The following is a 54,785-nucleotide window of genomic DNA, read 5'->3' on the forward strand; positions in this document are numbered from 1 at the left end:
GCCAACGGGCGGCTGGTCGAATCCGGGCCGGTGCCACGTTTGCTGGCTGATCCGCAATCAAGTCTCGGTGCTTCATTGCGCCCGAGTTGCGGCTTGCCGTTGGGGCACGCCGCGCCGGGGTTGAGTTTTCTCAGGCAATACGGCGTGCGGGCGGCCCACTCATGAATCGCACAATCAACTGGGATGAAATCCTGCAACTGCTGCTCAACGCCACCGGGGAAACCCTGTACATGGTGCTGCTGGCGGGGCTGTTCACGCTGCTGATCGGTCTGCCGCTGGGCGTGCTGTTGTTCATCAGCCGTCGCGGCGGTCTGCATCCGTTGCCACGGCTCAATGGCGCATTGAGCGCACTGGTCAATCTCGGGCGCTCGCTGCCGTTTGTGGTGATGCTGATTGCTCTGATTCCGCTGACTCGATTGGTGGTCGGCACGACGCTCGGAAGCACCGCCGCCGTGGTGCCGATCACCATCGGTGCATTTCCGTTTTTTGCCCGCATCGTCGAAAACGCGCTGGATGAAGTCGACAAGGGTCGGATCGAAGCGATCCTCGCCATGGGCGGCGACATCTGGCATGTGATCGGCAAAGTGCTGCTGCCCGAAGCGCTGCCGGCGTTGCTCGCCGGTATCACTTTGACCCTGGTGATGCTGATCGGATTTTCCTCGATGGCCGGGGTCATCGGCGGTGGCGGGCTCGGTGATCTGGCGATCCGTTACGGCTATCAGCGTTTCAACAATCAAGTAATGGTCGCCACCGTGGTGGTGCTGGTGATTCTGGTCCAGGGCGTGCAAAGCCTGGGTGATCGGCTGGTGCGTTCTCTGGCTCATCGACGTTAAGGAAATGTATGAGTGTGCCTGTTGCCGTGGCATCCGAACCGCTGATTGCGGTGAATGAACTGAGTAAAAGCTTTGCTTCGAACCGCGCGCTGGATCGCGTCAGCCTGAAGATCTATCCCGCTGAAGTGGTTGCACTGCTCGGCGCGAATGGCGCGGGTAAATCGACGCTGGTAAAGATTCTCGCCGGCAGTCAAATGGCCGACAGCGGCGAGTTGCGGGTCGATGGTCAGCCACGACAGTTCACTTCGCCGCTGTCGGCGCGGCGTGTGGGGATTGTCGCGGTTCATCAGCAGATCAACGACGGGATTGCCCCCGGTTTGAGCGTGGCGGAAAACCTGCTGCTCGATGAACTGTGCCGCCCCGATGCGGATTTCTGGCTCAACCGCAAACGGCTGCTGGAGCGTGCGGCGAGCATCGCGGCGGGCCTCGGACTGAGCTTGCCGCTGGAACTGCCGATTGAACATCTCGGTCAGGCCGAGCGGCAACTGGTGGTCCTCGCCCGGGCGTTTGCCTTGCAGCCACGACTGCTGATTCTCGATGAGCCGACGGCGGCGCTGTCGGATGCCGAAGCGCAGCGCTTGTTTGGCTTGATCGACACGCTGCGCAACCGTGGCGTGGCGATTCTGTATATCTCGCATCGGCTGTCCGATCTGCAACGGCTGGCCGACCGCGCCATCGTTCTGCGTGATGGAAAACTGGCCGGGGAGTTCACGGCGCGGCAGTTGCCGGAAGCGGTAGGGGCAATGCTCGGCCATGCGCTGGAGACACACGTCTACACGCCGAGAGCTGCGGGCCGCGAAGTCTTGAAACTGCGCGCATTGCAAGTCCTGCTACGCTCGCAAGCCTTCGATCTGAGCCTGCACGAAAACGAAGTGGTGGTGCTGACCGGATTGCTCGGCGCCGGCAAAAGCGAGATTGCCGAAGTGCTGTTCGGCCTGCGCACGGCGGCGGCCGGCAGCCTGCAACTGGATGGCGTTGACTGGCAACCGGGTTCGCCGCGTCAGGCAATTCGCAGCGGTGTGTTTCTCGCGGCGGAAGATCGCGCCAGCCAGTCCTTGGTGGCGGATTTTTCTTTGCGCCGGACGCTGACCTTACCATTTCTTGAGCGCTTCACTCATTACGGTTTTATCCGCAATCGCGCCGAAGCGGCGGCGGTGCAGGCGCAGGTTGCTGCGTTGGGAATCAAGACCACGGGTATCGATGTGCCGATGAGCGCGCTGTCCGGTGGCAATCAGCAGAAAGTCGTGCTCGGCCGCTGGTTGCTCGGGGAAGGGCGGCTGCTGATTCTCGATGAGCCGTTTCAGGGTGTCGATGTGCGCGCGCGTCGCGAGATTGGCCAACAGTTGCGCAACAGCGCCGCTGGCCACGCAACGCTGGTGATTTGCGCGGATGTCGATGAAGCCCTGGAAATTGCCGACCGGATTCTGCTGGTGCGCGATCACGCGGTGGTCGCCGAATACCCGCGTGCTGGTCTGGAGCGCGCAACGCTGGTCAGCGCGCTGGCCGGCACTCAAGTTGAAACCAATCCCCTTCAAGCCATGCCAAGGAGCAGAGCGAGTGCCTGATTCGAGTTCATTGTTATCGAGCGCTGCGGCGCCTGCCGAACGCTTGCTGCACGCGTTTATTCGTTATGGATTGTTGTGGCTGCTGGTGCTGATCGTGGTGTTTTTCAGCTTCGCCGAACCGGCGTTTCTGCGCGTCGGCAATCTGTTCAGCATCTTGCAGTCGGTGTCGATTGTCGCGCTGTTGGCGCTGGGCGTGACCCTGACCATGGCCGTCGGCGGCCTCGACCTGTCCATCGGCGCGGTGGCCGCCATGAGCCTGATGATCGCCAGTTACGTGATGGTGGTGCTCGGCTGGGGCGCGGTGCCGGCGGTGCTGATCAGTCTGGCGGGCGGTGCGCTGGTCGGGCTGCTCAACGGCTGGCTGATCGTCAAGCTGCGGGTGCCGGACATTCTCGCCACGCTGGGCAGCATGTTTCTGGTGATCGGCGTGCAACTGATTCCCACTGGTGGCCGCTCGATTGCGGTGGGCATGACCCTGCCCAGTGGCGTGGAAACCGAGGGGTCGTTCAGTGCGGCGTTTCTGGCGCTTGGACGCGGGCGGCTGTGGGACACGGTGCCGGTTCCGGTGCTGATTACTGCGGCGGTGGCGCTGACGGTGTGGCTGTTTCTCGAACGTACGCGCATTGGCCGTTTGTTCTATGCGATTGGCGGTAACGAGCAGGCCGCGCGGCTGGCCGGTGCGCCAGTGCAGCGCTTCAAACTGCTGGCTTACGTGCTTTCGGCATTGCTCGCGTCGCTGGGCGGTTTGTTGTTGGCGGCACGCTTGGGGCGCGGCGATGTCAGCTCGGGCAACGGTCTGGTGCTGGACGCTCTTGGCGCCGCGCTGATCGGTTTTGCCGTGCTCGGCGCGAAGAAACCCAACGCTTTCGGCACGCTGATCGGCGCGCTGCTGGTCGCGTCGTTGCTCAACGGTTTGACCATGCTCAACGCGCCTTATTACGCGCAGGATTTCGTCAAGGGACTGGTGCTGGTACTGGCCCTGATGTTCACTTTTGGCCTCGCGCATCGGGCGCGTTGAGCCGCTTTCATCCAAGGAAGTTGTATGCACGGTTCAATCAAGCAGTTTGCCCGTCATTGCCTCGCTGGTGCCGTGTTGTCGGCATTGGCCGTTAGCGCTCAGGCCAAGGCCTTGCCCGGCGCGCCGGCGCCGTTCGACAAGGGGCAGGTGCAAATCGCCCTGGTGGGTTATCTGTTTTCCGGAGACTTTCCTGAAGCGTATCTGCGCGGCGTGGAGAAACAGACTGAAGCGCTGGGCGCCAATCTGCGAGTGTTCGATGCCCGGCAGCAGGCGGCGAGTCAGGGCGAAATGATCGATCAAGCCATCGACCTCGGCGTTGACGGCATCATCGTGCAATTGGGTCTGGCCGAAACCCTCAAGGGGCCGATTGACCGGGCCATCGCCAAGGGTATCAAAGTCGTCGCGTTCGACGTTGATATCGGCAGCGCGAAGGTGACTCAGGTCGAACAGGATCACCATGCACTGGCGCGTTTGGCGCTTGAGCAAGCGGTCAAGGACAACGGCACGCGGTTCGATGCCGGTTACGTCTACATCAGCGGTTTCACACCGATGGAGCGCCGCGACGAGATCTGGAGTCAGGTCAAAGCGGCGAATCCCGGGATCATCGAGAAGGCGCGATTCGGCACGCTCAATCCGCCGATTGCCAACTCGGTGGCCGATCAGGCCAGCGCAGTGCTGCGGGCCAATCCGGGGATCAGCGTGATCTTCGCGCCGTTCGACGAGTTCGCCAAAGGCGCGAAAATCGCCGTGGATGAGGCGGGGCTGGGGCAGAAAGTGAAAATCTACAGTGCCGATATTTCCACCGCCGATATTCAGATCATGAAAGAGCCCGATAGCGCCTGGGCGGCGACGGCAGCGGTCAACCCGCAAGTTGCGGGGGCGATCAGCGTGCGCAGTCTGGCGATGTTGATTGCCGGGGAAAATCCGGGGCATCAGGTGCTGGTGCCGCCGACGTTAATTACCCGGCAGCAGTTGCTCGATCTGGATGTGAAAAACGTTCGTGACCTGGCGCAGAAACTCCCGGCGTTTGGCGATACGGCGAATGTGGCGAAGGCCTCATGGATTCCCGTGGCGAACTAGAAACCCCGGATTCAACAAAAAACCTGTGGGAGCTGGCTTGCCAGCGATGAGGTCAGTTCAGCCAATATCTATTTTGACTGACACACCGCTATCGCTGGCAAGCCAGCTCCCACAGGGGGGCGTTGTTTAACTTCTATTAGTTGTTGGTTAGTTGGTTTAGTGTTTGTCAGGCAACACTTGTGTTGCTCTAAATACATTCCGTTAGTCTGATCTAACCTAAGTGTTATTGGTTCTTTTGCCCAGACTGAAGACTCGTCTAGCATGGGCTTTCTGGGGTGTTGTACTCACTGTTGGTCGCTGCGCTCGCGTTATTCCCTGATTTATAAAACTACAGCAGACATTGCCGTGCATTGACTGTCGACTGCTTATTGTCGGCGGCTGCCGGGTATTAGCTGCGATTCAAGGAGCTGTTATATGCATTACCGTTCCCGTTCGTTATTGGCCGTCGCTGTTGTAGGTGCGATCTGGCAACTTCCCGCAAAAGCCGAAGAAACTTCCGCGCGCAGCGACGATGACACACGGCTGGGTACCGTGTTGGTCACTGGCACTCGCGGCACTTCGCGTACGGTGCTCGATTCGCCGGTGCCGGTGGATGTGCTGACCGCCGAAGATCTTAAGTCCGCAGGCGCCGCTGACGGTGAACTGGGCGCGGCATTGCAGACGCTGTTGCCGTCGTTCAGTTTGCCGCGTCAGTCCAACTCCGGTGGTGCCGACCATATTCGTGCAGCGCAACTGCGTGGCATGAGTCCCGATCAGGTACTGGTGTTGGTCAACGGCAAGCGCCGGCACACCTCGGCGGTGGTCAACGATTCGTCGAAGATCGGTCGCGGCACCGCCCCCGTGGACTTCAACTCGATCCCGATCAGCGCGATCAAACGCATCGAAGTGCTGCGTGACGGTGCGGGTGCGCAGTACGGCTCCGATGCAATCGCCGGGGTGATCAACATCATCCTCGACGACGCCCCTGAGGGCGGCGAAATCTCCACCAGTTACGGCGCTTATCACACCCATCAGGACGCCATCGACAAGACCACCACCGATGGCCAGAACAGCGTGACCACCGCCAAGATCGGCACACGCCTTGGCGAGGAGGGCGGGTTTGTTCGTGGCGGTACCGAGTACAAGAACCGCAACCCGACCAACCGCGCCGGGTTCGACGGTTTTGCCGATACGCCGGACCAGCGCAACTATGTGATGGGCGATGGCCTGGCGCGGGACGTCAACCTCTGGTTCAACAGCGAACTGCCGCTGGCCGGGGGCAAGGCCTATTCCTTCGGCACCTATAATCAGCGGCACACCACGGGCGCCGAGTTCTATCGCTACCCGTACGAACAGCCGCAGTTCTACCCCAACGGCTACTTGCCGCAATCGCTGGGCGACAACAAGGACATCTCCGCCACGGCTGGCTTCAAAGGCATGATCGGCGATGAATGGGACTTCGACAGCAGCGTCACCCACGGCCGCAACCGTTTCGATTCTTCGACCCGCCGCACGCTCAATGTCAGCCTTGGCGAAGACTCGCCGACCAAATTCGATACCGGCGATTACGAACTGCGCCAGACCACCAGCAACCTCGATTTCAGCCGTGAACTGCGCCTCGGCGAGCGCTCGTTTGTGCTGGCGGTGGGTGGCGAATATCGTTATGAAAACTATCTGACCTATGCCGGTGATGAGGCTTCTTACATCGGTTCCGGAGCCGACGGCGCCAACGGCCTGCGCCCGAGCGAAGAGTCGGACCTGGATCGCAATGTGTTTGGCACTTACGCCGAGTTGTCCGGTGATCTCACTGACCGGTTTTTCGTCGATGCCGCCACCCGTTGGGAGCATTACGACGACGCCGGCAGCAAACTCACCGGCAAGCTCAGCGGCCGCTACAAACTGACCGAACAATGGGCGCTGCGCGGTGCTGTATCGAACAACTTCCGCGCACCGTCGCTGGCGCAAAGCGGCTTCCAGAACACCACCAGCAACTTCGGTGATGGCGGCACGCTGACGGACATTCGTGTGCTCTCGGTCAATGACCCGATTGCCCGCGCGCTCGGCGCTGAAAAGCTCGATCCGGAAACCTCGAAAAACTTCAGCCTCGGCCTGACCTTTCAGTTGAACGAGCGCTTCGATGCCTCGCTGGACGTGTTCCGCATCGACGTCAAAGACCGCATCACGCTGTCGCAACGCATCGGCAGCGATGCGATGGAGTAATACATCAACGACAATTTCGGTGTGGCGGGCGTCCACGACGTCAACTTCTTCACCAACGCCGCCGACACCAGCACCCACGGCGCTGAACTGGTGCTCAACTACCACCAGCCGCTCTACGACGGGCAGCTGGGGCTGACCGGCGCCTACACTTATAACCACACCAAAGTCACCAGCACCAAAGGCACACCGTCGCAACTGACGGCGCTGGGTATCGGCAACGACGCTTTGGTTGGCGTCGAAGAGACCAACACCCTGACCGACGCCGCGCCGAAAGATCGTTTCATCTTTTCCGCCAACTGGGCCAGCGAGCATTGGGGTTTGCTCGGGCGTCTGACCCGTCAGGGCGAGACTACCCGGGTGTTCGATTTCGGCGACTCGCAACCCGAGCAAACCTACGGGGCGGTATGGCAACTGGACGCCGAGGTGACTTATAAATTCACCCCTAAATTCAACATTGCCCTGGGTGGCAACAACCTGACCGACAACTACCCGGAACGCTCCGGTTCGGCGATCAACTACGGCGGCAATCTACCGTATGACGTGTTATCGCCAATCGGTACCAACGGCGCCTATTACTACGCTCGCGCTACCTATGGTTTCTGATGCGGGACCGGGCAGGCATCTGCCGGTTTTCCAGGCATTGCTGATCACGCTGGGGATGGTGATCACCACTGACATCCTGAAAACCGCACCGACCGTGGCGCAGAACGTGGGGCCGGATTATTTCTATCTGGTCTGGGTGCTGGGTGGTTTGTCGTCGATGGTCGGGGCGCTGTGTTTTGCCGAGATGGCCACGGCGTTTCCGCATCCGGGCGGCGACTATCACTTTCTACGTACGGCGTATGGCGAGCGCATGGGTTTTCTGTTCGCCTGGTCGCGTTTCTCGGTGATGCATACCGGGTGGATTGCCTTGTCGGCGTTCATGTTCGCTGATTATTTCAACGCGGTGGTGCCGCTGGGTGAGCATGGCTCCGGGTGGTTTGCCGGCGCGGTGATCGCTGCGCTGGTGTTGCTTAATCTCACGGGCAAACACATCGGGTTCATCACGCAGACGTTGCTGGTGAGCCTGCTGGCGCTGGGTTTCCTGAGCATTGTCAGCGCAGGACTCTGGTTGGCGTGGCAGGGCATTGAAGTCTCAGCGCCGAGCGTGACGGTCACGCCGGAAAACACCGGCATGGCCGGATTTTCGGCGTCGATGATTTTCGTGTTTCTGGCCTTCGGCGGCTGGAGCGATGCTGCGACCTTATCGGCGGAAGTGCGCGACGGACGACGCGGTATTTTCATCGCCATGCTCGGCGCACTGACGCTGCTGATGGCGATCTATCTGGCGCTGAACTGGGCGTTCGTCCGTGGTTTGGGCTTCACAGGATTGGCGGCAAGCAATGCGCCTGCGGTGGAGTTGTTGAACCGCGCGTTCGGCGCCCCGGGGGTGATGCTGATTCTGCTGATGGTTGGCATCGCGGCGATTGCGACGATCAACTCGACCTTGCTGGTCGGAGCGCGTACCACGTATGCCGCTGCACGCGATGTGCCGCAGTTGCGCAGTTTTGGCAATTGGGACGAGCGTCATGGCGTGCCGCGCAAAGCCTTGCTCGCGGAGGGCGCGGTGGCGCTGTTGCTGGTGTTGTTCGGCAGTTTTACTCAGAGCGGATTCAACACCATGGTCGAGTATCTGACTCCGGTGTACTGGCTGTTTCTGAGCTTGAGTAGTGTGGCTTTGATCGTTCTGCGCCGACGTTTTTCTGATGTGCCGAGGCCGGTCAAAGTGCCGTTGTATCCACTGTTGCCGTTGCTGTTTTTCGGCTTGTGCCTGTACATGCTCTATTCGAGCGTGACGGTGGTGGGGTGGGGCGCGTTTTTGGGGATTGGGGTTTTATTGGTGGGCGCGGTACTGCTGGCAGTGTTGAGCCGCCTGGCGTCGACGCCTCGGCAAGCTCTTGAACAGACCACCGATTAGAACGAAACCTCAGCGGGTTGCGACAAACGTAACACCGACAAGTCCCCGGTAATCCGCTTGTACGCCAACCGAATCGCCTCGATGTCACTGCTGTGCTTCGGACTGTTCTCGTGCAGGATCACGATGACTTTGGTGCTCAAGCGCTCAGGCTCTGTCGCCCCATGATCCCGCCACTGCCCATAAGCGTCGAACGCAGTGAACCCGTCAGGAAAGCGCGGCGTGACTTCCTTGTCGAGAAACTCACGCCAGCGCGCCGGGCTGACAGCGCCTTCCCTGCCATCCACCGAACCCACCGAAAAATACAACTCGGTGCGAATCCATTGCGCCTGTGCTGGACGCGTGGCATCACCTTGCAGGGTTGAACTGGCGGGATTTGTGGTGTGGACGGAAGCCGCAGGAGGGCTGGCGCAACCGGCGATTGCTACAAACAGTGCCGCCAGTAAAAGACGTTGAGGCATGGAGCATCCTTATCGAACGTAGAGGTGAACGCTCGGAGTATAAGGGTGCGATTTGACAGGCAATAAAGACCTAAAAAGCAGGCTCCTAGGCGCTTCGGGAATAACCCCGAAGCGCTCGGTATCTACTCGGCTCGCTCTATCTTGAACTGACCATAACCACCGGTTCGTCCGAGATCCACACGCACAAACATCCCATAAGTCTGCAGGTAAGCGTAGGTCGAGGTGTTTTGGCCGTTGTGGTAATCCTCGCCGGTACAACTGATGACTTTGGCTGTACCGCTCAGCGACGAATAAAACTCGCTGGCAGGTTTCTGCGAATCCACGTTGCACTCCATTTTTCTGTCGACTAGCACCGGCGCTTTTTTGTATCGGGGGCTGGATCTTTGCACCGTATAACTCAAACGCGTGCCGACCGTCATGGTTGCCCAGTCGCCCTGGAACTTGAGGTCGGTGATTACGTTTTCTTTCACTCTGATCAGGTCATGTTCATTGGTGTATTCAACCTCGGCCAGTTCAGTCAAACCTCGAAAACTTATCGTGACCCGTTGGCGTGATTGGGCGTTAACCCGCTCGGTCAGTTGTTTGCCGGGTTCGTATGGAAGATAAGTGATGTCACTTCCCATACGGCCCAACTCACGGCGTTTCGCATCGCTCTGGTAAACGTACGAGAGGCCCGACTCGTTGGCCTTTTTTTGCTCGCTAGCCTCATTGAAGTCTTTGAAGTACAGGCGCAGGTGCTGGATGGATTTTTCCGGTGCGGGCAACTGCAAGGCGTCGATGGCTTTTACCACCGAGGCGGGCAATTGCGGCTCGGGTAAAACAAAGGACGTTTGGTGTCGTCCTTCGAATGGCTTGTATTGATCCAGCGAGGTCTGCGTACCGCAGGCAAGTGTCAGCAATTGACGATCATTGGCACCGAGCGTTTTCTGGGCAACGGGCTGCTGGATCATCGCTCCGCCGATCACGCGGTTTTGCTTATCAAGGTAAAAAGTACTGAGCGCGGTCAATCGTTGCTGCGCACAATCGGCGCTCCAGCGTTGCCGTGCCTGCACGTAGAGGCCATCGTTGCGTGGCATCAGCGCTTCGGCAGCCGGAACCCGGGCCGACCAGAACAGCGTTTGCTGGTCTTTTTGCATCAGGCTGGCGCGGTCAATCAACTGCCAGTCCTGATGATCAGGCGCCGAGATTACTCGCCATTGAGGTGCCGGTACCTGAGTGCACACCTGCTTCAATTGCGCGCTCTGCAGAAACAGTTTTTTCTGTTCGGCCGGCATCTGTCTGGCCTCTGACGTATCGCTGCGGCGATCAACCGCAAACCGCATCATTCCCGCGGTAGTGAGGTGAGCCATTTGCGCGTCCGGAAGGTGGCAGTCGGCATCAAAGCGTACGAGGTGCCGGATGTTGTTTCCCTCGATCGACATCACGACATAGGTGACGTGATCGCCTTCACGGACAATGGAACTCGGGTCGGGCTGACCTGCCATCGCCGCATCGAATGCCATCTGCCCCATTGCATCGAAATCGGTAGCTGTCTGTTTCTTTGGTGGGCTCTGGCACCCGGCAAGCGCGAGGGCAATGGTGAACAAAGACAAACATTTGAAGCGGTGGGTCAAGGCTTCCATGCGTTTACACGTCATCGGCGAGAAAAGTGATGGCATATTAACATGTCACTTGATGACCGCCTGAGTCGTGAACGCATCGAGCAGGTAATCGCGCACATACAGCAGACTCGGGCTCTGCATCACGCTTTTGCTCCACACCAGATACAACGCGTTGACCGGCGCTTCAGCCAGTGGCGTCGGTGTGAGCAAGCGTCCGTCAGCGATGGCGTCGGCGCACTGGTAGTCCGGCAACACGGTCCAGCCGTGCCCGCCGAGCACCAGCTCCTTGATGATCCGTAAATCGGGAATGGTCAGCGCCGCTTGCAGTTGCGGCGCGACCTGAAACATCGACGTCCATAGTGGCCGCACCAGTGCCAGATCTTCATCGAAAGCAATCAGTGGCACCTGCGTCAGTTGTTGCTGAGAGGGGTTGTGCCCAAGACGCTCCAGCAGACTCGGCGCGTAAACCAGCAACATGCGCTCGGTCAGCAGATGCGCATAACCGTGAGACTGCTCGTCAGGTATCGAAGCGGTGATCGCGAAGTCGATCTGCTTTGATTCGAGCATCTCGTAGATGCGTTTTTTCGCACCGGTATGAAAGCGCAGGGTAAAGCCTTCGTTCATCAGCGGTGCGAGGCGAGAGGCAACCTGCGAGTGGATGAAGTCCGAAGGACCGACCAGGTGAACCGTGCCGCCCTTGATCAATCCCGGACGCAGCGAGGCGATCTTGCTCTCCAGACCATCGAGAAATGGCGCGACGGAGCGCGCCAGTTCATCCGCTGCATCGGTCGGCTCGACGCCGCGCGGCAAGCGTAGAAACAGCGGCTTGCCGACCAGCGCTTCAACCGCCTGAATATGCATCGATGCGGCGGGTTGAGTGATACCCAAATGCTGCGCAGCCCTGGAAAACGACTTGGCGCGGTAGGCTTCAAGGAACGTGCGCAGATGGGTAAGGTGGCTCATGGTGCGACGGCGCCTGACGTGTGGTCGTTCGTTTTACCATGACGCCGGTTTATGCGCATGCCGGGGAACGTTGCTGCGGCTTGCGCAGCATCTGACTGAGGATCAGCAGCAGACCCAACGCAGATATCGCCGCGCCCGCAAGCCCGACATAGCCCAGGCCTGCTTGGCTGATAGTGACACCGCCGAGCACCGAGCCCAGCGCAATCCCTGAATTGAAACCAGCAATATTCAGCCCTGCCGCCACACCGTGGGCATGCGGTGCATGACGTTCGGCGACACCGATCAGCCGCGCCTGCAACGCCGGTACTGCGGCGAAACTGAACATGCCGAGCAGGGCGACCAGCAAGCCCATCATCAACGGTGAACCGGAGAAGGCCCACATGCCCGCCGTCACTACGACGATGCCGGCGATCAACGCTGCGCTGGCTCGGTCCACGCCCCAGGCATCGGTGAGCTTGCCGCCCAACACATTGCCGATGGCCGCCATCACGCCGTACAGCAACATAAACACGCCGACGGTAGCCGCCGTGGTGCCGGTTACCTCAGTCAGCACTGGCGCGATGTAGGTGTACGCGACAAACGAGCCGGCATAACCGAGCACGGTGACCAGCGCACCGGCCAGCAACTTGCCGTTGAGCAATGCCTTGAGGCTGTGCAAGGCCGATCCGCCGTCAGTCGCGGTCGGCAGCGGATCACGCATGCCGAACAACAGCCCGAAAAATCCAATGGCGCCAAACACCGCAATCGCCGCCAACACCAGACGCCACGACATCACGCCACCGAGGTAGGTACTGATCGGCACGCCGATGGCCATCGCCAGCGTAAATCCACCAAACACCACCGCCACTGCGCTACCGGCACGCCCCGGACCCGCCAGACGCGCCGCCGTGCTCGATGCCACCGCGAGAAACAATCCATGGCCCATCCCGGCAATGAACCGCGCCACCAGCATCAGCGTCAACGTCGTGGAAAACGCCGCTGCCAGGCTGCCGACACTGAACACCAGTGCCGTGACCAACATGACATTCTTGCGCGACCAACTCGCGGTCAACGCACTGAAAATCGGCGCCGACAGCGTGGCGCCCAGGGCGTAAGCGGTAATTGTTGCGCCGGTCGCTTCGACATCGACGCCAAGGCTGCGCGCCATGACGTCGGTGAGGCCGATCGGGACAAACTCGGCAAGGCCCAGCGCGAAAGCGCTGAGGGTGAATATGTAGATGACAAAGGGCATGGGAGCCTCTCGCGGAAGGGGAAGATGGCGAGAGGCTAGGGCGCGGGTACATATAAGTGAAATTGGCGATTTCGCGTATGGGTATAAATCTGTTTATGGATGGCGTCAGGTTGCCGCTTCGGGCTTCGCCAACTCAATCCCCGCAGCCCCCAAACGCTTGAGGATCTCGAAAAGCAAATCACTTTTCGTTACTCCGACAATCCTCGGACTGCCGACATAGCCGGTCACGGTCAGCGTAATCCCATCCGGCGAGAGCTTGCTGAAACGAACGAACGTCGCCGGTTTATCGAGGATGGTCTGGTTTTCCTCATAGGTGTCGAGCAACAGGTTTTTGACCTGTTCAGGGTCGATATCCAGCGGGAACATCAGCTCCAGTGTCGCCACACCCTGAGCGCTGCCGCCAAGCGTGACGTTACGCAGGTTCTGCGAGATCAGTTGCGAGTTGGGCACGATGACGATGGAGCGGTCGCTGAGCTGGATTTCAGTGGCGCGCACATTGATCCGGCGAATGTCGCCTTCAACGCCGCTGATGCTGATCAGGTCGCCGACCTTGACCGGGCGTTCGGTCAGCAGGATCAGCCCGGAGACGAAGTTTTTGACGATCTCCTGCAAGCCGAAACCGATACCCACTGACAAGGCGCTGACGATCCACGCCAGATTGGTCCAGCGCACACCGAGCGACGACAGGGTCAGCAGGATCACAGCGGCGTAACCGATGTTCGAGAACAGCGTGCTGAGCGAGGCGCACATGCCCGGGTCCATGTCGGTCTTGGGCAGGAACTCGTTGTCGAGCCAGCGGCGCAGTGCGCGTATCAGATAGATGCCGATCAGCAGCGCCAGCACGGCGTTGAGCAAGTGCGCCGGGACGATGTTCAGTTTGCGCAGCCCGGCGCCGCCGAGGATTGTCAGGATATTGCTGATCAGTTGCCCCAGCGTGGTGCCGATGCCGCCGACAAACAGGCTGATCACCGCCAGCAGCAACAAAGCGGCGCGGCCGGCACCGGACAACACCGTCGACATTTGCTCAAGGCGTCGGTCACCCACGCCCAGCAACTGCTTGAGCGCTTTGCCGCTGGAGTGGCGGGGCGAGAACAGGTATTCGCAACCGTCCTTGAGCAACTGGATCAGTAGATAGAAGCCGGCCAGCACGATGTACGACCAGACCAGTTCATAGGTGATGAAACGCGCCAGCGAAACATAGCCAGTCAGCAGCGCAATTATCGACACCACCATCGAGATCGTCGCGGCTGACCAGATCACCCCGGCAAAGGTGTTGCCAGTTGCCGCCGGGTCGCCGGAAGCCACCATCGCCTTGCGCACTTTGCCGACGCGCAACAGCATCGTCACGATGATTATCATGACCACCAGCGCTACGACGCCGCGCTCGGACACCACAATCTGACTGCTCATGCCCACGGCATTGCTGACTTGCACCAGCGTGACCAGCACCAACAGCGTTCCGGCAAGGATCAGCGGATAGGGTTTCAATGCGAGCGCAACCGGATCGGCAATCCCCGGCAAGCGCCATGACGGGTGTTCGGTCGATAGCAAGGCGCGGCTCAGACCGGTGATCAGCACGCAGGCATACACGGCTTTTTCGAATTCTTCGGAAAAGGTCGCCAGAATCGGCGTCAACGGCACATGTCGAGTACAGGCATAAAACAGCACTTGCAGGGCAATGCCGGTAGTGACGATGGTTGCCAGTGCCGATGCTGATGCCAAAGAACTGCGGCGCAGGCGTCCCTCGGGCATGCGGTGAATGCACAACCACGCCAGTCCACGCTCGGCGAGTCTGCGGCCGATAAGCCAGATAATCAGCGCCAGTAGCACCAGCACGCTGGTGTAAAAGCGCTCACCGGATTTCCACACCGTGGCCCAGGTCTGTTCTATCTGATCGATAAACGAGCCGAAGCGCTGACGGTCGTCCAGTGTAGGGTTGACCAGCGGCGCCCAGAAATCGGGGCTCAGAATGCTGCTGGTGCGCAGGGTCAATTCGCTTTCCAGCAGCGAGCGACGAATACCGGCGATCTGCGTGATCAGGTCGGCAGCGCTCTGCTTGAGCGCGGCCAGATTTTCCAGCGTCGCATCGACCTTGCTTTTCTGCTCGGCGAGCGCGCCTCGTTGCGCCGCCAGATCGGCCTGTTCCGACGCGATAGTGTTAGCCGGCGCGGCCCCCAGCACATTGAGTTGCACCGCCAATTGCGCCTGCTGCGGCAACAGCGACGCAGACAGTTGATCAACATCGGCAATGAACGCCTGCACCCGATCCTGAGGGCCTTCGAGCTGGTTGTAATTATTGGCCGCTGAAATCTGCTGTTTCAGCCCGTCGAGCCGCAGTTGCAGGGCTTGCAGATCGCTTTGCGAAACATCCACCACTGGCGTCGCGGTGACCACCGTAGCCGCAGGCAACTGCGCAGCGCAGAACATTGCACCGCCGGGAAAAAGCAGGGTCAGCACGATAAAAAACAGCGACTTCAACGCAATACGCATGAGCGTGCCCGACTCCGGTTGATCACATAGCCTTTGAGGTTAGGTGATCGTGCCGGGCAGGGAGGAAAAGTTTCAGGTGGGTGGGGCTAGAAGGTGGATCAGTTGCGGGCTCAGGGTATCGCTCTGCACATCCAGCAAAGCCAGTGTGACGGGCAATTTGAAGCGTCGACGGCCGGCACTTCCGGGGTTCAGGTAAAGGACATTGCCGCGCCATTCGATGCAGGGTTTGTGGGAATGGCCGGTGATGATCAGGGTGATATCGGGATCGAGTTCGGCGGGAACGTCGGCGATATCATGGATCAACAGGGTTTTGCAGCCGTTCAAATCGAGGATGAGCTGATCAGGAAGGTCACTGGCCCATGGCAAGTCCAGATCGTTGTTGCCGCGAACGGCGTGAACCGGTGCGATGGCGGCGAGTTGCTCGAGGATCTCCGGGTTGCCGATATCGCCAGCGTGAATGATGCGCTCGCAACCTTGCAGGGCGGCGATGGCTTCGGGGCGGAGTAGGCCGTGGGTATCGGAGATGATGCCGGTTTTCATGGGAGAAGACAGTGAGAAAGGGGTTTCTGGAGGGTAGCAGGCTGCTTACAAGACTCCAATTGACCAGCCAATGCGCTGGTGGTCGTTGATCAATCTTCGTAAATTCCACAGACGTATAGTGGTTGGCGCATTGCGCGATTACCCATAAACCCTCTGAGTTGAATCCACGTATTCAGGTCAACGATGCCGGTCGGCAATCGGCATAAGGAGGGAGCATGAGTGCTACAGCAATTCCCGAGGGTTTTACTCCGTTTACCCGTAGCAGTCCGTTACTTGATTTACTTGGCCCGATCTATGCGAAGGGCAGCGGACTGCAATTGGAACTGGGACTATTGACCGACTCACGACATGCCAATGGCCGCGGCACTTTGCATGGAGGTGTATTGGCGACGTTAGCCGATGTGGGGATGGGCTACGCCATGGCATTCTCCAGCGACCCCCCGCAGCCATTGATCACAGCGAGCATGACTCTGGATTATCTCGGCGCAGTGCAAATCAATGAGTGGCTGGAAGTACGTCTTGAGTACTCCAAGAAAGGTCGTCAACTCGCGTTTGCGGCTGTCAGCTTGCATGTGGGAGAACGAACAGTTGCGCGCGCCAGTGCGGTGTTCGCTGTGCCGATGAGTTGAAAGGGCTGGTCCATCAGGGCGTTGGCTGTCAATTGAGCAACGGTTCTGATGTTCATCAGATGATGGGTATCAAATCGCATTACGCCGTAAAAGAATTTGAACCGCTCTTCGGCACGCTCACCTAATGAATAGCCTCTGGATAATCCCACAGGCGATGTGCCAATACCGGCATGATCCAAGAGGTGGTCAACGTGGCTAAAGACGAGAAGAAAAGCAAAGGTGAAACTTCCAAAGCCAGCAAGGAGTTGAAAGACAAAAAGTCATCACCGACGAAGAAAGCTGCTTCGGCTTCGGCCCTTTCGAAATCTTCCGATAAGAAAGACAAGAAAAAAGATGCTGAACCAAAAAAATCCGCAAAAAAAGCTGATAGCAAACCTGAAAAGGCCAAGAAATCAGATAAGACAGAAAAAACCGCAAAAAAGAAAAAATAACATCCCCAGTCCGCTAGGGCTTTGCGCCCTAGCTACTTCAGTTCACGCACGACCTTGGAATCGCCCAATCCGCCCTCATAACAATGACTACACCCAACATCCCCGAGAGGAACCACCGACCATGACCAGTCAAACCGAAACTGCCATTCTTGCCGGCGGCTGCTTCTGGGGCATGCAGGATCTGCTGCGGCGCTACCCCGGCGTGCTGCACACCCGCGTCGGATACAGCGGCGGTGACGTGCCGAATGCCACTTACCGCAATCACGGCAACCACGCCGAAGCCATCGAAATCGTTTTCGATCCGGCGGTGATCAGCTATCGGCAGATCCTTGAGTTCTTCTTCCAGATTCACGACCCGAGCACGGCCAACCGGCAGGGCAATGACCTTGGCCCGAGTTATCGCTCGGCGATTTATTACCTCAGCGAGCAACAGCGCGATACCGCCGAGGACACCGCTGCCGACGTTGACGCTTCAAAACTCTGGCCGGGGCGAGTCGTCACAGAAATCGAACCGGCGGGGCCGTTCTGGGAAGCGGAGCCGGAGCATCAGGATTACCTTGAGCGCATTCCGAATGGCTACACCTGCCATTTCATCCGTCCGAACTGGAAGCTGCCGAAGCGCGCCTGAATGTCATCGGGGGCCACCCCTCAATCGGTGGCTCCCATAAACGCCGGTATCAGCCCAGTCGCATCGACAACTCAATGTCATCGGCAAACGGTACGGACAGATAACCGTTCTCCGGCGCACGCACGTAAGCCAGATATTCAGGGCAATAATCGGTGTTGTCCGCGATCACCAGAGCGCCCGGTTTCAGATGCTTTTCGACCAGGTTCAGCACGTCGCCATACAACGCCTTGGCGCCATCGAGCAGGAGCAGATCGACTGATTGCGGGAGATCGCTTGCCAGGCTGAGCAACGCATCACCTTCACGAATCTCCACCAGATCGCTGACGCCACCTTCAATAAAGTGATGGCGCGCCAGTTCGATTTTCGACGGTTCGAACTCGCTGCCGATCAGCACGCCACCACCGTTGTCGCGCAACGCTGCCGCCAGGTGCAGGGTGGACAGGCCGAATGAGGTACCGAACTCGACGATGGCTTTCGCCTTGGTGTTGCGCGCCAGCATGTAGAGCAATTTGCCGGTGTCGCGGGAGACCGGCAGCCACAGATCCTTGAGCATTTCGTAAAGTTTCAGGTAGTCGGTCTTGCTGTGCATCAAGCGGTCACGTTCTTCATCGGACACGCTGCTCAGCACCGGGCTGGTGGCGGCAGAAGCTTGGCTGTAGAGGCGTTCGATCAGGCTCGCCAGTGGCTCAGTGGTCAGGGTTGTCATGATTGATTTCCGTCGGTTGGGGATTAAGATGCGAGTGATTCGTCGCATTTAAATGATGCGATTGATTCACCCCATCCGCTATTCGCGTTTCCCCTCGACGCCCGGGTTGCCCATGACCAATCGCCAGACCGCCCGTATTTCCTCACGCAAACAGCCGCAGCAGGCACGCTCCACCGATCTGGTGGCGGCGATTCTGCAGGCGGCTATTCAGGTTTTGACCGAGCACGGCGCCACCCGTTTTACCACCGCACGGGTGGCGGAAAAGGCTGGCGTCAGCATTGGCTCGCTGTATCAATATTTCCCCAACAAGGCTGCGATCCTGTTCCGGTTACAGAGTGATGAGTGGCTGCAAACCACGCAGATGTTGCAGCAGATTCTGCAAAATCTCGAACAGCCTCCACTGGGTCGCCTGCGCACTTTGGTGCAGGCGTTTATCCGTTCGGAGTGCGACGAAGCGCAGATGCGCGGTGCGTTGAACGACGCAGCGCCGCTCTATCGTGATGCGCCGGAAGCTCACGAAGTGCGCGCAGCAGGGCGGCAGATTTTCGCTGGCTTCATGCTTGAGTTGCTGCCTGAGGTCGGCGAGTCAATTCGCGAAGCGGCCTGCGATCTGATCCTGACCACGCTCAGTTCGGTGGGGAAAGATTTTTCCGGTAGCCCGCACAGTGAGATGGAAATTACTGTTTGTGCCGATGGCTTGGCGGACATGTTCAGCGCTTACGTTGTGGCGCTCAATCAGCGGCAAGAGCCCCAGTAATCGCCGTCAGACGGGGGCTGCCGTTAAGCGTACTTCCAGATCGGCTGTATAGGAGCGGCAGATAAACGGCCGTCGCTTCCTACTGTTCGCTTGTCAGATCAGCGTGCAGTTCCTTGATGCCCGCCGGGTTTGAATAGAGGTGTTCCAGAGCCAATGTTTCTGCAAGTTGTTGCGGTGAAAGCGCATTTTCTTCTTTCTGCAGTTGCATGCGCATGGGGCCCGCAATATCGCTTGGCAGCGTCTTTTTGAGCGCCACACGCAATAACCCGCAGGCCTTGAGTTTGTTCCGTTTGATGCCTTGCCCATTATCGACATGAATGGCGAGAGTCACTAACGCCATAGCGTGTCCTTGAGCGGCGGCCTGCAACAACCAGCGATTCGACAGTGGATAGTTCACTGGCACATCACCGCCATTACTGTAGAGATAGCCGAGGACGAACTGTGCGTTGACCAGACCATGGTCGGCCGCGCGGGTATACCAATGCAGTGCGGCGGATAGGTCTTTGGGGGTGCCAGTGCCGTGTAAAGTCGCCGCTCCCAACATTTCGAATGCAAGGCTATCGCCGGCATTGGCCGCTTGGGTGAGCAATTTCACCGCGTGGTCAGGGTCTGCCGGGACGCCTTTGCCGAAAAAATAGAGGGTACCCAGTAGCGTCAGAGCCTCGGAATCGCCTTGAGCGCCTGCCTTGCTGGCCCAGTTGAAAGCCTGCTGTTCGTTTGCCTCGATGCCGTTACCTTTGTAGTAAAGGGTAGCGAGTTGTCGTTGAGCTTTGGCATGACCTTGCTCGGCAGCCTTGCTGAACCATGCCGCAGCTTGGACAAAGTTCGTCGGCGGCCCCGCAATGCTTGCAACCCCCATAAAATATTGAGCGTCTGCGTTCCCGTGGTCGGCCGACTCAGCTATCCACTGAAGACCCTTTGGCCGATCAACATCAATACCTCGACCGTAATACTGAATGATGCCGAGCTTGTACTGTGCGACACGGTCTCCGTTCTCTGCTGCGCGTGAGTACCAGTCTGCTGCTTTGGCAGGGTTACGGCCAACCACCAGCCCATCTTCATAGGCTGAAGCAACTATGGCAGTGAGGCTGTAAGGGCTCCGCCACAGGCTGACAACGAAAGAAACAACAAGAAATGATGTGAGGCTGAGCAGTAGAACAACTAAAGACCGACGCAATTTTGAATCCGTTCATGAGTGGTAAGCGGGAAGTGTATCCATGTTCAATCCCACATAACCAACATGTTCCTCGCGACATGGGCACGACCGGCTCAACTCCCTAGCATGAAATTCGCACTCGTAGTCCGCACGGCTGGCCAAGCAGCTCGCGGACTCGCTTTCTTTCAGTGCCATTTCAAAATAAGGAAAACAGCACATGTCCATGGCCGCCATAGCCTGTCAGACCGTCACCTGGAACCCGATCACCAAGTCCAGCACCTTCACCGCGCAAGACCGCGAGATTCTCAGCCAGCATTGGCATCCGGTGGCTTTTTCTGCCGACGTCACCGACAAACCTTACGCCGTCACGTTGCTGGATGAACCGGTTGTGCTTTACCGCGCAGGCGGCAAATTGAATGCCGCACGGGACATTTGCAGCCATCGCGGCGCACCGCTGAGCAAGGGTTGGGTGCAGGGCGAAAACATCATTTGCCCTTACCACGGTTTGCACTTCGGCACGGATGGCCGCTGTACACGGATTCCATCGGAGCCGAACGCCAACCTGACCGAGCGTCATCGCATCCAGATGTACTCGACGCGCGAAGACTACGGGATCATCTGGGTGCTGATGTATGGCGCCAGCGCACCGTTTGCTGAAATGCCGTCGTGGCATGACGACAACTTTCAGCAAATCCTTCCGCCATCGATTGATATCGCCGCGTCGGCCGGACGCCAGGTCGAGGGCTTTATCGATGTCGCGCATTTTGCCTGGATTCACCACGAAGCCTTTGCCGAGCGGGACAATCCCGTCGTGCCGACCTACAAGGCCGAAGTCACGCCGTACGGGGTTCATGCCGAGTACATCAGTAACGTCAGCAACTTCCCCAAGAGCATGCAGCATCGGGCGCCGGACGATTTTCTCTGGAGCCGTTCGTTCGATGTTTTTGCGCCGTTCACTGCACGGTTGACCGTCAATTTTCCCGACCCGGAACATCGCTTGGTGATTCTCAACGCCGCCAGCCCGATCTCGGCGCGCAAGACGCGGATGTTCTGCGCGATCACCCGCAACTTCGACAAGGAAATGCCACTGGAGGACGTCTACGCGTTCAACCAGCAAGTGTTCGAAGAGGATCGCGACATCGTCGAGCTGTGCCGCCCGGAAGACCTGCCGCTGGACCTGTCGCTGGAAATCCATATCCCCGCCGATCGTTCCTCCACCGCCTATCGTCGCGCCCTGAGCGCACTCGGTTTGGGTCGAGCCTTCACCAGCTAACACCGCCGCGTATCGATTGATTGGAGTAACGAACATGTACAAGTGGGAATGTCTGGTGTGCGGCTTCATTTACGATGAGGCGGCGGGAATTCCGGAGGATGGCATCGTTGCCGGGACACGCTGGGAGGACGTGCCGCAAGACTGGTTCTGCCCGGATTGCGGGGTTGGCAAAGCGGATTTCGACATGATCAAAATCGCCGCGAGCGCAGAGGAAAACCGTCCGGCACCTGTGCAGCCTGAACCGGTGATTATTCTGGGTTCGGGTCTGGCCGGTTACACCGTGGCTCGCGAACTGCGCAAACTGAACGCCGAGACACCGATCCTGATCGTGACCCGCGATGGCGGGGAGTTTTACTCGAAACCGGCGCTGTCCAACGCCTTTCAGACCGGGCGCCTGCCGGATCAACTGGTCACGTCCAGCGCCGAGCAGATGGCGGCGCAACTGCAAGCGCAAATCAAGACTCGCACCTCGATTGAGCGTATCGACACCGCAGCGCAAACGATCACCATCGATGGCCGGCCACAGCGCTATAGCTCACTGGTGTTGGCGTTGGGAGCCGATGCGCGGCGACCGGCGCTGCAAGGTGACGGGGTCGACGCCATCGTCACCGTCAACGACCTGGAGGATTACCGACACTTTCGTCAGCAGATCGGCATTGATAGCCGCATAGCGATTCTCGGCGCCGGGCTGATCGGCTGCGAGTTCGCCAACGATCTGCGGCATGCCGGGCATGACGTGTGCGTGGTTGATCGCGCCACCTGGCCGCTGAGTCGGCTACTGCCTTCGGAGGCCGGAGACGCGATGGCAAGTGCGTTGCAGTCGATTGGCGTGAGCCTGGAACTGGGCAATGCGCCTGTCGCAGTCCAGCGTCATGGCGCGGGTTTCCAGTTACAAATGGCTGATGGTCGTGTGCTTGAGGTCGACTATGTGCTGTGTGCGATTGGTCTGGAACCGCGAGTCGAACTGGCGCGTGCCGCTGGCATCAAGGTGTCCAACGGCATCGTCACTGACGCTTGGCTGCGGGCGAGCGCCAACAATGTTTATGCCTTGGGCGATTGTGCGCAAGTCCACGATCTGGTGTTGCCGTACGTGATGCCGATCATGCTCCAGGCTCGCGCCTTGGCTCAGACGCTGGCGGGGCAGCCGACGGCGGTTGCCTATCCGGCGATGCCGGTGACGATCAAAACCAGCGTTTTGCCGACGGTCGTGGCTTCGCCAATGGATGCCGAGGGGCTGTGGTCAACCAAACTGGCGGGGCACTGCGACAAGGGCATCGCCAACGTGCGATCCACTTATCACGATGAGCAAAACCGGATGCGTGGCTTCGTGCTGATGGGCGCTGCTATCCAAGAGAAAGCTGAACTGCTGAAAACCCTGCCTGATTGGCGCTGAAGCGTTTTGCGCAGGAGGGCGCCGAGCCACTGATAACCTTGCTTTGTCCTGATATGGACGGTTTTGGGCTTATCGCTATATAGTCATCTATATAGCGATAGGCTTTCCGCGCAAAATCGTTGGCAACAGGGAATTGCCCAATAAGAAAAGAGGCTGCTGTGTCCAACTCTCTACCCAACTGCGATGCCCAACTGATTCGTACGCTGTACACCTTGCTGACCGAATGCAGCGTTTCACGCACCGCCGAAATGCTCGGGCAATCCCAGCCTGCAATCAGTGTTGCTTTGCGCCGGCTACGTGAGCTTACTGGCGATCAACTGCTGGTCCGCAGCGGAAGCCGCATGGTGCTGACCACCCACGGGCTGACACTGATCGAACCTGTCTCGCAGGCACTCAACGGTATCGAGCAGATACTGCACCCGGTCGATCTGTTCGATCCCGCCACCACCAAACAAACCTTTCGCATCAGCACGCCGGACTATCTGAGCGTGTTCTTTGTCCCGGCGATCATCGAGCTTTTCTACGCACAAGCCCCGCACGCCACGCTGGAACTCAAGCACTTGCAGGCCGAGGGCGGTTACTCGCGAGGACTGGAAGATGGCTTTCTCGATCTGGTGATAGGTAACTGGCGAACGCCGGCAGAGCACCTCTATCTTCAGTCATTGTGCGACGACGATCTGGTGTGCCTGCTGCGCGAAGAACACCCCATCCAGCCAGGCTGCCTGACCCGCGACGCCTACATGGAAGCGGACCATCTGGCGGTCATGACCAACCACGCCTCGGGGCAGGGCACCATCGGCGATGAACTGGCAAGAAATGGCCTGGTCAGGCGAGTGAAAACCACCTTGCCGTACTTCTGCATCGCGCCTTATGTGCTGGTCAAATCGAACCTGGTGTTCACCACCACCCGCTCATTCGCCAAGCACTACACCGAACTGTTGCCGCTGCGGATCGAGCCGTTTCCGGTGCCTGCGCAACCGTTGCGGTATTACCAGTTATGGCATGCGCGCAAGCATCGTTCGCAGGCGTCGAAGTGGTTGCGCAGTGTGGTGTTGGCGGCGGCGAATGCGATTGGTCATGAAACGTTGCTGCCGATCAATCAGGAGCGCGGGCATTGATCGTCGCAGCAACGCTATGGACAACATTCCTCGCAACTATCCGCTAGCCGATGTTCGATTCGATCTTTTTGCCCATGCTGATGCGTGGTTCGGTCGAGTAGCCCAGAGATTCGTAGAAGGTTTTCACGCTTTCATTTGTATTGACGATTTGCAGGTTGATTTTCATGCACCCACGTTCAATCAACGCGTCCTCGGCATGACGAACAAGCTTTGCGCCCAAGCCATTTCTGCGATGTGAGGGATGAACTCCAACCGAGTACAGCCAGCCACGATGGCCGTCGTATCCCGCGAGAACCGTACCGATAACCTCAACTCCAGCAAGAGCAACAAAAAACAGTCCGTCTGCAACCGCGAGTTTTTTGTCGATAGCCAGACCGGGAGCGTTATGCGCGGTTTCGTAACCAAAAACGGTTTCCCATAGTTCCACAACAGAGCGTCGATGATGTTCGTCTGAGTAGTCTGCAATAGCATCCATGGCTTATATCTCGAATTGGATCATTATTTTGAAGTGGGGAGAGCGCTTGACGCATTCGCGGCCAGAACGTCTCTCAACCGAACGCCTCGTCGACAAATACCTCCAGCGCCTTGTCTTCCAGGATCTCGATTGAGAAATGCCCGAAGCGCTTGGGCAACCAGATGATGCGTTTTCCTGACGGAGATTGCAGGTCTGCCAAGGTCAATGGCTTGCCGTTCTCGTCTTCTGGCTGCACTCCGTCGCTGATCAATTCGGCATAGGCAATCTCGATGTCCGGCGTCGAGTAGCAGTGACGATAAATCATCCCCTCACCATGAGCGTCCAACAGGTCTTTCAGGTTCCCGGCCAGCGGTTGTACCAACATGAAACGCTCCTGACCAATCAACGCAATCGCAAAGCGTACGTGCAGTCCACCGCGATCCCAGATAAGCGTTTTGGAGATTCTGGCTTTCAGAATCTTCGCGTAATACGCGCAGGCTTCTTCGAGGTTGCTGACCAGTACGTCTACGTGACTGAACTTCAGTTCCATTGGGTGTTTCCTGTTGAATGCGGGCGCCGCGTGGGTTGGTGAGGGTTACATTCGCAACGGCCCTGAGTAGGATGCGGCTTTGACCATAAGAAACTTCATCATGCAAGCGCAAGCGCTGCAGCTACGTTTCCCAAGGAGAGTTCCATGACAACAGGGCAGTGCCTTTGCGCCGCTGTACGCTTTTCGCTCACCGTTGAGCCGCGCTTCTTTTATCGCTGCCACTGCAGCCTTTGCCGCAAGCAGACCGGCGTTGGCCACAACCTCGCCACACTGGTCAACGCTCGCGACTTTCGCTGGGAAGCAGGGCAGGACTCGATCAGCAGTTGGCGCAAGCCCAGCGGCTATAGAAACGACTTCTGCGCACATTGCGGGTCGACCGTGCCCAATCCACTTCGTGAATCGCCTTACGTGTGGATTCCGCTCGGACTGCTCGACGATGATTTGAGCATGGAGTGTGTTGGCGATTTTTGCGTGGATGACGCGATGTCATGGGATGCGCAGCGCTCGGCGAACAGTCATCACGGCGCCGTGGAGTCGCTGGAATTTCTGCTGCGAGAGCTCCGGGTCAACGCCGATTGACCCGGAGCTTCATCTGAAATTACTTCCGCAGATACGCGAACATGTGCTGCACGTAATCAGCCTTGCCCAGCGGCACACCGTTGTGGCGCAGGATGTTGTACGCGGTGATCAGATGGAAATAAAACTGGGGCATGGCCCAATTCAACGCGTACTCGCTGCCGGTCATGTCGAAGGCGATGCCATTGGGCAAATCGATAGCGATTTGCCGATCCGCGCCGGCATCAATCTGCGCAGGGTCCACCGCAGCAAGCAGTTTCAGCGTGCGTTCGATCAACGCCTTCGCCGCCGTCAGGTTCTCGGGAAGCGTGAGGGGGATCAGCGGTTGTTGCGTCAGTCGCTGAACCGCGTCCAGCGCCTGAGTACAGGTGTGCTGAACTTGCCGGGCGAGGGTGTGCATGTCCGGCGCAAGGCGTGCTTCGAGCAAAACCTGCGGGTCATAGCCGCGTTCAAGTGCGCAAGCTTCGCCTTTGGATAAAAGAGCTGACAAGGATCGCAGCATCTGGGCGAAGGAGGGGATGGTGACTGCGTAGATCGACATGGTTGTTCCCTGAGTGATTGTTCGAAAATAGGGCGATCAGCAACGTCCAAATATGCTCTGCCCTGAACATTTTTTCCTGTTTTTTAAAGTGCACTGTTTACGAGGGCCTCTTTAGGCCGATTCGCTCAATAACTCGGTAGCTCAATCGCATCAGCCTTGGGAGAAAGGGTTTTTCCGAACAGGGTTTTAAACCCCGGTGCAGTGGCCGTCCGCAACACCGTGCGGCCGATTGCGATGCCAAGCCGTGAATGCGGGGATGCCAGTCTCGGCGCGAATTTGGGGACGCTTTGTGCTTGGGCAACGTAAGGACGCATCAGTCTTGCGTAGCTAGTTTTCTGGAGTGATTGAGGGATGGTATTTGCGCCAAAGCGGACATCGGTTTCTAGTAGTAATATATCTCCGCAAAAAGACCATCGCTCGGTTCATCCGCAATGTCCTCGTTTTTGCTGACCTCTTGAACCCGCCACACCCTCCAAGGAAGGCAACTTGAAGCACTCAAACACCAACGTTTCTGAAAGACCAATAACCGCATTGCCACTCGTTCTGTTGTTGACGCTGGCAAGCGTATTCAGCGCAGGATGTTCCCATGCCCCCCCCAAAACGGTCGAACGCGATCCATGTCTGGACGCAGGTCCAGCCAAAAGTACCGACTACGATAGTTGCGTAGCAGATCGGAAGGAACGCATAGCGGAGGCACTTAAAGCCCTTCTCGGCGATCGGCCTGCCTATGACCGGCCACTACAACTCGCTGAACCGGACGAGAGCTCTTTTCAATTATCCGACTTTCCTGACTCGCCAAGTCCCGCTATTTACCGCATCGTTCATTCGATATCCGCGAGCGAGAAGCAGGGGTTGCCCTTCAAGGTCAAAGTCACTTGGAAACACACCACAGCAACCTCGTTGCTGGCGCCTCGGGATCGCGCACGGATGGCTGAAGTGGAAGGCTTGATACAATCGACCGTGACAGACAGCCGGTCAGCGAAGTGGGTGTGCACGGTCACTGGTGTACATCAACGGGAGTGGATTTTCTACGCTCTAAGTGACGACGCATTTATTACCCGAGTACAGGCAGCGTTGGCACCGACCGGGCCTTACCCTATCGAGTTAAGTAGCCGTAAAGAGCCTGAATGGCGTACTGATGGATCAAGTGGCGAGCTGTCTCAACAGATACAGATCACGCCAAAACAGTGTGTGGAGTAATGCAGGCCGTTGAGTAAGCGATCTTTAATCGGATGTGTTGCACACTTTAGCGTTAGCGAAAAACTGGATTCCGAGTTAAGGACCACCGCACTGGAAGCATCCTGAATTTTGGGTTTCTTGCTTGGGATTCAAAGTCGCATATTAACCGCAGGATCCATAATTGGGTGTCTGAGTTAGTCTGATTCGGCCAATTGCTGTCTGTCGTCACAGACTGCTTTGGGTCGGAAACTGACATCAGCTAGAAGCAGCTTTCAGCCCACGCCGCGGCCTGCCTTCTGAAATTTTAGTCTGGTTTTTTATCACCGATGGTTTTGAACATTTATTCCAAAGGGCTCGAAAATGGAATTTCTTCAAAGCGCTCATTAATAGTCCGCGACGAAAGGGCATCCACGCGCCACGGACTACCGGATTACTTCACCAACTCAACCCTGTCCAGTGCCCGATTCACCGCCAACTCCCCAAGCATCACCACCTGCGCAATCCCCAACAGCGTCTTGCGCATCGGGCCTTCCACCAGTGCGGCGACGTCACCGAGCATCACGGTTGCCGAGGCAAGTGATTCGCAGGCGTTGGCCAAGAGGGATTCGGTGTCGGTGTCAGGATTGACCCGGAACATGCTGCTGGGTTGGTAGGGTGTCGCCATGATTGCGGCGGCGGGTTTGAGGTAGTGATCGAGAGCGCGTTCGGCGGCATCGTGGAGTTTGTTCGAATCGAGGGATTCGTACGGGGAGGCCGGATCGGTTTCCGGTGGGTTGGGTGTCACTTTGATCATAAGCTGAAAACTCCTGAATAGAGCCGCTTCACCTTCTCTACTAAAAGAAGGGTGGCAGCTGTGTGCAGGTTAGTAGACCGGGGAGTATTCAGCATTGACCGGCGCGCCGAAGCGCCCTGCACACAGCCACCATCAAGTTCAGACAGGAATATCTGACTGACAGCGCTTTGCACAACTGAAAAACACCACGGGCTACTAAACCCGATCACTGCGAATCAGTGACCGAACCAAGTTACCGGTGGCCCTCCAGGCGCACAAGCCGGCGGATTCTGGCTTAGTCGTAGGTAATGGCGCAAGGCGTTGTAGCCTTCTGGACGTAACGCGGGGTGTCGATTAAACGACAGCTCCAAAGGTCTTAAACGCCAACAAAGAATCCGCCGCAAACCCCCATTCCCCACAGGAATGCAGCGCATAAAATTATTGAATTTTTCATATCTCGAATCCCGGCGTAGCTTGCTCGAAAGACAAGGAGAATCGCCGTGACCTCAACCCCGTCCCACAACCCCGCAGCAAAATTCGACACCTCCCGCGCCAACGAATACGCCACTCAAAGCCGTATCGCTTTGGCCGGTTACGACGCCTGTCACGATCTCGCCGCGTGCATGTTGGCGGCGCAGCTTGGCGAATCGCGTCCGGCGAAAGTGTTGGTGGTGGGCGCCGGTGGTACGGCGCAGGAGATCATTGCGATGGCTGCGTTGGAGCCTAGTTGGCATTTCACCGCAGTGGACCCGTCCGAGCCGATGCTGGGCGCGGCGGTGCAGCGGTTGAGCGCGAGCGGTTTGATGCACCGGATCGATATGCATCTCGGACACGTCGAAGATTTGCCCGCTGACGCGTCATTCGATGCCGCAACTTTGATCGGCGTGCTCCATCATTTGCATGGCGACCAGCCCAAGCAAGATCTGCTGCGTTGCGTGAACGAGCGGCTGAAACCGGGAGCGCCGCTGATTGTGGCGAGCAATCATTACGCCTACGCCAGTCAGCCGTTATTGCTGCAAGCGTGGGGGCAGCGCTGGCGACAGCAGGGCGCGACGGCGCAGGAAGTGCAGGCCAGACTGGGAAAGATTTTGCAGGGCGCTGATCCGCCGCATTCCGAGGCAGCGGTTCAGGCGTTGTTGCATGAGGCGGGATTTGGCGAGGCGACGCGGTTTTTCAGCAGTCTTTTCTGGGGCGCGTGGCTGACGTGTAAGAACGTCTGAGAGAAAAGGGCGATCAGGCCTCGGTGGTTTCGGTCGCTTCCGGCACGCCTTCAGCATCCAGTTTCGCCCGTTCAGCCTTGCTGATGTATTTCGGCTTTTTCGGCGCCAGTTTGGCGCTGGCCTTCTTGGCCTTTTCTTTGAACAACTGCTTCAACTTTTTCTGACGGTTCATGTTTTCTGCTCGGCGTGAAAGATTTTGATTGGGGAGGAAGTGCTCCCGCCCAATCAAAGTGGTGGAATCCTGACGTATGCGCCGGGTTGAGGCAATGACTGTTCTTCACTTCGCGACAAAGTCTCGAACTGCCTTGATGGTCGGCGCCGGCGCTTCCTCCATCAGCCAATGCCCGGCGGCCGGAATCACCACTTCGGTGACATTGTCGGCGGCGTTGCGCATCACGATGGCTTCGTTGTTGCCGAAAGACTTTTCACCGCCAATCGCCAGCACCGGCATGGTCAAGCGCTTGTCGAGGATGGGCGCGTTGTCGAGGGCGTCCTGCCGAATGCTGCGAAACTGCGCGAATGCGGCGTGCATGGCGCCGGGCCGGGCATAGAGTGCGGCGTAGTGTTGGCGGGTGCCTTCATCGATTTTCGCCGGAGTGCCAGCGAATTCATTCCAGAAACGGTCGAGGTAAATTCGTTCGCGTCCGGCCACCAGGCGCTCCATGTCCGGGCCGCCGAAGTCGAAGTGCCAGAGCATCGGCGAGCGAACGATGTCGTTCCACGGTGTGATGCCGGGGACGGGGGCGTCCATCACCACCAAACGGTCGGTGAGTTGCGGATACCGCGCGGCATAGGCAAACGCGACCATGGTGCCGATGTCATGGCCGATGACCACCGAGTGTTCGATTTTCAGCGCGCTCAGCACTGCGCGGATGTCGCCGGCCTGGGTCTTCTTGTCGTAGCCGCCGTCCGGAATCGAGGACAAACCCATGCCGCGCAGATCCGGCACCACCACGGTGTGATCGCGCGCCAGATCGGCGGCCAACGGCGCCCACATGTCGCCGGTATCGCCAAAGCCATGCAACAGCACCACGGCTGGACCTTTGCCGCCAATTCGAACATGCATCGTCGCGCCTTCGACCGGGATTTCCTGCACCCGGAACGACGCGGGATACGGCGTGACGTCCGCCTGAGCTTGCAGGCTCACGGCGAGTAGGGCGAGGGCGGTCAGCAGCGGGCGGCTCATGTCAGTATCTCCGAGCGTGGTGGGCGTGACGGGTTGACGCTGAGGTTGCGATTGAGTGAGCGTAGACGCATTCAGAAAAATCAAAGACCGCCGCTTTGGAGAACACATTGCACGCAATCCGCCGAGCCCTGCCGGAAGATGCCACCGCCATCGCCGCACTGGTCACCGAAGCCTACGCGCCCTACATCCCGCGAATCGGCAGAAAACCCGCGCCGATGCTCGATGACTATCAGCAGGTTGTGCTGGAAACCGATGCCTTTGTGCTCACGGACGGCGCCGACGTCGCCGGTGTCCTGGTGATGAGCGAGGAGGGCAGCGATCTGCTGCTGATCAACGTCGCGGTGTCGCCTCGGCATAAGGGGCAAGGTTTCGGAAAGCAGTTGATGGCGTTCTGTGAAGAGCATGCGCGCCGCAACGATTGCGAGGCGATACGGCTTTACACCCATGAGTTGATGGTCGAGAACGTCGCGATTTACGAAAAACTCGGTTATCACGAGACCCATCGCGCCACGGAGAATGGCTTTGCACGGGTGTTCATGCGCAAGGTGTTGCGGGGACAATAGCGGGGCTTATACGGGCGTTTTCAGAAAACGCCGTTCATGATCGGGATCAGGCAACAGACAAGTGTCGTACTTGCCGAAGATCCGATAACGATTCAGCGCAACACGGTCGTACGCCCAATCGCGCAGCCACCGTGGAAAAACACGCATTAGCCTGACCGGCTGCCAACGGGCAGGCAGTTGCGCGGCGACTTCGAAAAACGCATCCGAGCGCACCCAGAAATGACGGTCGCGGATCACTGCCATGGTGTCGAACTGATCCACTGGCAAACCCGCCCACGCCAGCAATGCCTGGCCTTCGGGCGATTGCACCGCCGCTAGCCGAACTCGGTGGTCGCGGTCATGACGAATCAGGAACCGCGCCCAGCCGTTGCACAGCTTGCAGACACCGTCGAACAGAACCACGGTCTCGCCGGGTTTGAGCAAGGGCGCGGGGGTAGGGCGAATCCGTGGAGCGGGCATGAGCTTGGGTCCAAAGTTCAGGTTTTCAATTGCACGACATACTAATTCAGAACAGGAATAAACGGGCCGCAAATGAGTCAGACAAACATGGCGATATTCTTGGTCAGGTATTCCTGAAGCGTCATCTGGTGCACCCCCAGAATCTTCAACTTCGCGTCACTGGCCGGTACCGACACATAGTCGCGGGACTCGTGGGTATAGTAGGTCATCACCGCGTCGAAATGGTCCCCCATCGAAGTCCTTAACATCGAATCATCGTCGACATAGGTGATTGCCTTTCCGGTCACATCACTGAGCAAACGCGCGACATCCTCGTAGTCGAACTGCTCCGCTCCCGTCATCAGGTAATCTTGCCCGACATGAATCTCCGGTTTGTCCGTGAGTACCCTGACGATAACGTCAGCGATATCTTCCTCGGATACCCAGCGGCGAGGTGCATCGGTCACAGCCGGCATGAGAAGTTGCTGTTTTGTCTTGACCGGTTCCGACAGGTACCAAGACAAGTTGAACATGATCCAGCAGGCGACATTAAGATAGGTGATCGGCAGTCCGCTCGCGTCCAGAAGCGGCTTTGCAACCATATGCTGGGCTGCACCGCACCGGGTTGCCAGAACTTCCTTCGAAACGTCGGTCGCCTTCAGGCCGGGAGGCATCGCGCTCAAACGCACGATCTGCGCAACGCTGCCCGCGTCCCGAACAGCCTCGATGATGTTGGGTGTCACTACCGTTTCATCCGTCACGAAGTCTGGCGTTACGATGAACACCCGATCCACGTCCCGCATCGCGGTCTTCAGGCTAACGGGATCATACCAATCCGCCTGCATGACCTCGGCAGTGGGGAAACGCTCACGGAGCGAATGCACTCCGCTTTCTCGGCTGGATACGAGGCGCAGAATTACGTTCTCACGAATCAGGCGGTTTGCTGCAAGGGCGCCGATATTGCCGGTCGCGCCCAGGATCAATACTCTTTCCACAATACGTTCCTTACGATGAGCCATCTTTTTGGGGCTGTTTGACCGTCAATAAGTGGACAGGAGCTGCTCTTTTTCCAACAGTGGGGTTGCCGCTTCCACAAATTGCTCGATCCGCTCGGTCGTGGCGTTGTCCGCATCAAAGAAATAGGCGACCTGCGTATTCTTCATGCCGCTGTATCCGAAGATCCCTTCCACGATCTGTGTCTGAATCGCTTGTGCATAGCCATGGCGTTCATAGCCACTTTCGTTGCCTGCACCAGTTGCGACGAGCAGGACGGGTATGTCGCGCATATTGCCGTTGATCCGTCCTTTGTCATCGACGGTATAAGCCCAACCTCCGTTAAAGACGCGCTCGAACCATCCCTTGAGCATCGAGGGAGCCGACCACCAATAAACCGGAAAAACGATCACGAGCATGTCAGCCTGATCAACCCGCGCCTGCTCACGCGCTATCTCTGGTGCGAGTTCACCGGCCCCTCGGTAAAGCATTACATCCCCGGCAGTCATTGCAGGCGAAAAGCCTTCTGCATGAAGGTCCGCGATTTCTACTTTTATACCGCGCTCGTTAAGGTCCTTGCCGATGCCATCGGCAATAGCATGGTTAAGGGAGCCGGGAACGGGGTGAGTTACAACGATAAGTGCCTTTCGACCCTGATTACTCATAAGTTTCCTGATAAATTATTCCACTGGGTTCAGGTGCGTAGCTTCTAACAGAAGCCCGGATTTAAAATGCGTACCTATTTAATCCTTCTACTTTTATTTCTTCTTGCCGTCGTCTTGCGTTGAAGAAAGTTCATTGTGCGCATCAACTTTCTCTACCTCGCCTGGAGATTTGTTCTCCGGTCGAGGATTATCGGACTTGTCTTTTTCAATAGATGTCTGGTTCTGTATGCGCATTTCAGAATAATGAAACCGCTGTTTGTTACGCTCGTGATGCCGTTGAAGCGCTTCCGCACCATCAGCAGCAAAACCGGCGACAGGGACTACTGCCAGAGACGCAATGGCAAATACTTTCAGAACGTTGTTCATAAACTTTTCCAGACTGCATGGAGCGTGGCTAATTGACGTACAGGTCTGCGCTGTAAGGTCAGCCTGCCGATTGGGATCAGTTTACTTGAGCGAAAACAAAAGATAATCTGGCCAAAATCGGATTAATCTTACGAGATCTCGGACAATGGCTTTGGATCGACTGGAAGCAATGCGAGCGTTTTGCAGAATCGTCGAAGTAGGAAGCTTCGGTGGAGCCGCTGAGTCGTTGGGCCTTGCAAAAACCACCGTTTCGGGACAAATCCAGGCGTTGGAATTGTTACTGGGCATCAAGCTATTGCACCGCACCACCAGGAAGGTGTCCCCCACAAACGAGGGGGCCGCATACTATTTGCGTGCCAGAACCGTCCTGGAAGATGTTGACGATCTTGAAGCTTCCGTCTCGTTGAGCCGCAGTGCCGCGCATGGACGTGTACGCATTGAAATGCCGGCGGCAGTTGGCTTGCTGTTAGTCGTCCCGGCACTTCGCGAATTTACCGCGAACTACCCCAACATACATCTGGATATAGGTTGTAGCGATCGAGTAGTGGATTTAGTAGAGGAAGGGATTGATTGTTCGATCAGAGGCGGTGTTGTATCGGACCCAAACCTGGTTTGCAAGATTATCGGACAAGTTCAACTGACACTCTGTGCTTCTCCTGACTATCTAATAGACGCAGCAAAACTTTCATCGCCCGAAGATTTATTCCAGCATCGTAATCTGGGCTACAAATTCCCGGGCAACAATCGACGGTTCCTGCCGAAGATGTTTCGGGGCAAAGAATCATTCAGCCTGGATGTGCCGGTATCGATGTACTTTAACAATGGGGGTGCCCATACCGCGGCTACGGTTGCGGGACTTGGAATCGCGTTCGTACCGCGTGCGGAAGCTCAACCGCTTATTGATCAGGGTCTATTGACCGAGGTTTTACCAGATTGGCGATTAGAGCCAATTGTCCTTTCATTGGTCTATCCGTATACAAGGCATTTGTCCGCTCGCGTCAGGGCGTTCACCGATTGGGTGAGTGCCTTGATGCAAGGGAATGATTTTTGGAGGCCTGAATGAGTGCTGATTGCGAGCGCCCTAGCCAGTTGTTACACGCTCTGGGGTAACATGCAGCACCTCACCTGCACGAGCACTGAAAATGGATTCTCACTCGATTCTGGCTTTCACCCTGGTCGCCGCGATTGCCATCGCCAGCCCCGGCCCTGCGACTTTAATGGCGATCAACAACAGCCTGGCCCACGGACAGCGCAGCGCGGTGTGGTCTTCATTGGGCAATGCCAGCGGTCTGTTCTGCCTGTCGGCCGCCGCCATGCTCGGGCTCGGCGCGTTGCTGGCCAGTTCTGAATTGCTTTTCAACGCGGTGAAAATCATCGGCGCCGGTTACCTGTTCTATCTCGGCGTGAAGCAGTTGTTCAAGAAAGGCCCGATGCTCGCTGAAGGCATTGAGGACGGCTCGAAGAAGATCCGGCCCACTCGCAGCAAGCTCTACAAATCGGCGTTTCTGACGGCGGTGACCAACCCCAAGGCGACGATGTTTTTCACCGCATTGTTTCCGCAGTTCATCGATCAGAGCGGCGCGCTGCTGCCGCAATTTCTGATTCTGACTTCGATCTTCTGTGCGTTGTCGGTGTCGTCGCTGACGCTGTACGCGGCGCTGGCTTCGCGGGCTAAAGGCGTGCTGACTCGCCCGTCGCTGTCGCGTTGGGTGAGCCGGGTAGTGGGGACGACGTTTATTGGTTTCGGCGCGGCTATTTTGACGATGCGCCGGCAGACGGCTTGATCGTCGGACGCTCTAAACCAGCTGTTCTGCGAAGTAGCGGCTGGGCACTTCTCCCAGCCGTTGTTTGAAAACCGTGGTGAACGCGCTGGAACTGCTGTAACCCAATGACATCGCCACCTGCGTGACCGACTGACCTTTGCCCAGCAGAACAATCGCCTCAAGCAGACAGGCTTGCTGTCGCCATTCGATGTAGCTGACCCCGGTATGCAATCGAAAATATCGGGTAAAGCTACGGCGACTCATTCCTGCACGTACAGCCATTTCGTCGATACCCACTTCCAGTGAAGGCTGGGTCAAAAAATCGCAGCACACCTTCGCCAATCGTGGTTCTGCCGGCAATGGGGCATTCAGCGATAGCGCGGGCATGCCGGCAATCTCGTGCAGCAACAACCCCATCAGATGGCCGTCACGTCCCTGGCTGGAATATCGCGTGGGTACGTCGATGGCTTTGAGCAGCAAATGCCGCAACAGCGGTGACACTTCAAGTACCTGACATTGCCCCGGCAGCCCGAGCCGTCGGGCAGCCTGTTTGCGGATATAGGTGTTGTGCAACGTCACCGCGCCGCGCATCTGCATCGAATGGGGCAGTTGCGCCGGCACCCATATGCCGCGTTGAGGTGGAACGACCCAATTGCCAGCCTCGGTGAACACCGTGATGACCCCACTGGCGGCATAAGCGAACTGACCTCGCGGATGGTCATGCAGCGGAAACAGTGTTCCGTCCGCGTAATCGATGGTGGTCACGACCGCGTCGCGGGGTGTGTTCTGGTAGGGTGGCAGGCTTATTTCTCGCATGGCCCGATTCTAATGAAAGTTGGCCCGTGACTGAAAGCAGGCCATCGCGATTGATTGCATATTTCCTCACGCTTGAGCATTTGGGCTCGGCGCGAGGGAACGACTGAGCATGCAGAAGAAACATCTATTACTCGCGGTGCTGGTGACGGCTGTCTGGGGATTGAACTTCCCTGTGACCAAGTTAGGTCTCGCCGACATCGATCCACTGTTGTTGACCGCATTGCGTTTCGCGCTGGCGGCGTTGCCCTGGGTGTTTTTCGTCGAGCGTCCACGCGTAGCTTTTCGCTGGCTGGCCGCCTACGGGCTGATTTTTGGCGTTGCCATGTGGGCGTTGATCAATCAGGGCATCGCCTGGGGAGTGCCACCGGGCACGGCGTCGTTGCTGATCCAGTGCAGTGCATTTTTTACGCTGGGTTGGGGTGTGCTTTTCTTCGGCGAGCGTCTGGGGCGGGCTCAATGGATTGCAAGCTTGCTGGCCGCCGTGGGGCTGGTGGGGTTTGTCCTGAGCAGCTCCGGCAATGCGTCGAGGGCGGGTTTATTGCTCGTCATCGGCAGCGCAATGGCATGGAGCATCGGCAATGTGATTATCAAAGTTTCGAAGGTGCGTGAGATCTTCGCCTTTGTGGTGTGGGCCAGCTTGTTTCCTCCGATTCCGCTCCTGTTGCTGACGTGGGGCATGCATGGCTCGGCCCCCTTCATCGCGCTGCCTTCGCAGTTGAATGCGATGACGTTGTTGTCGCTCGCCTTCCAGGTCTACGCAGCCACGCACTTCAGCTACTGGGGGTGGAATCTGCTGTTGCGTGAATACCCGATTTCGCGGGTAGCACCGTTGTCGCTAATGATTCCGGTGTTTGGCATTTTCAGTTCGATGGTGATCCTTCGCCAATACCCAAGCACCGCTGATTGGGGGCTGATTTTGCTGGTTTTGCTGGCCATTGTTCTGGGCTCAGGGAGCCTGGAGGTATTGGTGTTGCGCTATCGTGCGCGCCGATTGGAGCAGAGTTAATGCGACGTTTCACTGCTGAAACCGTAAGCTCCGAGTCCGGGTGTCTTGTGCGAGCGCACAGGTGAGTTCGGCGATTACATTTTGCTCGAAAAAAAACTTTCACAGACCGATTGAATAGCGCCGAGATCGACCCCCTCTTGGGGTTTCGGTGTGGCAGGAAAACCTTCCGCCCGGCATTTGCTGGCGATCAGCTCTGACTCATCGAAAAATTTATCGATAAGGCACAGTTTCATCTTCCAAGTGTCATCCCCAGGGTTCTCCGGGGTGAGGTTAAGCCCTCTTGCGAGCGAGATCCGAATGTTTGTAGCAGCCATCTTGATCTGCGGATCATCGCTACGATTCGCGAACTCAGTGAGTTTTCTCAAATCGTGCTCCAGCTGATCCCTGGACTTGGATCTTCCGGGCTCCGTGCGGCTCATCGCTTCGGCACCTACCTCAAGAAACGAAGATCGTGCATCCACTACGGCTGCACATGTCTGTGCGACAGGGTCGCTGCCATCACGGGTTAACTTGTATGTCTTATAGGCATAAACAGCCGATACAAGCGCGATGACCATCGTCACGAACCATGCCGCTATTTTGCCGTTTCGATCCGAGCCGTAGCTACGCAAGGAGGTCCGCAATAATTGCCGGTCAGGTAACTTCACCTGCTCAACGTTGCCATCACCAGTGGCAGCGGCTATTGCGCCACTAATTGGCATCTGCAAGGTCTTTGCGATTCGAGCTAAAATCATTTCGCATTCCGCAGAAACAACCAGAGGTGCGTCGTTCACCATGTATAGCAGGTGTTCGAACGCTACTTCAGCTTCGTTGTGATCTACATAATCCAGAACAATCTCACGCCCATTCTCCAAGCCAGCCTGCGCTAGCGCATAGTCCTCCGTTTGCGGGCCAGGTTGTTCGTATGCCAGAAACATCAGCGTCGAGATTTCCTGCAGCGCCTCTACGAAGTCGGCTCTCAAATCGTTGTCGCAATGGTTGATCGCCACCGGGTTTACCCTCTAAATTCGCAATGAATTTGCAATTGAGAGTACGGCAAACGCGGTTTGACCTTCAAACCTTGGATCTCTCCTTTGTGAAAGGTCAGCATATGGTTTTGATTCTTTTTAACTGATTGATTTGGAAAAACTTAGCATGGACAAACGTACGCTGTCTTGTCCAGGCAATTTACGTGAGGTCACCGTCCTGGTTCTCCTATCGTTGATTTCAACCGACATGCCGAGCTCAAATTTTGCGCTGATTCACCCGACTCATCAATTGCTCGGCAGTTTCCTTGCGCTCCGAATAGCGGTCCACCAGAAACTCCTGGCGGTCACGCAGCAATACCGTGAACTTCACCAGTTCCTCCATTACATCGACAACGCGGTCGTAGAACGGTGACGGTTTCATCCGGCCTGCATCGTCGAATTCCATGTAGGCCTTAGGCACCGAGGACTGATTGGGGATGGTGAACATACGCATCCATCGCCCCAATACCCGCAGTTGATTGACCACGTTGAAAGACTGCGAGCCGCCGCAGACCTGCATCACCGCCAGGGTTTTGCCCTGAGTCGGGCGAACCGCACCAAGCTCCAGGGGAATCCAGTCGATCTGCGCCTTGAACACGGCAGACATCGCGCCATGGCGTTCCGGCGAACACCAGACCTGACCTTCCGACCACAGCACCAGATCGCGCAGTTCCTGAACCTTGGGATGTTCGACCGGTACATCGTCCGGCAACGGCAAACCCGATGGATTGAAGATGCGCACCTCAGCCCCGAAGTGTTCCAGCAGGCGTGCGGCTTCCTCCACCAGCAGACGGCTGAAGGAGCGTTCGCGGGTTGATCCGTACAACAACAGGATGCGCGGTTTGTGCTCCCCCGGATTCGACGTGCGGATGTCTTCAAACAGGCTTGGGTCAAGGTTGGGCAGGTGTTCGGACATAAGTCCTCCTTCGATTAGAGAGTGCCAATTCGATCAAGCTCGCGCTTGAGCTGATCACGGCTGAGTCGGGCAAAGGGCAGGGCGAGGAAGGCTTTGCAGCGTTGTTCGATAGTCGCCAATGTCGAGTGGAAGGCCGCGTCAATTGCCGCTTCGTCACCGCTCACGTCGGACGGATCTTCCAGGCCCCAATGGGATTTCAATGCCGGGCCGAAATACACCGGGCAGATTTCACCGGCAGCCTTGTCGCAGACGGTGATCACGATGTCGGGCGGATTGCCTTCGAAGGCGTCGTTGCCTTTGCTGTACAAACCGTCAATCGAAATTCCGGCCTGCTGCAATGTGCTCAGACTGCGCGGCAACACCTGTCCTTTGGGAAAGCTGCCAGAGCTGACGGCTTCGAAACCCTGTGGTGCCAAGTGATTGAACAGGGCTTCTGAAAGGATGCTGCGGCAACTGTTGGCCGTGCACATGAACAGAACTCGCATCAATTGCTCCTTCCGCATCGGGCGGACATCAAAGGCTCAGGCGCAGGGCCAGCGCCGAGAGGGTGATCAATAGAACCGGGAGAGTCAGCAGGGCGCCGACCTTGAAGTAATAACCCCAGGTGATGCGCATGCCTTTGCGCTCCAGCACATGCAGCCAGAGCAGCGTGGCGAGGCTGCCGATGGGGGTGATTTTCGGGCCGAGGTCGCAGCCGATGATGTTGGCGTAGATCATCGCTTCGCGAACCAGGCCTTGCGCATCGCTGGCCTGAATCGACAGTGCGCCGATCAGCACGCTGGGCATGTTGTTCATCACCGATGACAGCAACGCCGATAGCAGGCCGGTGCCGAGGGTGGCGGTCCAGAGCCCTTGTTCGGCCAAGTGATTGAGTACCCCGGCGAGCCAATCGGTCAAACCGGCGTTCTTCAAGCCATACACCACCAGGTACATGCCGAGCGAGAACACCACGATCTGCCACGGCGCTTCACGCAGCACCCGTCGAGTCGAAATCTTCTGGCCCCTGGCGGCGACGGCAAACAGGATGGCCGCGCAAACTGCCGCCACTGCACTGACGGGAATGCCCAGCGGCTCCAATGCGAACAAGCCCACCAGCAATATCAGCAACGTCCAGCCACCGACGATAAAGGTGGCGCGGTCACGAATCGCCGCTTTGGGCTCTTGCAGCGCATCCAGCGCGTAGCGTTGCGGCAGGTCCCGTCGGAAATACAGAAACAACACCAGCAAAGTCGCGGCCACGCTGACCAGACCTACCGGCACCATTACCGATGCGTACTCGCTGAAACCCAGTGCGAAGTAGTCGGCGGACACGATATTCACCAGATTGGATACCACCAGCGGCAGGCTCGCGGTGTCAGCGATGAACCCGGCGGCCATGACAAAGGCCAGCGTGGCAGCGGGTGAAAAACGCAGCGCCAGCAGCATGGACATGACGATAGGCGTGAGGATCAACGCCGCGCCGTCATTGGCAAACACCGCAGAAACCGCTGCCCCGAGCAATACGCAAAACGCGAATAATCTATAGCCACTACCCTTGGCCCAACGCGCCACATGCAGGGCGGCCCATTCGAAGAATCCGGCTTCATCCAGCAGCAAACTGATAATGATCACCGCGATGAAGGTGGCGGTCGCGTTCCAGACGATGGCCCATACCGTGGGGATGTCTTGCAGCGAAACGGCACCGACTGCCAGCGCAATCAGTGCGCCGAGCGTGGCGCTCCAACCGACGCCAAGGCCTTTGGGCTGCCAGATGACAAGAATGAGGGTGAAGATGAAAACAGCAACAGCGACAAGCATGAGGACTCACTCAATCAGGGTTCAGCAGCAGGCGGCTTCGCGGACAGGGCGACCATCCATGTTCTGCAGGCGAGCGGCGTTGTCCTTGAGCCAATCGACGTTGGCCTTCGACGTCACTTGCAGGATTTCGTGAACCCAGTCGGGCAGATCAGGGTTGAGACGGTAATAAACCCACTGGCCATGACGGCGATCCAGTAACAGACCGCTGCTGCGCAACTGGGCGAGGTGTCGGCTGATTTTCGGCTGGCTGTCTTCGAGCGCACACATCAGCTCGCAGACACACAGTTCGCCTTGATCGGCGATCAGCAACGTAGCGCGAGTGCGGGTTTCGTCGGCCAGGCTTTTGAAAACTTCGGGGGGAGTGATCATGTCGAATACCTTACATATGGAAATCCGAATATACGGTTATCCATATGTATTGTGCAAGCCGGAAATTCTGCATTGGTTCATCGCTCCCTGATCGCTATTGGTTTTCCAACAGCTACGCTGGGTGTTTGGTCGCAAGGAACTTGAGGAAAGCAATGGATGACTGCGAACAACTCCATCGAAATGGATACGCATTGCTGCGTCGAGCGATTCCGGCTGATTGGCTGGATGAGCTTCGCACCGCGTTTGAGGTCGGCGTAATACCGTCGGATCAATGGCCGGTGCCACGGGGCATGGACTGGCGTCATTCGCAGTTGGACAGTGATTCAACGGTCAGGGCTGTATGTCGTCTGCCGAAGATGCTGGCGGTGGTGGGCGAGTTGATCGGGGAGCGATTTTTTCTATCGCAAGTGGAGGGGCGCGAACCGCTTAAAGGTGGCGGTTATCAACAATTGCATCGTGACCTGTCGGCGCAACGGCCCGGCGACATCGTTAATGCCCTGGCTTTTTTCGACGATTACGGACCCGAGAATGGCGCGACTCGCATTGTCCCCGGTAGTCACCGAGAGCCAGCATCCGACTTCAGTGACGAGTCCCGAGTCGTTCAGCTTTCAGGCCACGCCGGTGACATTCTGGTGTTCGATGTCGATCTGGTGCATGCGGGTAGTTTGAATCTGGTCGGCTCGCGTCGGCGCTCAGTTCTGATCAGTTATTTCTCGGAACCGCTCTACGCATCTCACCTGGAGACTTTGAGCTTGCGCAACATTCAGATGGCAAAGACTGATTGGTTCGATCCTCAGTAAAGGCAGATTTACCCCGTAATCCGTTTCGAAATCCACGCTCGGCTGTACGCCAGAACATGGTCCGCCATAGCGGTCGGAAAATGAATGAACCCGTGCGCAGAGCAGGGCAGAAGGTGCACCTCAACCGCTGCAGATTCTGCCCAGCGCCTGGCGATGTCTAGCGTGTCGTCTCGCAACGGGTCCAGCTCCCCGGCAAACAACAACGCAGGCGGCAAGCCGCTAAAGTCGCCATAGAGCGGTGATAACGGTGCTTGCTGGCGTTGTTGATCGCCCATGTTCGGCGTCAACAGGCGAAACGCCTCAACCATACCGGGGCCGTCCAATAGTAGAGTTTCAGACGTCGCTGCACGCACGCTCGCAGTTCCCGTCAAGTCATAGACGCCGTAATACAAGACCGTACCGCTTACCCGTTGCAGCAAATCGGGCCAGTGTTTCAGCGCCAATAAGGTCGCCGCCGCAAGATGCCCTCCGGCAGATTCACCCACGACGATAACCGGCAAGTCCGCAAACTCTTCGCAACCCAACAGCCAGCGAGCGGCGCATAGGCAATCTTCCATCAGACCTTCAACCGGCGTATTGACGGCCAGCCGATAATCGACCGAAACCACCGCTACATTGCACGTGTTGACCATGGCCGCATTAAGGTCGTCGTCCATCTGCGCATTGCCGATCACCCAGCCACCGCCGTGGAAATCAAGCACAACGCCTGCGGGTTTTCCTTGTGGTCGGATGATCCGCACGGGCACCGAAAAACCATCTGCGCTGACAACCGTGCTTTCAGCCTCAAGCCCATGCTTGAGCAGTCTTTTGGCACCGACAATCTGACTGGTGCGCAACAAGGCCTGGATCAAACGGGGCGTGATGCGATTGCGGATACGAAAACGCGGCAGCCACGCCAGCTTCTTGTTGAAGCGGCGCATTTCTTCCAGTTCTGGCTCGGAAAACTCAAGCTTGTTGGTTTCCAATACTTACTCTCATGTCCGGCAGGCTGTTGAAGATCAGCGGTTATTGCGCAGGATTGAAAAATTCAGCGCGGCGGCGACAGACAGCCACAGAAGATACGGCAGCAGAATAAACCCGGTCAGCACATCAAGACGCAAGGCCATGACCACCATCACCGCGACAACCAGCCAGAGCAACGCGAGGATTACCATACTGGCGAACAAACGATGTGCGCCAAAAAATACCGGTGTCCACAATGTGTTGAGCGCAATCTGCGCCGCCCACAATGCCAGCAGCATTTCGCTGCCGGGCAATAAGGTCAAGCGATACCCGGCCCAGGCAAGCAGCAGGTAGATAGTCGTCCACGCGACCGGGAACGCCCAGTTGGGCGGGGTGAAGTTCGGTTTGTTGAGGGATTGGTACCAATCACCGGGTTTGAAAATAACGCCGGTGGTTGCGGCGGCGCCGCAAGCGAGAAGAAAAATCAGAAAAGTCATCATCAGTCCTTGGCCGAGGCCGGCTATCCGGGTTTCGGGAAACCACGTTGCAGTCTCAAGGTACGACGCCTGATGATGCGAAAAAGTCCAATCGGAATGATGCAGCCGCTCGAAATTGATTTCCGGGCGGCCGCGCTTCTTAAGCCAGGTCTGCTGCGTCGTGCCGCTCGGCAACCTGGCTCGCTTCATCGCCCCACGTGCGATTGACCCGCAGGCCACGAATCACCGCAGGACGATTGGCGATGTCCTCTGCCCAGCGTTGCAGGTGCTTGTATTGCCCGGCATCTAGGAACTCCGCTGCCGAGTAAACATTGTTGCGCACCAGTTGCCCGTACCATGGCCAGACTGCGATGTCGGCGATGGTATAGCTGTCGCCGGCCAGATAACGGCTTTCGCCGAGGCGTCGATCTAGCACGTCGAGTTGGCGCTTGGCTTCCATGGTGAAGCGGTTGATCGGGTATTCGAGCTTCTCCGGTGCATAGGCGTAGAAATGTCCGAAGCCACCGCCCAGATAAGGCGCTGCGCCCATTTGCCAGAACAGCCAGTTCAACGTTTCCGTGCGTCCTGCCAAATCCTTGGGCAGGAATGCGCCGAACTTTTCCGCCAGATACAGCAGGATCGAACCTGATTCGAACACCCGAATCGGCGGCTCTGCGCTGTGGTCGAGCAACGCCGGAATCTTCGAGTTCGGATTGATCTCGACGAAACCGCTGGAGAACTGATCGCCCTCGTTGATGCGGATCAGCCATGCATCGTACTCGGCAGCCGAATGCCCCAGCGCCAGCAACTCTTCCAGCAGAATGGTGACTTTGACGCCATTGGGCGTGGCCAGCGAATACAGCTGCAGCGGATGCTTGCCGACTGGCAGTGTCTTGTCATGAGTCGGCCCGGCAGTCGGGCGGTTGATGCTGGCGAACTGACCGCCGGATGGCGCGGTGTTTTTCCAGACTTTCGGAGGGACGTAGGACGCTTTGCTCATGAAACGGACCTCATCGTTAATGTGTCGAGAGTGCTTGAACCGTTATCGAAATTCTCGGGTTCCTGTTGAACAGGACACCACAGAAGGGCGTTTGCTCAAAAGATCTTTTTCGTGAAAATCTGCGCCGTTGGTTCTGGTTGAAGCTGCTTTGCGTGTGAGCAATGGCAACCCCAATAGCGTCAAGCCGACACCAACAATGGCGCTGACGCTCAGCGGATCACCAAACTGCAACCACGCCCACAACAGCGTCACTGGCGGCGTCAGGAACAATGCGCCGCTAATGTGCTGAATGCTGAACCGTTGCAGACACAGCCAATAGAATCCATAACCACCGAAGGTCGCGAAGACCACTAGCCACAGCACACCGCCAACAAAACCGGCACTGCTCGGCGGGCGCATCTGCCCTTCAACAGCCGCCAGCACGGCGAACAGCGGAATCACCGCACAAACCTGAATCAACAGCGCTGTCGCAGCGGGCATCGAGGCACCGGGCCGCGCCTTTTCGTACAACGTGGCCGCCGCCAATGACAGCACGGCAAACAACGGCAAGCTGTAAACCCAGAGGCCAGCGGACGCCCATTCGACGCTGGCCGCGCTGGCGATCAGCATCCCGCCCAGACACAACGCCAATCCCAGCCATTGCCAGCCCCGTGTACGTTGCCCGGGCACGCTGCCGGCGAGTACCACAATCGTTAGCGGCAACAGGTTGGCAAAGAGTGACGCTGTGCCCGGCGCAATACCCAGTTGAATCGAGCCGGCAATCGGCCCGATGTAACCGCCAATCGCGAACAATCCCAGCAGCGCTTGATGCGCGACATCCCGACCGCGCAACTGGCGCAAACCATTCCAGGCAAACGGCAGTAACAGCGCTGCCGCCAGAATGAAACGCCACAACGAAGCCAGATAAACGCTGCCCTGATCCGCCACGTAGCGATAGCCAATGAAACCGGAACTCCAGCTGACGACCATCGCCATCAGCAACAATCCGCTGGTCAACAGTGATAGGCGAGTCTGCGTGACGTTCATCGAATGGCACCTGACAAAGGACTGAGTTCGATGATATGAATCAAAGTCTGATGCATTCAAACGATACGATTCGCACCACTGATGCAGGATTTCTCAACCATGGCCGAAACCCTTGATATCGAACTGCTGCGTACCTTTCAGGCGATTGTGCGCTTCGGACAATTTCTCGCGGCGGCGAGTTTTCTCAACAAAAGTCCGTCGGCGATCAGCCTGCATGTGCGCCGTCTCGAGGCTTTGGCGGGCGGGCGTTTGCTGGAACGTGACAACCAGACCGTGACCCTCACGCCACTGGGCCGGCGCTTCGCGTTACAAAGCGCTGAGCTGCTGCGTTATCACGACCAAATGCTGTCGAGCTTCAGCTCGCCGTTGGCCAGCGGGCGGATCAGATTGGGGATTTCCGAGGAGTACGCGGGCGCGGTGCTGGGCTGCACGCTGCCGCATTTATCTGCGGACTTTCCGCACATCGAACTCGAAGTCGAAACCGCCGCGAGTGGCCGATTGAGCGCACGGCTTGAACGTGGACAACTGGACATGGCGCTGTTGGTGATGCCAGCCGATGCGCCGCCATCGCCGCGTTGCATCAATCTGCTCGGGTTCACCCAACCGGTGTGGGTCGCCGCGCACAACTACATGCCAGACATCGGCAAACCGGTGCCGCTGGCCCTGCACGGCAAGGGTTGCCCGTATCGAACCGTGGCGGTGGATGCGCTGAGTGAGCAGGGTCGACGCTGGCGGGCGGTGATCACCAGCGCAGGGGCCTCAGCACTGGAAACGGCCATCGGCGCCGGATTGGCCATCGGCATTGTCGACCGTGCTCAAGTGCGTCCCTTTATGAGGATATTGGGCGCCGATGACGGCTTTCCCGAGTTGCCCGCGCATGAACTGCGGTTGATACAGGCACCGGGGGAATTGAGCGAGGCGGGGCAGGTGCTGGCGAAGATGATCAGCGACGGCTTTACGCTGTAAACCGCAGCAGCCCCGCGCAGGGCTGCTGCGAATCAGCTGTCAGTTGATCCGTGGATGCTGTTGCACCAGGTTCTGGCGTTTGGCTTCGAGTTCAGCGATTTCCTTGTCGATGTCTTCGATCTTCTGCTCGATATTGTCGTGATGTTCTTGCAGCAATTCTTTGGCTTCCGCCAGGTCAGAAGCCGCCGGCGCCGCGCCACGCAGTGGTTTATTGGCAGTCTCTTTCATGGTCACGCCAGTGATCAGACCCACCACGGCAATCACCATCAGGTAATACGCCGGCATGTACAGGTCGTTGGTGCTTTCCACCAGCCAGGCCACGGCAGTTGGTGTCAGGCCGGCGATCAGCACCGAGATGTTGAAAGACGCGGCGAGTGCGCTGTATCGAATGTGCGTAGGGAACATCGCCGGCAGCGTCGAAGCCATCACACCGATAAAGAAGTTCAGCAGCACCGCGATGATCAGCAACCCGGAGAAAATCAGCCCGATCTTGCCGCTGTTGATCAGCATGAACGCTGGAATCGAGAACAGGAACAGGCCGATGCTGCCGATGATAATGAAGGGCTTCCGTCCAACCTTGTCGCTGATAAAACCGATCATCGGCTGCACGAACAGCATGCCGACCATGATCGCGATGATGATTAGCACGCCGCGGTTTTCGCTGTAATGCAGGTTATGTGACAGGTAGCTCGGCATGTAAGTGAGCAGCATGTAATAGGTGACGTTGGTCACCGCCACCACGCCGACGCAGGTCATCAGGCTGCGCCAGTGTTTGGTCGCGACTTCCTTGAACGACACTTTCGGGCCAGCGGCGAGACCTTCACGGTCGCCTTGTTCGAGTTTTTCGACGTGCTGTTGAAACGCCGGGGTTTCTTCAAGTGCGTGACGCAGGTAGAGGCCGATCATGCCCAGCGGCAGGGCAAGGAAGAACGGCAGGCGCCAGCCCCATTCGAGGAATTTTTCTTCACCGATGATGCTGGAAATCATCACCACTACACCGGCACCGAGAACGAAACCGGCAATCGAGCCGAAATCCAGCCAACTCCCCAAGAAGCCGCGTTTGCGGTCAGGCGCATATTCGGCGACGAAGATTGAAGCGCCGGTGTATTCGCCACCGACCGAGAAGCCCTGGGCCATTTTCGCCAACAACAACAGGATCGGCGCCCAGATGCCAATCGAGTCGTAGGAGGGGATCAGGCCGATGGCGAAGGTGCTGAGCGACATGATCACGATGGTCGCGGCGAGGACTTTCTGCCGCCCGTACTTATCGCCCAGTGCACCGAAAAACAATCCACCCAGCGGACGAATCAGGAATGGCACGGAGAAGGTCGCCAGTGCCGCAATCATTTGCACGCTGGGATCGGCACCGGGGAAGAAAATCTTGCCGAGCGCGTAGGCGACAAAACCGTAGACGCCAAAGTCGAACCATTCCATGGCATTGCCCAGTGCGGCGGCGGTAATCGCCTTGCGCATCTTGGCGTCGTCGACAATGGTTATGTCCTTCAATCCAATGGGGTTGACGCTGTTCTTGCGAGATTTCATGCGGGTTACTCATAGCTGATCGGATTCGATGCCACTGTTTTGGTGGCATGGGCTCTTTCCGTTCAGATACAAGAAGACACGAAATAATTCACTGCTCGCGGCATTTTTGTCGTTCGGCTGGCAAACCCCGCCCAGCGGGCATTACGCAAAAGCACAGGACATCAGCCGGAAAACCCGGATAATGGCGGCCAATTCGTTTTTGCTCTCTGGTAAACCCGCATGGAAATCAAGGTCAACTTTCTCGACAACCTTCGACTTGAAGCCAAGTTCGACGACTTCACGGTGATCGCCGATCAGCCTATCCGCTACAAGGGCGATGGCTCGGCACCGGGGCCGTTCGACTACTTCCTGGCGTCGTCGGCCTTGTGCGCGGCTTACTTTGTGAAGCTGTACTGCGAAACCCGCAACATCCCGACCGAAAACATTCGCCTTTCGCAGAACAACATTGTCGATCCGGAAAACCGCTACAACCAGATCTTCAAGATTCAGGTCGAGCTGCCAGCGGACATCTCCGCCAAGGATCGCCAAGGCATCCTGCGCTCCATTGACCGTTGCACCGTGAAGAAAGTCGTGCAGACCGGCCCGGAGTTCGTGATCGAGGAAGTCGAGAACCTCGACGCCGATGCTCAAGCCTTGTTGATGCCTGCTTCGACGTCCGAGGGCGGCACTTTCATCGCCGGCAAGGATCTGCCGCTGGAGCAAACCATCGCCAACATGTCGGGGATTCTCGCCGACCTGGGCATGAAGATCGAAATCGCCTCGTGGCGCAATATCGTGCCTAACGTGTGGTCACTGCATATCCGCGATGCGCATTCGCCGATGTGCTTCACCAACGGCAAGGGCGCGACCAAAGAAGGCGCGCTGGCCTCGGCGCTGGGCGAGTTCATCGAGCGGCTGAACTGCAACTTCTTCTACAACGATCAGTTCTGGGGCGAGGACATCGCCAACGCCGAGTTCGTGCATTACCCGAACGAGCGCTGGTTCCAGCCGGGCCCGAAAGACGCGTTGCCGGAAGAAATCCTCGACGAATACTGCCTGAAGATTTTCAACCACGATGGCGAACTGCGCGGCTCGCATCTGTACGACACCAACTCCGGCAACACCAAGCGTGGCATCTGCTCGCTGCCGTTTGTGCGTCAGTCCGATGGCGAAGTGGTGTATTTCCCGTCGAACCTGATCGAAAACCTGTACCTGAGCAACGGCATGAGCGCCGGCAACACGCTGGTTGAAGCACAGGTGCAGTGCCTGTCGGAAATCTTCGAGCGCGCGGTCAAGCGCGAGATTCTCGAAGGTGAAATGGCACTGCCGGACGTGCCGCAGGAAGTGCTGGAGAAATACCCGAGCATTCTGGCCGGCATCAAGGGGCTGGAAGAGCAGGGCTTCCCGGTGCTGGTCAAGGATGCGTCGCTGGGCGGTGAATTCCCGGTGATGTGCGTGACCTTGATGAACCCGCGTACCGGCGGTGTTTTTGCCTCGTTCGGCGCGCACCCAAGCTTTGAAGTGGCGCTGGAACGCAGCCTGACCGAGCTGTTGCAGGGCCGCAGTTTCGAAGGCCTCAACGACTTGCCGCAACCGACTTTCTCGGGGCAGGCCGTGACCGAGCCGAACAACTTCGTCGAGCACTTCATCGACTCCAGCGGTGTGGTGTCGTGGCGCTTCTTCAGTGCCACAGCCGATTTCGAATTCGTCGAGTGGGACTTCTCCGGTCAAGGTGAAGACTCGAATGCCGACGAGGCCGCGACGCTGTTCGGCATCCTCGAAGACATGGGCAAAGAAGTGTACATGGCGGTCTACGACGATCTGGGCGCAACGGCCTGTCGTATCCTGGTGCCGGACTATTCGGAGATCTATCCGGTCGACGATCTGATCTGGGACAACACCAACAAGGCGCTGGCCTTCCGCGCTGACATCCTCAACCTGCACAACCTGAGCAAGGTCGGCCTGAGAAACCTGGCCAAAGGTCTGGAAGACAGCGAGCTGGACGACTACACCGACATCACCACGCTGATCGGCATCGAGTTCGACGACAACACGCCGTGGGGCAAGTTGACGATCCTCGAACTGAAACTGCTGATCTACGTCTCTCTGAAGAAGTTCGATCAGGCCAAGGATCTGGTTGAAGCGTTCCTCCAGTACAACGACAACACCGTCGAGCGCGGCTTGTTCTATCAAGCGCTGAACGTGGTGCTGGAGATGGAACTGGACGACGATCTGCACCTGGCCGACTACGAAGCCAACTTCCGCCGGATGTTCGGCAACGAGCGGATGGACGCGGCGATTGGCTCGGTGGATGGCAGCGTACGCTTCTACGGACTGACGCCGACCAACATGCAACTGGAAGGGCTCGACCGTCATTTGCGCCTGATCGACAGCTATAAAAAGCTGCATTCGGCGCGGGCAAAAGCGGCGGCACGCTGATTGATCGCTTGTGGTGAGCGCGAAGGCTCTCACCACAGGTTGCTTCGGATCGAAAGTACAGCCCAAATCTAGCGGGGCGTCAGATCGCCGTACCAGTACGCCGCTGTAACGCCTCCGTCCATCAAGAAATCGCTGCCGGTAATAAACGTGCCCTCGGGGCCCATCAGTAATGCGCCGACAGCTCCCACTTCGTCCGGCGTGCCACCGCGTCCGGCTGCGCTCAGCTCAATCATTCGGCGGTAACCTTCGCCACGCGGGCCGCTCAATTCATCTCGCGCCAGCGGCGTGAAAATGATTCCCGGGCTGATGGTGTTGACCCGCGCTCCACGCTTGCCCCAACGCACGGCTTCAGCCATGACTCGCAACGAATTGCCGCGTTTGGAAATCTGGTAGGCATGCAACGGGTCGGTAACCTGATCGGCTTGCAGCATCGGCAGCGCCAGCAACTCGTCTGCGGGGGTGGTGGCCAACGCGTGGTTTTGTTCGGCACTCAACGCAGGCAAACGATGCCCGGATTGCGAGGCGATCACTACCGCCGAACCGCCCTTGGTAATGACCTCGCCGAACTCTTCCAGCACCACCGCTGTGCCATATAGATCGACCCGCAAAATGGTCGCGACCGGCGCTTGAGAAGGAGACACACCGGCAGCGTGGATCACTCCGGTGATCTCGCCGATGGCCGTTGCTGTCCGCACCAGCGCCTGTACTGATTCGCGAGAGGCGATGTCGACGACCGTCGCCGTCACTTCGAATCCGGCATCAAACAAGACCTTCGCAGCAGCGTCGGCGTTTTCCTGCTTCAGATCCGCCAGCACCACGTGCTTGCCGGTGCTGACGCGGCGGGCGATGGCCTGACCGATTGAGCCAGGGCCGATGACGACGATGACTTGGGTTGGGTTTTTCATGGATTCAGGGCTCGTAAGGCAATGCCATAACCCTATATTGCTGGCGTTAGCTCAACAATACGGGGGTTGCTGCATGGTCTTATGAGCATGGCTCATTAATCAGTTTGGTCTATTGAGCAACAGCAAGCGTGCGGCCAGCGCGGCCATCACCGCTGCAAAGGCATAGGCCCCAAGGCGTTTGGAGATGATGCCGTCACGCAAGCGCCCATGCAGGCGCCCGGCGCAAAATCCAAGCAGGGCATGAAAGATCAGCGCGATCAGCGCCAACAACGACCCCAGGAACATCAGTTGCAAGGTAATGCTGCCGGCACCGACGGTGACGAACTGCGGCAAAAACACCATGAAGAACAGCAGGGCCTTGGGATTCAGCAGACTGTTGATCGTGGCTTGAGCAAAGACCTTGCGTAAAGAAGCTTGTACCGGTGGCGCATCAGTGTCCGCTGGTGTGGTCTTCAGCGCCTGCCACGCGAGCCACAGCAAATAACAGGCCCCGGCCCAGCGCAGTATGTCGAACGCGGGCGCCCAACTCATCACCAACGCGCCAAGTCCTGCGCTGACCATGAGGGTCATCAGCACGTCAGCCAAGGTGATTCCCAATGCGGCGGCGAACCCGGCACGCCATCCATGGGCCAGCGCATGACTGGTGACGATCGCCATGTTAGGCCCCGGCACAATCAGCAACAGTAAAGCGGCGACGATGAACAAATAAAGATTGCTGGCATCCGGCATGGCGCTACTTCCTTGAGAGAGGAGCAGCGCCATGCTATCCGGTTGTCATGGGCTGGCAGCAGATACAGTGAGCTGCGATTCGGCCGCAACAGTCGCTCGTACTCGCCACAGCCTAATCTGGCGCATACGAGCACTGGCCAGTAGTTTTACTTGGCTCACCAGACCGTGTTAGCCCTTCAGAAATCCGGTGATCAAGTCTGTAACCTGCTGCTGGATCTGCTCCCGCGAGCGTTTGCCATCGCCGTCAGTACAAATAATCCCGTCGCCCGCCACATCTTCTTCGAGCATGGCTTGCGCGCCGGGTTTGCAGATCGACACGAAGCTGAAATGGCTGGCGTCGGCGATTTCGACGTAGCGCGTCGAAGCTGGCGGCAAGCGTTTGACCAGGTCCGCAGACTCCAATTGAGCGGGAAGATCTTCGGACGGCACTCCGGCTGCAATCACCAGTGTCGGCACAGGCAGCGCCGCGAGGCTGGCATCGGTCATGCCGCGTGACAGGCCCAGATCCAGTGAAACGATGGCGGTGACGCGTTTATCGCTCAAGTCGGCGGCCAACTGCGCGTTCGCATCCGGGACGCTGGCGGGGTTCATCGTTTTATAGACGTTGCAACTGGCCAGTTTCAGGTGAGAAGCACAGTCCTTGGCAAAGCGCTCGGTGTCGAAACGAGAGCCGGCAATTTCCAGAGCGGTCCAGCCACCAAGCGAGTGACCGGCGACGGCGATTCGATCTTTCTCGACTGCGCCGAATTGTCCCGGTTGAGCCAACACCGCATCAATCGCGCGGCTGATGTCAGCGGGCCGCAGCCACAACTGCGCGGCCGTTTGCGGGCTGCGATCATGGGTGGTGCTGCCGGGATGATTGACCGCTGCGACGATGTAACCCTGATGCGCGAGTGCGCTGGCCAGCCATGTCTGGTTGCTCCAGTTGCCCCGGTATCCGTGGGAAATCACCACTAGCGGATGAGCACCGGATGCTGGCGGCGCATTGCTTACGGCCAAAGCGCTGGCGAAGATCGGGTTGTCGCCGATCACTTCTGGTTTGGCGGTGCTAGCGGTGGGATACCAGACGACCATTTCCAACGGGCGGTCGGAGTTCGCCAGCGTCGAGGTCTTGAAACCGACAGCGTTGGTATCGGCCAGTGCGCTGCTGGCAATGCAGATGAGCAGCAGGGCGCCGAGGCTGATTTTCATTGTTTTTGTCTTCCGTGAAGTGGGCTGCTATCAATATGTGGATTCAAGGGGGGCAAATCTATGCGCCGGTATCCTGCAACAACCCGGCGATTCGCTTGCGCAAATCACCGTGCTTTTCTTCGTCGTAAAGCGGCGCATTTTTCCAGTCATAGAACCACGCAGGCATCCTGCGTTTCTCATCAGGTTCCGTGGCGTATCGAGGAAAGATGTGGCAATGCAATTCAGGTTCTGAATTGCCGAGAATTTCATAATTCATGCGCAGAGCATCGGTCGCCTGCAACACCGCATCGCCGATGCGTGCCATGTCGAGCAGGTAGGTGGCTCTGGCTTCGGCATCCAGATCGTTCAGGCTCGGGACCACCGGGTCGGGCAGCAACAGGCAGTATCCCGGCAGAAACTGCACATCGCCCATGACCGCCCAGCCTGATGCCATGCGGCAGATGACTTTATCATTGGCGCCTTTGCGGGCCATCTCGACACGTTGCGTGATCAGCGACATTCATAATCCTTGATGATGTTTTGTATGGCTGTGCGTGCAGGCGCCGAGTGTGCTGGGTTGCTGTGAATTTGGCTAGTGAGCCATTTTGGCTGGCGATTACCGATCTAACGAAAACTACTTCAATGAGCTGGGCGCGGGTAAGAGGAAGATGGCAGCGACCGCCAAATCGGCGCAGGGCTCCGGTCGCCGGAATTTGACATCCACGCCGTTGCTCGCCAGAGTCGCGCCCCGATCCGGCCAAAGGTGCCGGACGTTTGTGGTGAAAAGGGGCAGCAGTTGAACCAACACACATTATCGAGGCGCCTGGAGCGTGTGGCTGCGCATGTGCCGTCAGGGGCGCGGCTGGCGGATATCGGCTCGGATCACGGCTATTTGCCGGTGGCGTTGATGCGTCGTGGCGCGATTGCGGCGGCGGTGGCGGGCGAGGTGGCGATGACGCCGTTCCGTGCGGCTGAGCGCACTGTGCGTGAGAATGATCTTGAGCAGCAGATCACTGTGCGTCTGGCCAGTGGCTTGGCGGCGATTGTACCGGATGACGGGATCACTGCGATCAGCATCTGCGGCATGGGCGGCGAGACCATTCGCGACATCCTTGAACACGGCAAAAGCCGTCTCAGCGGCCACGAGCGGCTGATTCTGCAACCCAACGGTGGCGAGCAACCGCTACGGCAATGGCTGATGGAGAATGGTTACTGCATCCTCTGCGAAGAGCTGCTGCGGGAGAACCGTTTTGATTACGAAATCATCGTCGCCGAGCGGGCCGGGCCGGTGACCTACACCGCCGAAGAGCTGTACTTCGGCCCGTTGCAGATGCAGGCGCGCAGCCCCGAGTTTCTGGCCAAGTGGCAGCGTTTGCTGCGCGAGAAGCAGAAAACCTTGAGCAGTTTAGCCCGGGCGAGGCAGGCAGTGCCTGAGGCAAAACTGCAAGACACCGAGCAGCAGGCACGATGGATCAGTGAGTTGTTGGCGACCTGCTAACGCTTGCACTGCGCCAACACAACCTGACAGGTATTCGGTGTGCCTCCGGAGCGACTGGCATAACGCATGCAATTATCCATCGATTTTTTCCGCGCCATGCTCAAGGTATC

At 57.9% G+C, this 54,785-nt stretch carries 58 protein-coding genes and 2 pseudogenes (2 of these 60 running past the window's edge); 26 read left to right on the plus strand and 34 right to left on the minus strand.

What is annotated here, in order from left to right; genetic code table 11:
* The 7 genes and pseudogenes from ACIOZM_RS01795 to ACIOZM_RS01825 form a co-directional block, all read left to right on the plus strand.
* Nucleotides 1–165, plus strand: the 3' portion of a protein-coding gene (locus ACIOZM_RS01795) for a methionine ABC transporter ATP-binding protein (RefSeq protein WP_401208821.1). 636 nt of this gene lie to the left of the window's left edge; only the last 165 of its 801 coding nucleotides appear in the window; its start codon lies beyond the left edge, outside the window; it ends in the stop codon at nucleotides 163–165.
* Nucleotides 162–833: a methionine ABC transporter permease gene (locus tag ACIOZM_RS01800; protein ID WP_401208824.1), complete on the plus strand. Its 672-nt coding sequence runs from the start codon at nucleotides 162–164 to the stop codon at nucleotides 831–833. The genes ACIOZM_RS01795 and ACIOZM_RS01800 overlap by 4 nt, the downstream gene beginning before the upstream one ends.
* Nucleotides 834–841: 8 nt before the next feature.
* Nucleotides 842–2,398 (plus strand): sugar ABC transporter ATP-binding protein, encoded by a 1,557-nt coding sequence (locus ACIOZM_RS01805; protein ID WP_401208827.1) that lies wholly within the window; start codon nucleotides 842–844, stop codon nucleotides 2,396–2,398.
* Entirely contained in the window at nucleotides 2,391–3,416 is a 1,026-nt protein-coding gene (locus ACIOZM_RS01810; RefSeq protein WP_401208829.1) for an ABC transporter permease, read from the plus strand. The genes ACIOZM_RS01805 and ACIOZM_RS01810 overlap by 8 nt, the downstream gene beginning before the upstream one ends.
* 24 nt (nucleotides 3,417–3,440) lie before the next feature.
* The gene (locus ACIOZM_RS01815) at nucleotides 3,441–4,496 is read left to right on the plus strand and encodes a substrate-binding domain-containing protein (protein ID WP_401208831.1); all 1,056 of its coding nucleotides are present in this window, start codon (nucleotides 3,441–3,443) and stop codon (nucleotides 4,494–4,496) included.
* Between the two features lie 414 nt (nucleotides 4,497–4,910).
* Nucleotides 4,911–7,298: pseudogene (locus tag ACIOZM_RS01820) on the plus strand (TonB-dependent receptor plug domain-containing protein).
* Nucleotides 7,288–8,652 (plus strand): APC family permease, encoded by a 1,365-nt coding sequence (locus tag ACIOZM_RS01825; RefSeq protein WP_401208834.1) that lies wholly within the window; start codon nucleotides 7,288–7,290, stop codon nucleotides 8,650–8,652. Before ACIOZM_RS01820 ends, ACIOZM_RS01825 begins: the two are co-directional and overlap by 11 nt.
* Here ACIOZM_RS01825 and ACIOZM_RS01830 read toward each other — a convergent pair.
* The 6 genes from ACIOZM_RS01830 to ACIOZM_RS01855 form a co-directional block, all read right to left on the minus strand.
* Nucleotides 8,649–9,110, minus strand: a complete 462-nt coding sequence (locus tag ACIOZM_RS01830) for a DUF3574 domain-containing protein (RefSeq protein WP_401208836.1) — start codon at nucleotides 9,108–9,110, stop codon at nucleotides 8,649–8,651. The genes ACIOZM_RS01825 and ACIOZM_RS01830 overlap by 4 nt on opposite strands.
* A 122-nt stretch (nucleotides 9,111–9,232) precedes the next feature.
* Nucleotides 9,233–10,732: a hypothetical protein gene (locus ACIOZM_RS01835; protein WP_401208839.1), complete on the minus strand. Its 1,500-nt coding sequence runs from the start codon at nucleotides 10,730–10,732 to the stop codon at nucleotides 9,233–9,235.
* A 45-nt stretch (nucleotides 10,733–10,777) separates the two neighbouring features.
* On the minus strand, nucleotides 10,778–11,674 hold the full coding sequence (locus ACIOZM_RS01840; RefSeq protein WP_401208842.1) for a LysR family transcriptional regulator: 897 nt from the start codon (nucleotides 11,672–11,674) through the stop codon (nucleotides 10,778–10,780).
* 49 nt (nucleotides 11,675–11,723) lie between these two features.
* Nucleotides 11,724–12,905 carry an MFS transporter gene (locus ACIOZM_RS01845; RefSeq protein WP_401208845.1) on the minus strand — a complete coding sequence of 394 codons (1,182 nt, stop codon included), beginning with the start codon at nucleotides 12,903–12,905 and terminating at the stop codon, nucleotides 11,724–11,726.
* A 105-nt stretch (nucleotides 12,906–13,010) separates the two neighbouring features.
* The gene (locus ACIOZM_RS01850) at nucleotides 13,011–15,395 is read right to left on the minus strand and encodes a DUF3772 domain-containing protein (protein ID WP_401208847.1); all 2,385 of its coding nucleotides are present in this window, start codon (nucleotides 15,393–15,395) and stop codon (nucleotides 13,011–13,013) included.
* Nucleotides 15,396–15,467: 72 nt separating this feature from the next.
* Entirely contained in the window at nucleotides 15,468–15,935 is a 468-nt protein-coding gene (locus ACIOZM_RS01855) for a metallophosphoesterase family protein (RefSeq protein WP_401208849.1), read from the minus strand.
* A gap of 215 nt (nucleotides 15,936–16,150) precedes the next feature.
* Between ACIOZM_RS01855 and ACIOZM_RS01860 the strand changes: the two genes are divergently transcribed.
* The 3 genes from ACIOZM_RS01860 (at nucleotide 16,151) to msrA (ending at nucleotide 17,623) form a co-directional block, all read left to right on the plus strand.
* The gene (locus tag ACIOZM_RS01860; protein ID WP_401208851.1) at nucleotides 16,151–16,564 is read left to right on the plus strand and encodes a PaaI family thioesterase; all 414 of its coding nucleotides are present in this window, start codon (nucleotides 16,151–16,153) and stop codon (nucleotides 16,562–16,564) included.
* A 182-nt stretch (nucleotides 16,565–16,746) separates the two neighbouring features.
* Nucleotides 16,747–16,995 (plus strand): hypothetical protein, encoded by a 249-nt coding sequence (locus tag ACIOZM_RS01865; protein ID WP_401209244.1) that lies wholly within the window; start codon nucleotides 16,747–16,749, stop codon nucleotides 16,993–16,995.
* Between the two features lie 121 nt (nucleotides 16,996–17,116).
* A complete protein-coding gene (msrA, locus tag ACIOZM_RS01870) occupies nucleotides 17,117–17,623 on the plus strand; it encodes a peptide-methionine (S)-S-oxide reductase MsrA (protein ID WP_401208854.1) in 507 nt (168 codons plus the stop codon).
* 49 nt (nucleotides 17,624–17,672) lie between these two features.
* On the opposite strand, the gene ACIOZM_RS01875 is transcribed toward msrA, so the two are convergent.
* Nucleotides 17,673–18,329 (minus strand): O-methyltransferase, encoded by a 657-nt coding sequence (locus tag ACIOZM_RS01875; protein ID WP_401208856.1) that lies wholly within the window; start codon nucleotides 18,327–18,329, stop codon nucleotides 17,673–17,675.
* Nucleotides 18,330–18,441: 112 nt separating this feature from the next.
* Between ACIOZM_RS01875 and ACIOZM_RS01880 the strand changes: the two genes are divergently transcribed.
* Nucleotides 18,442–19,086 (plus strand): TetR family transcriptional regulator, encoded by a 645-nt coding sequence (locus ACIOZM_RS01880; RefSeq protein WP_401208858.1) that lies wholly within the window; start codon nucleotides 18,442–18,444, stop codon nucleotides 19,084–19,086.
* 79 nt (nucleotides 19,087–19,165) lie between these two features.
* Here the strand turns inward: ACIOZM_RS01880 and ACIOZM_RS01885 are convergent, their stop codons facing one another.
* A complete protein-coding gene (locus tag ACIOZM_RS01885) occupies nucleotides 19,166–20,263 on the minus strand; it encodes a tetratricopeptide repeat protein (protein WP_401208860.1) in 1,098 nt (365 codons plus the stop codon).
* Between the two features lie 196 nt (nucleotides 20,264–20,459).
* Between ACIOZM_RS01885 and ACIOZM_RS01890 the strand changes: the two genes are divergently transcribed.
* The 4 genes and pseudogenes from ACIOZM_RS01890 (at nucleotide 20,460) to ACIOZM_RS01905 (ending at nucleotide 24,026) form a co-directional block, all read left to right on the plus strand.
* Entirely contained in the window at nucleotides 20,460–21,515 is a 1,056-nt protein-coding gene (locus ACIOZM_RS01890; RefSeq protein WP_401208863.1) for a Rieske 2Fe-2S domain-containing protein, read from the plus strand.
* A 34-nt stretch (nucleotides 21,516–21,549) separates the two neighbouring features.
* Nucleotides 21,550–21,714: pseudogene (locus ACIOZM_RS01895) on the plus strand (rubredoxin); the annotation flags it as partial.
* Nucleotides 21,700–22,908, plus strand: a complete 1,209-nt coding sequence (locus tag ACIOZM_RS01900) for an FAD-dependent oxidoreductase (RefSeq protein ID WP_401209247.1) — start codon at nucleotides 21,700–21,702, stop codon at nucleotides 22,906–22,908. The pseudogene ACIOZM_RS01895 and the gene ACIOZM_RS01900, both read left to right, overlap by 15 nt.
* A 158-nt stretch (nucleotides 22,909–23,066) precedes the next feature.
* Nucleotides 23,067–24,026 carry a LysR family transcriptional regulator gene (locus ACIOZM_RS01905; protein ID WP_401208866.1) on the plus strand — a complete coding sequence of 320 codons (960 nt, stop codon included), beginning with the start codon at nucleotides 23,067–23,069 and terminating at the stop codon, nucleotides 24,024–24,026.
* Between the two features lie 43 nt (nucleotides 24,027–24,069).
* Here the strand turns inward: ACIOZM_RS01905 and ACIOZM_RS01910 are convergent, their stop codons facing one another.
* Together ACIOZM_RS01910 and ACIOZM_RS01915 are read right to left on the minus strand one after the other, a co-directional pair.
* Entirely contained in the window at nucleotides 24,070–24,501 is a 432-nt protein-coding gene (locus tag ACIOZM_RS01910; protein WP_401208869.1) for a GNAT family acetyltransferase, read from the minus strand.
* Between the two features lie 73 nt (nucleotides 24,502–24,574).
* Nucleotides 24,575–25,030 carry a VOC family protein gene (locus ACIOZM_RS01915; protein ID WP_401208872.1) on the minus strand — a complete coding sequence of 152 codons (456 nt, stop codon included), beginning with the start codon at nucleotides 25,028–25,030 and terminating at the stop codon, nucleotides 24,575–24,577.
* Between the two features lie 144 nt (nucleotides 25,031–25,174).
* Between ACIOZM_RS01915 and ACIOZM_RS01920 the strand changes: the two genes are divergently transcribed.
* Complete coding sequence (locus tag ACIOZM_RS01920) at nucleotides 25,175–25,609, plus strand: GFA family protein (RefSeq protein WP_401208874.1); 435 nt, start codon at nucleotides 25,175–25,177, stop codon at nucleotides 25,607–25,609.
* 19 nt (nucleotides 25,610–25,628) lie between these two features.
* On the opposite strand, the gene ACIOZM_RS01925 is transcribed toward ACIOZM_RS01920, so the two are convergent.
* A complete protein-coding gene (locus ACIOZM_RS01925) occupies nucleotides 25,629–26,147 on the minus strand; it encodes a DUF1993 family protein (RefSeq protein ID WP_401208876.1) in 519 nt (172 codons plus the stop codon).
* Between the two features lie 486 nt (nucleotides 26,148–26,633).
* Between ACIOZM_RS01925 and ACIOZM_RS01930 the strand changes: the two genes are divergently transcribed.
* Complete coding sequence (locus ACIOZM_RS01930; protein ID WP_401208878.1) at nucleotides 26,634–27,347, plus strand: DUF695 domain-containing protein; 714 nt, start codon at nucleotides 26,634–26,636, stop codon at nucleotides 27,345–27,347.
* Between the two features lie 409 nt (nucleotides 27,348–27,756).
* Here ACIOZM_RS01930 and ACIOZM_RS01935 read toward each other — a convergent pair whose 3' ends face one another.
* Nucleotides 27,757–28,119 (minus strand): DUF6124 family protein, encoded by a 363-nt coding sequence (locus tag ACIOZM_RS01935; protein ID WP_401208880.1) that lies wholly within the window; start codon nucleotides 28,117–28,119, stop codon nucleotides 27,757–27,759.
* Nucleotides 28,120–28,598: 479 nt separating this feature from the next.
* Here ACIOZM_RS01935 and ACIOZM_RS01940 point away from each other — a divergent pair, with 479 nt between their 5' ends.
* Nucleotides 28,599–29,318: a class I SAM-dependent methyltransferase gene (locus tag ACIOZM_RS01940; RefSeq protein WP_401208883.1), complete on the plus strand. Its 720-nt coding sequence runs from the start codon at nucleotides 28,599–28,601 to the stop codon at nucleotides 29,316–29,318.
* A 13-nt stretch (nucleotides 29,319–29,331) separates the two neighbouring features.
* Here the strand turns inward: ACIOZM_RS01940 and ACIOZM_RS01945 are convergent, their stop codons facing one another.
* Together ACIOZM_RS01945 and ACIOZM_RS01950 are read right to left on the minus strand one after the other, a co-directional pair.
* Nucleotides 29,332–29,490 (minus strand): DUF2986 domain-containing protein, encoded by a 159-nt coding sequence (locus ACIOZM_RS01945; protein WP_401208886.1) that lies wholly within the window; start codon nucleotides 29,488–29,490, stop codon nucleotides 29,332–29,334.
* Nucleotides 29,491–29,595: 105 nt separating this feature from the next.
* Nucleotides 29,596–30,504 carry an alpha/beta fold hydrolase gene (locus tag ACIOZM_RS01950; RefSeq protein ID WP_401208888.1) on the minus strand — a complete coding sequence of 303 codons (909 nt, stop codon included), beginning with the start codon at nucleotides 30,502–30,504 and terminating at the stop codon, nucleotides 29,596–29,598.
* A 107-nt stretch (nucleotides 30,505–30,611) separates the two neighbouring features.
* Here ACIOZM_RS01950 and ACIOZM_RS01955 point away from each other — a divergent pair, with 107 nt between their 5' ends.
* Complete coding sequence (locus ACIOZM_RS01955; RefSeq protein WP_401208890.1) at nucleotides 30,612–31,067, plus strand: GNAT family N-acetyltransferase; 456 nt, start codon at nucleotides 30,612–30,614, stop codon at nucleotides 31,065–31,067.
* Nucleotides 31,068–31,073: 6 nt separating this feature from the next.
* Here ACIOZM_RS01955 and ACIOZM_RS01960 read toward each other — a convergent pair whose 3' ends face one another.
* From ACIOZM_RS01960 to ACIOZM_RS01975, 4 genes are all read right to left on the minus strand, one after another.
* Entirely contained in the window at nucleotides 31,074–31,526 is a 453-nt protein-coding gene (locus tag ACIOZM_RS01960; RefSeq protein WP_401208892.1) for a thiol-disulfide oxidoreductase DCC family protein, read from the minus strand.
* 77 nt (nucleotides 31,527–31,603) lie between these two features.
* Nucleotides 31,604–32,500, minus strand: coding sequence for an NmrA family NAD(P)-binding protein (locus tag ACIOZM_RS01965; RefSeq protein ID WP_401208894.1), 897 nt, complete (start codon nucleotides 32,498–32,500; stop codon nucleotides 31,604–31,606).
* Nucleotides 32,501–32,545: 45 nt separating this feature from the next.
* Entirely contained in the window at nucleotides 32,546–33,163 is a 618-nt protein-coding gene (locus tag ACIOZM_RS01970) for an NAD(P)H-dependent oxidoreductase (RefSeq protein ID WP_401208896.1), read from the minus strand.
* 93 nt (nucleotides 33,164–33,256) lie between these two features.
* Nucleotides 33,257–33,529 carry a hypothetical protein gene (locus ACIOZM_RS01975; RefSeq protein WP_401208898.1) on the minus strand — a complete coding sequence of 91 codons (273 nt, stop codon included), beginning with the start codon at nucleotides 33,527–33,529 and terminating at the stop codon, nucleotides 33,257–33,259.
* A 145-nt stretch (nucleotides 33,530–33,674) separates the two neighbouring features.
* Between ACIOZM_RS01975 and ACIOZM_RS01980 the strand changes: the two genes are divergently transcribed.
* Both ACIOZM_RS01980 and ACIOZM_RS01985 read left to right on the plus strand, forming a co-directional pair.
* On the plus strand, nucleotides 33,675–34,592 hold the full coding sequence (locus ACIOZM_RS01980) for a LysR substrate-binding domain-containing protein (RefSeq protein ID WP_401208900.1): 918 nt from the start codon (nucleotides 33,675–33,677) through the stop codon (nucleotides 34,590–34,592).
* A gap of 79 nt (nucleotides 34,593–34,671) precedes the next feature.
* Entirely contained in the window at nucleotides 34,672–35,313 is a 642-nt protein-coding gene (locus ACIOZM_RS01985; RefSeq protein ID WP_401208902.1) for a LysE family translocator, read from the plus strand.
* A gap of 12 nt (nucleotides 35,314–35,325) precedes the next feature.
* Here the strand turns inward: ACIOZM_RS01985 and ACIOZM_RS01990 are convergent, their stop codons facing one another.
* Nucleotides 35,326–36,108 (minus strand): AraC family transcriptional regulator, encoded by a 783-nt coding sequence (locus tag ACIOZM_RS01990; RefSeq protein ID WP_401208904.1) that lies wholly within the window; start codon nucleotides 36,106–36,108, stop codon nucleotides 35,326–35,328.
* 109 nt (nucleotides 36,109–36,217) lie between these two features.
* On the opposite strand from ACIOZM_RS01990, the gene ACIOZM_RS01995 reads away from it, so the two are divergent.
* Nucleotides 36,218–37,114: an EamA family transporter gene (locus tag ACIOZM_RS01995; protein ID WP_401208906.1), complete on the plus strand. Its 897-nt coding sequence runs from the start codon at nucleotides 36,218–36,220 to the stop codon at nucleotides 37,112–37,114.
* A gap of 74 nt (nucleotides 37,115–37,188) precedes the next feature.
* On the opposite strand, the gene ACIOZM_RS02000 is transcribed toward ACIOZM_RS01995, so the two are convergent.
* From ACIOZM_RS02000 to ACIOZM_RS02020, 5 genes are all read right to left on the minus strand, one after another.
* A complete protein-coding gene (locus ACIOZM_RS02000) occupies nucleotides 37,189–38,103 on the minus strand; it encodes a hypothetical protein (RefSeq protein ID WP_401208908.1) in 915 nt (304 codons plus the stop codon).
* 235 nt (nucleotides 38,104–38,338) lie between these two features.
* A complete protein-coding gene (gene arsH, locus ACIOZM_RS02005; protein ID WP_401208911.1) occupies nucleotides 38,339–39,037 on the minus strand; it encodes an arsenical resistance protein ArsH in 699 nt (232 codons plus the stop codon).
* A 14-nt stretch (nucleotides 39,038–39,051) separates the two neighbouring features.
* Nucleotides 39,052–39,522 carry an arsenate reductase ArsC gene (locus ACIOZM_RS02010; protein ID WP_401208912.1) on the minus strand — a complete coding sequence of 157 codons (471 nt, stop codon included), beginning with the start codon at nucleotides 39,520–39,522 and terminating at the stop codon, nucleotides 39,052–39,054.
* A 28-nt stretch (nucleotides 39,523–39,550) separates the two neighbouring features.
* Nucleotides 39,551–40,834: an arsenic transporter gene (locus ACIOZM_RS02015; protein ID WP_401208914.1), complete on the minus strand. Its 1,284-nt coding sequence runs from the start codon at nucleotides 40,832–40,834 to the stop codon at nucleotides 39,551–39,553.
* 21 nt (nucleotides 40,835–40,855) lie between these two features.
* On the minus strand, nucleotides 40,856–41,203 hold the full coding sequence (locus tag ACIOZM_RS02020; protein WP_401208917.1) for a metalloregulator ArsR/SmtB family transcription factor: 348 nt from the start codon (nucleotides 41,201–41,203) through the stop codon (nucleotides 40,856–40,858).
* A gap of 152 nt (nucleotides 41,204–41,355) precedes the next feature.
* Here ACIOZM_RS02020 and ACIOZM_RS02025 point away from each other — a divergent pair, with 152 nt between their 5' ends.
* Entirely contained in the window at nucleotides 41,356–42,003 is a 648-nt protein-coding gene (locus ACIOZM_RS02025) for a phytanoyl-CoA dioxygenase family protein (RefSeq protein WP_401208919.1), read from the plus strand.
* 8 nt (nucleotides 42,004–42,011) lie between these two features.
* On the opposite strand, the gene ACIOZM_RS02030 is transcribed toward ACIOZM_RS02025, so the two are convergent.
* The 4 genes from ACIOZM_RS02030 to ACIOZM_RS02045 form a co-directional block, all read right to left on the minus strand.
* On the minus strand, nucleotides 42,012–42,923 hold the full coding sequence (locus tag ACIOZM_RS02030; RefSeq protein WP_401209250.1) for an alpha/beta hydrolase fold domain-containing protein: 912 nt from the start codon (nucleotides 42,921–42,923) through the stop codon (nucleotides 42,012–42,014).
* A gap of 78 nt (nucleotides 42,924–43,001) precedes the next feature.
* A complete protein-coding gene (locus tag ACIOZM_RS02035; protein ID WP_401209253.1) occupies nucleotides 43,002–43,442 on the minus strand; it encodes a TspO/MBR family protein in 441 nt (146 codons plus the stop codon).
* Between the two features lie 139 nt (nucleotides 43,443–43,581).
* Complete coding sequence (gene yghU, locus ACIOZM_RS02040; RefSeq protein WP_401208922.1) at nucleotides 43,582–44,421, minus strand: glutathione-dependent disulfide-bond oxidoreductase; 840 nt, start codon at nucleotides 44,419–44,421, stop codon at nucleotides 43,582–43,584.
* Between the two features lie 42 nt (nucleotides 44,422–44,463).
* Entirely contained in the window at nucleotides 44,464–45,447 is a 984-nt protein-coding gene (locus ACIOZM_RS02045; protein ID WP_401208924.1) for a DMT family transporter, read from the minus strand.
* Between the two features lie 99 nt (nucleotides 45,448–45,546).
* On the opposite strand from ACIOZM_RS02045, the gene ACIOZM_RS02050 reads away from it, so the two are divergent.
* Entirely contained in the window at nucleotides 45,547–46,413 is an 867-nt protein-coding gene (locus ACIOZM_RS02050; RefSeq protein WP_401208927.1) for a LysR substrate-binding domain-containing protein, read from the plus strand.
* Nucleotides 46,414–46,452: 39 nt separating this feature from the next.
* On the opposite strand, the gene proP is transcribed toward ACIOZM_RS02050, so the two are convergent.
* Nucleotides 46,453–47,955 (minus strand): glycine betaine/L-proline transporter ProP, encoded by a 1,503-nt coding sequence (proP, locus tag ACIOZM_RS02055; protein WP_401208929.1) that lies wholly within the window; start codon nucleotides 47,953–47,955, stop codon nucleotides 46,453–46,455.
* Nucleotides 47,956–48,174: 219 nt separating this feature from the next.
* Here proP and ACIOZM_RS02060 point away from each other — a divergent pair, with 219 nt between their 5' ends.
* Nucleotides 48,175–50,373: an OsmC domain/YcaO domain-containing protein gene (locus ACIOZM_RS02060; protein WP_401208932.1), complete on the plus strand. Its 2,199-nt coding sequence runs from the start codon at nucleotides 48,175–48,177 to the stop codon at nucleotides 50,371–50,373.
* A 68-nt stretch (nucleotides 50,374–50,441) separates the two neighbouring features.
* On the opposite strand, the gene ACIOZM_RS02065 is transcribed toward ACIOZM_RS02060, so the two are convergent.
* The 4 genes from ACIOZM_RS02065 to ACIOZM_RS02080 all read right to left on the minus strand — a co-directional run bounded on the left by ACIOZM_RS02065 (nucleotide 50,442) and on the right by ACIOZM_RS02080 (nucleotide 53,697).
* Complete coding sequence (locus ACIOZM_RS02065) at nucleotides 50,442–51,278, minus strand: SDR family oxidoreductase (RefSeq protein ID WP_401208935.1); 837 nt, start codon at nucleotides 51,276–51,278, stop codon at nucleotides 50,442–50,444.
* A 99-nt stretch (nucleotides 51,279–51,377) separates the two neighbouring features.
* Nucleotides 51,378–52,007 carry a LysE family translocator gene (locus ACIOZM_RS02070; RefSeq protein ID WP_401208938.1) on the minus strand — a complete coding sequence of 210 codons (630 nt, stop codon included), beginning with the start codon at nucleotides 52,005–52,007 and terminating at the stop codon, nucleotides 51,378–51,380.
* A gap of 168 nt (nucleotides 52,008–52,175) precedes the next feature.
* Nucleotides 52,176–53,198, minus strand: a complete 1,023-nt coding sequence (locus tag ACIOZM_RS02075; RefSeq protein WP_401208941.1) for an alpha/beta hydrolase family protein — start codon at nucleotides 53,196–53,198, stop codon at nucleotides 52,176–52,178.
* Nucleotides 53,199–53,256: 58 nt separating this feature from the next.
* Nucleotides 53,257–53,697, minus strand: a complete 441-nt coding sequence (locus tag ACIOZM_RS02080) for an HIT family protein (RefSeq protein ID WP_401208944.1) — start codon at nucleotides 53,695–53,697, stop codon at nucleotides 53,257–53,259.
* 276 nt (nucleotides 53,698–53,973) lie between these two features.
* On the opposite strand from ACIOZM_RS02080, the gene ACIOZM_RS02085 reads away from it, so the two are divergent.
* A complete protein-coding gene (locus ACIOZM_RS02085) occupies nucleotides 53,974–54,675 on the plus strand; it encodes a tRNA (adenine(22)-N(1))-methyltransferase (RefSeq protein ID WP_401208946.1) in 702 nt (233 codons plus the stop codon).
* On the opposite strand, the gene ACIOZM_RS02090 is transcribed toward ACIOZM_RS02085, so the two are convergent.
* Nucleotides 54,672–54,785, minus strand: the 3' end of a protein-coding gene (locus ACIOZM_RS02090; RefSeq protein ID WP_401208949.1) for a hypothetical protein. 168 nt of this gene lie beyond the right edge of the window; the window shows 114 of its 282 coding nt (coding positions 169–282); the start codon falls outside the window, past its right edge — the gene reads right to left on this strand; its stop codon occupies nucleotides 54,672–54,674. The two genes, ACIOZM_RS02085 and ACIOZM_RS02090, sit on opposite strands and share 4 nt — an antisense overlap.

It is taken from the genome of Pseudomonas sp. NPDC087346 (genome assembly GCF_044744235.1).
Lineage (GTDB): Bacteria > Pseudomonadota > Gammaproteobacteria > Pseudomonadales > Pseudomonadaceae > Aquipseudomonas.

What these genes read in the sequence shown, in the direction of transcription:
- ACIOZM_RS01800 (WP_401208824.1), top strand. Translation starts at nt 162, where the DNA reads ATGAATCGCACAATCAACTGGGATGAAATCCTGCAACTGCTGCTCAAC.
- ACIOZM_RS01805 (WP_401208827.1), top strand. Translation starts at nt 842, where the DNA reads ATGAGTGTGCCTGTTGCCGTGGCATCCGAACCGCTGATTGCGGTGAAT.
- ACIOZM_RS01815 (WP_401208831.1), top strand. Translation starts at nt 3,441, where the DNA reads ATGCACGGTTCAATCAAGCAGTTTGCCCGTCATTGCCTCGCTGGTGCC.
- ACIOZM_RS01825 (WP_401208834.1), top strand. Translation starts at nt 7,288, where the DNA reads ATGGTTTCTGATGCGGGACCGGGCAGGCATCTGCCGGTTTTCCAGGCA.
- ACIOZM_RS01830 (WP_401208836.1), bottom strand. Translation starts at nt 9,110, where the DNA reads ATGCCTCAACGTCTTTTACTGGCGGCACTGTTTGTAGCAATCGCCGGT.
- ACIOZM_RS01835 (WP_401208839.1), bottom strand. Translation starts at nt 10,732, where the DNA reads ATGGAAGCCTTGACCCACCGCTTCAAATGTTTGTCTTTGTTCACCATT.
- ACIOZM_RS01840 (WP_401208842.1), bottom strand. Translation starts at nt 11,674, where the DNA reads ATGAGCCACCTTACCCATCTGCGCACGTTCCTTGAAGCCTACCGCGCC.
- ACIOZM_RS01845 (WP_401208845.1), bottom strand. Translation starts at nt 12,905, where the DNA reads ATGCCCTTTGTCATCTACATATTCACCCTCAGCGCTTTCGCGCTGGGC.
- ACIOZM_RS01850 (WP_401208847.1), bottom strand. Translation starts at nt 15,395, where the DNA reads ATGCGTATTGCGTTGAAGTCGCTGTTTTTTATCGTGCTGACCCTGCTT.
- ACIOZM_RS01855 (WP_401208849.1), bottom strand. Translation starts at nt 15,935, where the DNA reads ATGAAAACCGGCATCATCTCCGATACCCACGGCCTACTCCGCCCCGAA.
- ACIOZM_RS01860 (WP_401208851.1), top strand. Translation starts at nt 16,151, where the DNA reads ATGAGTGCTACAGCAATTCCCGAGGGTTTTACTCCGTTTACCCGTAGC.
- msrA (WP_401208854.1), top strand. Translation starts at nt 17,117, where the DNA reads ATGACCAGTCAAACCGAAACTGCCATTCTTGCCGGCGGCTGCTTCTGG.
- ACIOZM_RS01875 (WP_401208856.1), bottom strand. Translation starts at nt 18,329, where the DNA reads ATGACAACCCTGACCACTGAGCCACTGGCGAGCCTGATCGAACGCCTC.
- ACIOZM_RS01880 (WP_401208858.1), top strand. Translation starts at nt 18,442, where the DNA reads ATGACCAATCGCCAGACCGCCCGTATTTCCTCACGCAAACAGCCGCAG.
- ACIOZM_RS01890 (WP_401208863.1), top strand. Translation starts at nt 20,460, where the DNA reads ATGTCCATGGCCGCCATAGCCTGTCAGACCGTCACCTGGAACCCGATC.
- ACIOZM_RS01900 (WP_401209247.1), top strand. Translation starts at nt 21,700, where the DNA reads ATGATCAAAATCGCCGCGAGCGCAGAGGAAAACCGTCCGGCACCTGTG.
- ACIOZM_RS01910 (WP_401208869.1), bottom strand. Translation starts at nt 24,501, where the DNA reads ATGGATGCTATTGCAGACTACTCAGACGAACATCATCGACGCTCTGTT.
- ACIOZM_RS01915 (WP_401208872.1), bottom strand. Translation starts at nt 25,030, where the DNA reads ATGGAACTGAAGTTCAGTCACGTAGACGTACTGGTCAGCAACCTCGAA.
- ACIOZM_RS01920 (WP_401208874.1), top strand. Translation starts at nt 25,175, where the DNA reads ATGACAACAGGGCAGTGCCTTTGCGCCGCTGTACGCTTTTCGCTCACC.
- ACIOZM_RS01925 (WP_401208876.1), bottom strand. Translation starts at nt 26,147, where the DNA reads ATGTCGATCTACGCAGTCACCATCCCCTCCTTCGCCCAGATGCTGCGA.
- ACIOZM_RS01935 (WP_401208880.1), bottom strand. Translation starts at nt 28,119, where the DNA reads ATGATCAAAGTGACACCCAACCCACCGGAAACCGATCCGGCCTCCCCG.
- ACIOZM_RS01945 (WP_401208886.1), bottom strand. Translation starts at nt 29,490, where the DNA reads ATGAACCGTCAGAAAAAGTTGAAGCAGTTGTTCAAAGAAAAGGCCAAG.
- ACIOZM_RS01950 (WP_401208888.1), bottom strand. Translation starts at nt 30,504, where the DNA reads ATGAGCCGCCCGCTGCTGACCGCCCTCGCCCTACTCGCCGTGAGCCTG.
- ACIOZM_RS01960 (WP_401208892.1), bottom strand. Translation starts at nt 31,526, where the DNA reads ATGCCCGCTCCACGGATTCGCCCTACCCCCGCGCCCTTGCTCAAACCC.
- ACIOZM_RS01970 (WP_401208896.1), bottom strand. Translation starts at nt 33,163, where the DNA reads ATGAGTAATCAGGGTCGAAAGGCACTTATCGTTGTAACTCACCCCGTT.
- ACIOZM_RS01975 (WP_401208898.1), bottom strand. Translation starts at nt 33,529, where the DNA reads ATGAACAACGTTCTGAAAGTATTTGCCATTGCGTCTCTGGCAGTAGTC.
- ACIOZM_RS01980 (WP_401208900.1), top strand. Translation starts at nt 33,675, where the DNA reads ATGGCTTTGGATCGACTGGAAGCAATGCGAGCGTTTTGCAGAATCGTC.
- ACIOZM_RS01985 (WP_401208902.1), top strand. Translation starts at nt 34,672, where the DNA reads ATGGATTCTCACTCGATTCTGGCTTTCACCCTGGTCGCCGCGATTGCC.
- ACIOZM_RS01990 (WP_401208904.1), bottom strand. Translation starts at nt 36,108, where the DNA reads ATGCGAGAAATAAGCCTGCCACCCTACCAGAACACACCCCGCGACGCG.
- ACIOZM_RS01995 (WP_401208906.1), top strand. Translation starts at nt 36,218, where the DNA reads ATGCAGAAGAAACATCTATTACTCGCGGTGCTGGTGACGGCTGTCTGG.
- arsH (WP_401208911.1), bottom strand. Translation starts at nt 39,037, where the DNA reads ATGTCCGAACACCTGCCCAACCTTGACCCAAGCCTGTTTGAAGACATC.
- ACIOZM_RS02010 (WP_401208912.1), bottom strand. Translation starts at nt 39,522, where the DNA reads ATGCGAGTTCTGTTCATGTGCACGGCCAACAGTTGCCGCAGCATCCTT.
- ACIOZM_RS02015 (WP_401208914.1), bottom strand. Translation starts at nt 40,834, where the DNA reads ATGCTTGTCGCTGTTGCTGTTTTCATCTTCACCCTCATTCTTGTCATC.
- ACIOZM_RS02020 (WP_401208917.1), bottom strand. Translation starts at nt 41,203, where the DNA reads ATGATCACTCCCCCCGAAGTTTTCAAAAGCCTGGCCGACGAAACCCGC.
- ACIOZM_RS02025 (WP_401208919.1), top strand. Translation starts at nt 41,356, where the DNA reads ATGGATGACTGCGAACAACTCCATCGAAATGGATACGCATTGCTGCGT.
- ACIOZM_RS02030 (WP_401209250.1), bottom strand. Translation starts at nt 42,923, where the DNA reads ATGCGCCGCTTCAACAAGAAGCTGGCGTGGCTGCCGCGTTTTCGTATC.
- ACIOZM_RS02035 (WP_401209253.1), bottom strand. Translation starts at nt 43,442, where the DNA reads ATGACTTTTCTGATTTTTCTTCTCGCTTGCGGCGCCGCCGCAACCACC.
- yghU (WP_401208922.1), bottom strand. Translation starts at nt 44,421, where the DNA reads ATGAGCAAAGCGTCCTACGTCCCTCCGAAAGTCTGGAAAAACACCGCG.
- ACIOZM_RS02045 (WP_401208924.1), bottom strand. Translation starts at nt 45,447, where the DNA reads ATGAACGTCACGCAGACTCGCCTATCACTGTTGACCAGCGGATTGTTG.
- ACIOZM_RS02050 (WP_401208927.1), top strand. Translation starts at nt 45,547, where the DNA reads ATGGCCGAAACCCTTGATATCGAACTGCTGCGTACCTTTCAGGCGATT.
- proP (WP_401208929.1), bottom strand. Translation starts at nt 47,955, where the DNA reads ATGAAATCTCGCAAGAACAGCGTCAACCCCATTGGATTGAAGGACATA.
- ACIOZM_RS02060 (WP_401208932.1), top strand. Translation starts at nt 48,175, where the DNA reads ATGGAAATCAAGGTCAACTTTCTCGACAACCTTCGACTTGAAGCCAAG.
- ACIOZM_RS02065 (WP_401208935.1), bottom strand. Translation starts at nt 51,278, where the DNA reads ATGAAAAACCCAACCCAAGTCATCGTCGTCATCGGCCCTGGCTCAATC.
- ACIOZM_RS02070 (WP_401208938.1), bottom strand. Translation starts at nt 52,007, where the DNA reads ATGCCGGATGCCAGCAATCTTTATTTGTTCATCGTCGCCGCTTTACTG.
- ACIOZM_RS02075 (WP_401208941.1), bottom strand. Translation starts at nt 53,198, where the DNA reads ATGAAAATCAGCCTCGGCGCCCTGCTGCTCATCTGCATTGCCAGCAGC.
- ACIOZM_RS02080 (WP_401208944.1), bottom strand. Translation starts at nt 53,697, where the DNA reads ATGTCGCTGATCACGCAACGTGTCGAGATGGCCCGCAAAGGCGCCAAT.